Source organism: Fodinibius salsisoli (assembly GCF_026229185.1).
Classification (GTDB): domain Bacteria; phylum Bacteroidota; class Rhodothermia; order Balneolales; family Balneolaceae; genus Fodinibius; species Fodinibius salsisoli.
In genome coordinates this window covers 1-57,671 of the sequence record NZ_JAGGJA010000012.1, presented here as the reverse complement: position 1 = coordinate 57,671, position 57,671 = coordinate 1, and the positions used below count along the sequence as shown (strand labels likewise).

Genomic DNA, 57,671 nt, shown 5'->3' with positions numbered 1-57,671 from the left:
AGGGTTAACTAAACTCGAAGATGGAAACTTTCGAACATTTACCACCCAGCATGGACTGCCGGATAACCGCCTTCGTGATTTGGCTCTCACTGAGAATGGACAGCTCTGGATTGGCACACGGGCCGGGCTCTGTCGTATCAGCGGAGACCGTTTTAGATGTTATACGGAAGAGGATGGGCTTATTAACAATCGAATCCAATCAATCTCGGTGGCACCGGATAAAGGATTATGGTTAGGAACAGAAGAAGGAGCAAGTTTTTTTGATTTTGATAAGGCAGAGTTTTCGAATTATTCGGTAGATGAAGGATTAGCTAATAATTTTATCCATACTACCAAATACGATAGAGAAGGAAATATTTGGTTTGGCACGTTGGGAGGAGGAATTAGCCTCTTTCTTGGCGATCACTTTCAAAGCTACACCATTGAAGAGGGGCTACCGAACAATGTGGTTACTTCAATTTCCCAGGATCAGTCTGGCGACCACTGGATTGCTACCTATGGAGGTGGCGTAAGTCGATTAGATATAACCGGAGGCTTTACGACACTTAACAGCACTGACGGTCTGGTTGATGATAAGGTGTATACCCTTGCATCGAATGAAGGAGGAGGGTTGTTTGTCGGAACCCGATGGGGGCTGAGTATTTATGAAAACGAACGATTCCTGAATTTTGACGAATCCGAATTACCATACCGTAAAATTCGCGCCCTGCACAAATCTGCTGAGACAGGAAACTGGTGGCTGGGTACGCTGGGGGAGGGGGTCCTGACGTATAATGGAAACAGTTTTACGCAATGGACCGAAGAAGACAGTTTGGCAAATAATACCGTCATGGCGATCGAAGAAACCAGCGATGGGTCGCTTTGGTTGGCTACCTATGGAGGTGTCAGCCGGTTGCAAGGAGAGACGTTCACCAATTACTCTATCCAGGACGGACTGCCCAATAATGGGGTGTTGGATATTCTAAAAGATCAGGAGGGTAATCTGTGGTTTGCCACCTTTGGTGGAATAGCCAAGTTTCAAAATGGAAGGTTTGAGACCATCACCACAGCAGACGGGCTGCCGGATGAGGTTTGCTACTTTATTGAACAGGATGATAGGGGCATCTACTGGATTGGTACGAATAAAGGAGTGGTACGCTTCGATTATCAGGCATTTCAAACTACTGAGGAAAGCCATCCTTTTAAACTCTTTACACAAACACAAGGCCTTGTTGCCAATGAGATGTATGCCGGGGCCTCTTATAAAGATCGCCAGGGGACCCTCTGGTTTGGTTCCGTCGGCGGGCTCACGCGTTTTGATCCTTCCAAAGAAAAGTTAAATAGTGCCGCTCCCAAAATTCATATTGAAAATATAAGTGTGGCAGGAGATCAAATATCTATCAAGCCCAAACTTGAAGTTGATAGTGATAACCATAATATGGTCTTCTCATTCGTAGGAATAAGTTTTACTGCCCCCGAACAGGTTAACTATCGATATAGGCTTAGAAACTCCGGAGAAGGCTGGCAGACCACCTCGCAGCGTCAGGTGCGCTATTCCGCTCTTATACCGGGGGACTATACGTTTGAGGTGATGGCCCAGAATAATGATGGTCAGTGGAGCAGCGAGCGGGCCCAAATAAGTTTTACGGTTTTAGCCCCGTTTTGGCAGCAGTGGTGGTTCATCGCCCTGGTATTATTTGCTCTCGTGGGCATTATATTTTTTATCTACCATTATTATCGTGTTCGAAAGATGGTTGATATTGAACGTATGCGGGTACGCATTGCCAGTGACCTCCATGATGATGTGGGATCTGCGCTGACTGAAATTGCTCTCCAATCCGACTTTCTACAAACCATGGAGGTAGCTGACACGCTGCAAGAGTCACTCGAACAAATTGGTGCTCAAAGCCGTAAAATTGTTTCAAGCCTTGATGATATTGTCTGGTCTATCGACGCCCGTAATGACACGGTAGGAGATCTTACGGATCGAATGCAAGACTACGTGAACAGCGTCTTGTCTGAAAAGGAGATTCAGTACCATTTTGAGGGCAATATGCAGGAAAAACTTGAAGTATCCCTGAAAGAAAATCTGTACCTTATCTTTAAAGAAGCAATAAATAATATCGCAAAACACTCGAATGCGGATAGAGTAGATATAACCTTGTCAACCAATGGCGCTGGTTTCTTGTTGAGTGTAAAAGATAATGGCACCAGCACTCATAATGAGAGGAAAACAGGGCAAGGATTGCGTAACATGAATATGCGAGCGAAACGTATTGATGCAGATATTACGTTTAATCATAATCAGGGTTTTGAAGTACGCGTAAGCCGTGCCGCTTGATCTTGTTTTGAGTGGTTTAATGTTCATTAAATCTATACTGATATGGCCTCTGTAGCCGGCATCGTCGAAGATAATAAAAAAATTCGGGACCTGATTCAGCGCTATTTGGATATGCAGGATGATTTATCCTGTCCGGTAGCAGTAGATTCAGTCGAAGAAATGATTGACTACCTCGAAGAACATCCTGCACCGGATGTTATCCTAATGGATATCCAGCTGCCGGGCATGTCGGGCATCAAAGGTATTGGCCTGATCAAAGAAAAATATCCGGATATTGAAATTATTATGTTAACGGTTTACCACGATTCGCATAAGATATTCAAGGCATTGCGGGCGGGGGCTTCCGGATATTTGCTGAAGCATACTTCGCTGCCCGAAATTAAGGAGTCGATCCTAAAACTGTTGGATGGCGGCGCGCCGATGTCGCCACAGATTGCCCGGAAAGTAATTACACACTTTCAGGATGATAGTGCCAAGAAAAATGCGGAATCAGATTTGACGCCGCGAGAACACGATATTGTCAATGGCCTGGTAGATGGATTAAGCTATAAAATGATTGCCGATCGTTATGATATCTCAATCGATACGGTACGTGCCCATATACGAAACATTTATAAGAAGTTACACGTTAACTCTAAAGCGGAAGTGATTGCAAAGTCACTGAAGGGAGAAATTTAGTGATCTCACATGATCATGTGATTGTCGATTATGGTTGTTATATCTATTTTTAGAACAGAGGTTGATTTTTAGGCCTAAATGTTGGCATATAAGTCCAAAGTGGAGGATTATTATGAAATTTTTTAAAGCGTTTTTGTTGACATTATCAGCCGTTTTATTGACCGGTTGTTATACCCAACTGCAGGTCGCAGAACGTACCCAAGAGAGACCATATCAGGAAGATTATGATGACTATGAAGAAGAGGAAGAATATATTCCGGTCGAGTATAAAGACTATACCTATGCAGACAAGTATAAGGCCTGTGATTGTAGCCCATATCGCGATTATAATGTAAATATCTATCTCCCAAGCCATCGCTATAATTCTTTTTATGACTCTTATTGGGGCCATGGGTACTGGCCACACTTCTCTTCCCACTATTGGGCTATGAGTCCATACTGGCGCTGGAAATTACGTATGGGTTTTGGTTGGCGTAATAGCTTTGGTTTCTCCTTCGGTTGGGGCTGGCCTCATTATTATCATGGATTCTATGGCAACAGCTTTTATTACGATTCTTACTGGTATGGCTTACATCGGCCCTTCGCCTATAATTACTACAACTTTTATAATGGTGGCTACTATTATAATAATGTGTATCGCGACCGCGATCACGTTCGCCGACGATATGGACGTCGAGATATTGGAGCTAGCCGTACGCGTGGTACAAATGTGAGAACCCGATCAAGAGATGATAATGATCGCACAAGAGTAAGAAGCCGTGACCGGGATAATTCTTCCGGCAGCACAGTACGTCGACGCTCCAGCGGCAGCTCCCGAAATCGTGGAACCGTAGAGCGTGGTCGATCCCGTTCAAGAGACAATGGAAATTCGGGTTCTGTAGGGCGAAGCCGCAGCCGTGGTGGAAGTAGCAGTGGCAGCCGATCCAGAGGTGGAAGTCGTAGCCGGGGCGATGGCAATAATATGCAGCAAATGCAAAGCGTCAATCAATCGGATGCGAATACCCCGACTCGAAGAAGCCGAGTGGGCTATCGATCTTCCAGCGATGGTAATAACAGTAACATCCGGCAGCGCTCCAGACGAGTTATCAGTCTTGATCGTAAACTGCAGAAACGAGTTGAAAATCGGTCAAGTCTTGAAGACCGTATTCGCCAACAATTACGAGCCCGAAACAGCCGGAGTAAGGATTCCAAACGCAGTCGAAGTGGCTTCCTAAATGCGCTCAAAAAGGTAATCAAGAGCGGTAACGCACATATTTCAACGAATCGCGACCGATCCCGATCCAGCAGTTCTCACAGAGTGCGATCGCGTTCATCAAATAAGAGTAACTCTTCGATTTCTCGCCGCAGTCGTAGCAGTAACAACAGATCAACGGTCACCAGAAGCCGTTCTTCATCCAATAACTCACGATCCCGCGGATCTTCATCTCGCAGCAGGAGTCGTGATAATTGATTAAATGATCTAAGAAGTCCGATCAAAATTTATCTGCAGATTTAACCTTATCGCTATGAATATTCGATCTATATCTAAGAAATGGGCTTTCCTGTGTATACCATTGTTCTTAACAATAGGTATTTTATCGACAGCACAGGCTCAAAACGCGACTGATGTCTTACGTTACAGCCTTGAATATCCTTCCTATGATCCTGTTACATTAGTAATGCCGGGTATTGGTAGTCACACGGGCTATGGCGCGTACCAGGATAACCCTGCTTCAATGGCTTTTGCCGAAAATGGGTATATGTCCTTTAGTTTAAGCAGCCGATATGTGGATGAGTCGGCAACCTATCTAGGTAATGTATCCGACTTTTCTGATACCCAGACCAGCGTGGGCGACTTGGGCTTTCTCTACAAGTTTCCGACGAAACGCGGCAGCCTGGTGATTGGAGGAGGTTATAGCCAGAGTACGGACTACAACAGGGCTTTTTCAGTGAATGCGCGCAACAATGAGTCCACTCTGACGGATTTTTATAACAGTTCGTTTATCACAGATGATCTGTATTTTGCGGCTTATGATGCTTTTGCCATTTATGATCCCACCCCCGGGGATGATTCCTATGAAAATACGACTTCTGTATTTCGGGCCGGCCGGAATTATGAAGGGATCAATCAAAATATGGAAGTGGTGGAAAGAGGACAGCTGGGAAACTACTCGGCTTTTATAGCTACCGAAGCGATGAAAAACCTATATCTGGGAGCTTCTATTGGATTCTCCAGCGGGACTTATACATATGAGCGTGATTTCCTGGAATCTGACCCTGATAATATTTACAATAACAGTGCAAATAATACGGATATTGATGATATTTTAAGCCTTGACACCATTGAGGCTACCATCCAGGCTTTTAGTGCCCAGCTGGGGTTGGTCTACCAGCCGACCGAGCAGTTCAACATTGGAGTAAGTTATGAATTTCCAAGCAGGCTCCAGGTTGATGAGACCTTTAATACCGAAATTATAACAACTTTTGATAACGGAGATGTTGCTGAAACCGAAGCACCCGCAGATTTTTCCTATGAAGTTATTCGCCCGCAGCGCCTGAAAGGGGGACTGACCTATTCAAATGAGGGGCTCACTATTTCCGCACTGGCCGAAGGCGTGTTCTATTCCCAAGCGGAATATGACGAGGAAGGAATCAGTGATTATGAAACAGATCTTAATAATACGATAGAATCGAATTTCAAAGATGTGGTCAATTTCCGAGGGGGATTAGAATACGAAATGAATAATAAGTTTACACCGCGTGTGGGTTATGGCTATATGCCCAGTCCGACTCGGGGATTTGATAGCAGCAGGCAATTTGTGAGCGGAGGTTTTAGTACAGAGATCAATCAGAGTATGATCTTCAATTTGGGTCTACAGTATAGTTTTTGGGATGATGAAAGTAGCCTTTATGACTATGAAGCTCCCGATGGGAATATCTTTGCAGAACGGGCCACCGAAGAGGTTGGTCACCTGAATGTGATGGCTGGGATTAAGATTGCCTTGTAGATAGGAGAAGATTTAGATCCCCAAATTTTTGAGTAATCGGGGATCTAAGTTTATGGAGACTGTCAGTGAGATAAAATCACTTTGCCACATCAAATTGAACCCAAACGGGCAGGTGGTCAGAAGTTGTTTCTCCATAGTTAGAGATGAGACCTTGCGCTTCTTCATAGACCCCCACACTCCCTTCAATGTAGTTATCAAAGAGCTCATTGCTCATGGTGATATGGTCGATGATATTGTCGTAATTAACGGAGGCAGAGATCCCATTGTCAGAAAGCTTTTTGGTAATGACGCTGAAGTTTTCCGTGTCGGTTACGAACTCATCATAAGGCGTTTCCTGGTAGACCCGCTCATCATTTTGTTCTTCATAGTAAATAGACTGATCCACATCATCATTATAGTCGCCCAATAAAATAATATTGGCATCCGGTTTTTCATCCTGAAGGTAATGATAAAGTCCTTCAGCTGCCTTTTGTCGTCGCTGGTAAGATTCCTGATAGTCACTTGTATTTGCTTTACCATGGATTGAGATTGCATAGTAAGTGCCTTCGTTGCCATCAGCAGTCGTAAATTGAAACTCAAAATAAAGGGGTTCACGTCCACTGGCCCAGTAGTACCCCCATTCTTCCTGGTACGTATCGCGCACTTCAGTGATTGGACCTGCGCTGAGTGAATCAATGGTATTGGTATTATAGATAAAAGCCATCTTTTGATTATAGGGAACGTATTCAGCAACGAACCCACGATAGCCGGGCATGAACTGAGTTAACTCATCAATAGCTTGTTGGCTTGATATTTCTTGTAAAGCATACAGGTCGGCATTTAACGAGTCGACCACCTGTAGTACATTTTTAGCCTGCTGAAAGTCATCTTCGGGCCCTTGCTTTGGGGCGCCATACCATTCCAGGTTCCAGGTAACGGTTTCCAAAACTCCATCTGGGGCTACCGCCTCCGTAGGAGAAAGTTTTCCCGATGAATCTTCTTCCGGCGGTTCATAACCGCCAGTATCGCAGGAGCTGATAAAAAGTGTAGCAGAAAGGGTGATGAACAGACTTAGCTTTGAAAGAAAAGAGTTCTTCAATGTTTATTTTTGTTGTTTTGGGTTGATACTTAATACCGGACTTTTAACATGCCGCACAACGTTGGCCGTTGTACTACCCATCATTAGATAATCGATGCCGGTGCGTCCCACGGTAGACATCACAATCAGATCGTGAGGGTTATCCAGGTTATAGTTTAGGATAGCTTCATGCGGGGTATCGGTAGAGACAATGACGTTGGTAGTTACCTGGTCGCCCAGCTCATGAAGCTCCTCTTTGGCCAGCACTCTAAGCCGCTGCTTTCGTAAATTTACCTTGGAATCGTCCGGTATATTTTTATGCTCAGGATCATAAGCAAAGATATTGACAAGTTCCAGCTTAGCACCCGCTTTCTGGGCAATTTCCTTGGCATACGGAAAGGCTTTCTTTGAGTGGTCCGAAAAGTCTGTGGTTAACAGTATGTGATCAATATTGGTGAGCTCTCGTTGTTTGTTCACCACTAAGACGGGCAGGTGAGCCATTCGAAGGACTTTTTCAGCTACAGAACCCAGGAAAAATCGCGAAAAGCCAGTCCGTCCATGGGTCGTCATAACGATCATATCAAAATCTTCGGCTTCTTCGACAATGGATTGCGCAGGATTTCCAATTGAAATACGTGGACTGGTAAGCAAGCCTTCTTCGATCTCTTCACGACTCAATTCCATCAGACGCTGGTGAAGGGTCTCCTCGATATCATCATAGTCTTCAACAGCGGATGGTTGCATGCCAAACATATAGGGACCTCCATCGACCTCATTGAGCGGCAGATAGGAGTGAAAGGGAGTAATAGAACCCTTGAATAGCTGTGCCATCCGTTCAGCAGAGTGGAGGGCCGTGGTTCCCAGTTCCGAGAAGTCGAGTGGTACAAGAATTTTTATATTCTCCATAATATCCACCAATAATGATTTAAGTTAATTATGAGTGTTTTACAGCCATCCTTTGCGTTTAAAATAATAAACCATGGAGCCGGCAGATACAAGCATGACAGCCCAGGCAACGGGATAGCCCCAGTAATAACTGAGCTCCGGCATATTGTAAGGACTTGCCTCCGGGTTAAAGTTCATTCCGTAGATACCTGCAACAAAAGTTAACGGAATAAAAATGGTAGCGATAATCGTAAGGACTTTCATGATCTCATTCATCCTGTTGCTAATGTTCGACATATAGAGATCATGCAGACTTAGTACCAAGTCGCGGTAATTTTCTACGCTGTCAATCACCTGGATCATATGGTCATGCACATCGCGTAAAAACAGTTTGGTATTGTCGGAGATTAGGTCAGATTCATCGCGAATAGCGGTATTAAGTGCATCGCGCAGGGGCCAGGTTGATTTCCGAAAATAGACAATTTCACGGCGGATGTTGTGAATCTGCTGCAGGATACCATTATCTTCCTCTTCCTTGTCTTCAAACAACAGGTCTTCCATACGCTCTATTTCATCACCCACCTGTTGTATAACAGTAAAATAATGGTCTACAATTGTATCAATAAGGGCATAGGCCATATAGTCTGTGGGATGGTTACGGATACGCCCGGCCTTGTTTTCAAGACGATCCAGGATAGGTTTAAAGTAGTTATTATCCGTTTCCTGGAAAGAAAGAACATAGTTTGGGCCCAGCACAATACTAATCTGTTCTGATTGAAGCGCCTTCTCTTCAACGGAATAAGAAAACATCCGCAAGACGAAAAAGATGCAGTTTTCGTAAGATTCCACCTTGGGGCGCTGCCCGGTATTGACAATATCTTCCTGTATAAGGGGGTGTAAATCGAAATAGGACCAGATGCGTTTCAATTTTTCCACATCGTGCAGGCCGGTTACGTTGATCCACGTTTTGGTTGGCTCTTCCAGATAAGGCCGGCACTCTTCGATCTCAGTTACCGATAGCTTGTCCACGTGGGTTGCATCATAATCCAAAAGGTGAATATACACTTCATCTACTTTCTGTATACCCATATAATCAACGGTGCCGGGTGCTGTGCCGGGCTTTTGGGATCGTATTGCCCTTTTGTTGGGCAACCAGGATCGGAGTGAGCGCTTGTCGGGCATAACGAATAGTATTTTTTGATTAGGAACTTATTAAATATGACTAAGACTGCGCCTATATACAAGCATAAAAAAAGGGCCTGTATTAAGATACAGGCCCTGAATTCATTATATCGACAAGGATTCGCTTTAGTCTAACTCGCCATTCTTAGCTTTTTCCTTGAGTTCTTCGTTCGCATAGATGGCAATCTCAACGCGGCGGTTCTGCTGGCGTCCGGCTTCGGTGCTGTTGTCAGCCACGGGATCTTCTTCGCCGTATCCTTCGATAATCATCCGTTCACTGGCTACACCTTGGCTTGAAGTGTAGCTGGCTACCGACTTTGCCCGGTCCATTGACAGCTCTTGATTATACTCATCAGAACCTTGACTGTCGGTATGACCTGCAAACAGGATTTCAGTGTCTTCATACTTTTGCAGAATGTCTGATAACTCAGAAATATTCTGTTGCGCATTGGATCGAAGGGCATAGGAGTCGAAATCAAATAAGATACCCGAATCGAAGGTTATTTTAATACCTTCGCCCACGCGTTCAACTTCAGCGTTTTTGAGTTCTTGCTCGATTTCCTCAGCTTGGCGATCCATATAGTTACCAATAGCAGCACCGGCAGCACCACCTACGGCCGCACCGATAATGGCCCCTGTAACCGTATTGCCGGCTACTTTACCAATAACGGCTCCGGCTAACCCCCCGGCTCCGGCACCAATGGCACCTCCTTTAGCAGTTTTGCTCCAGCTCTTACATCCCTGAAATATAAATGCAAACAGGCTAAGACAAAGTATAATAGCAGTAGCTTTTTTAGTAGTCGTCATATCAATAGGAATAATTTAAATTAATTGTGAAACAATGCATTATAGGCAATTCGTAACCATAAGTTCCACTTCAGTATGTGTATTATGGTTAAGGTCACTATTTCTTCTCTACATATTTCTGGTTGTAATCATTCATATTGGAGTATAGTATGTAATTTTAACCTAAAAAAGAATGATGGAAAAAACTTTTTAAAGAAATAGATGGTAACTTGATGGTAAAACGAATGCCAGGTAAACAAAGGCTATTTTATTGTACAATTCAGGTTAGCAGTCGGGAAGAGGCGGTGAATGAATGGTATTTAGCAGGGGATTGCTATCTTGCTGTCCAGTCCTCCATTCATAAATGATAAGACCAAGAAGAGTTGGAAAGTACAATTTCCTGAATCCACGGTAAAAAATGCCAAAAGCAGTATTCTATGGCAGTTTCAGTGGGAGGTTGGACCGCTTTTGGGTTATCCCAAAGATGCTTCAAGCATAGCGGCTAACTTTTATGCGCATAAAAAATATTTTTATAGGCATAAGTCTATCACTTTATGCCTATAAAACCATTGACTTATGCCTATAGAATTGATGAAACCCCGGCATGAGTGATTTCTGTTGCTCAAAGGGCTGTTCCGGGGGATTATTAAAGAGGATATTTTTTTACAGCTAAAAAGCTTAGGTGGTTTCGGTTCGAAGTACCTCGAGCGGCGTACGCTGGTAGATACTGCGGCTATTGGCCATGCCAATGAGAATCGTTAGGCCGGTAACAACTATAGTTCCAATGATAATCACCCACCCATTGGGAACAAAGGTGATATCAAAATAGAAGTAGCCCAATAGCCAAGTGGCGCTTACCGATAGCAAGAGCCCTGTAAAGGAGGAGAGGAGACCCAGAAAAAGATACTCTACGGATAATATTTTTATAATCTGTTTTTTGCTGGCGCCCATCGTCCGCAGCAGTGTACTTTCTTTAATGCGTTGGAATCGACTGGTGGTTACGGAGCTTCCCAATACGATAAGACCAGTTAAAATACTGAATAGGGCCATAAACTGGATGGCGAACGATATCTTATCAATAAACTGGTTGATGGTTTTCAATATACGGCTGACATCAATTGCCGATACATTTGGAAATTCCTGGACTACGGCCTGTTGAGCCCGTGCAGAAGCTTCCTGATTCGGAGCACGGGTAACGGTGACATAAATTTGTGGAGCCTGCTCTAAGACACCGGCGGGAAAGAGCATAAAGAAATTCGGCTGTACCCGCCGGAAATCTACCTCGCGGATACTCCCAACATAGGCCTGTACAGGCACGCCTTGCACATCAAAGGTTAGGGAATCACCAATCTCAAGGTTTAGGTCATTCGCAATTTCTTGAGCCGCTGATACGGGGATGGCTCCCTGGCTGGGGTCAGCCCGCCCCGTCCATTCACCTTCTAAAAGAGTTTCAGAGTTGATAAGAGAATCCCGGTAGGTGGACCGGTACTCACGCTCTAAGGCCCAGCTTCGTACATGACTTGAGGTATCACTGGTAATAGCCTGCACACTACGCCCTCGAAGAGAATCAAGGCGCATAGTGACCAGGGGGACGTTCTGCAGGATAGGCAGTTCTTGTTCCTCCATCAGCTGGTTCAAGGGCTCATTTTGGTCAGATTGGATATCAAAGAAAATAAGGTTGGGGGCATCGTCACGGTTGGCAAATTGAAGCTCTCCCATTAGCATATCCTGGCTAAAATAGAGGGTGCTTACCAGCAGCATTCCCAAGCCGAGGGCTAACATCAGGGTAGATGTTTGGTTCTGGGGGCGATAGAGGTTAGCCAATCCCTGACGCCAGACATACGACCAGTGTGATGGAAAGAAGCGGCGAACCGTTTGCATCAGCAGTTTAGCCACAACTAACAAGAGCCCAAAGGCACCCGCAATACCAAGGGTAAAGAGGCCCGCCGTCTGCCAGCTCTCGGTAAGTAGAAAGGCATAGCCGAAAACAGTAAAGACGATAATCGTATAAATCGAAGCTTTTACTTTATTATCAAGTAGCGAAGTGATCGATTCATCAAGCGTGCGGATGGCATAGAGGGGAGAGGCTTTGCGTAAAGCCAGCAGTGGAAGCAGGGCAAATACGAGCGCAACACCGGTACCGGTAAAGAGCCCAAGCCCAATAGCAAGCCAGGAAATAGTCAGCTCTACATCAACCGGAAGGAAATCACTGACCAGGGAGGGTAGGAAATACTGAATACCCACCCCCAAGAGAGTTCCCGCCAGGGCCCCTAAAAACCCCAATACGACGGCCTGTATCAGGAAGATACTCATCGTCTGGTCCGAAGAGGCTCCGAAACATCGCAGTACCGATGCTGTGCTAATCTTTTTGTTGATATAAACGTGGATGGAGCTGGCTACACCAATCCCACCCAGTAGCAAAGCTACAAAGCCCACAAGATTCAGGAATTTACCCAGGTTACTAACTGCTTCTCCTATCTCTTCCTGGCGTTCTGCTATCGTTTCAGTGTCAATATCTATCGCAAGGTGATCTTCCAGGGAATCCAATCGAGCCTCAATGGGCTCCATATCCCGTTGATCGTCAAACTTAAAGTACTGCTTGTATTCTACGCGGCTTCCCCTTTGGATAAGAGTGGTAGAATCAAGTACTGACTGGGGAATAAATACACGGGGCCCAATCATAGCGGTAGCGGCTGACTCTCCCGGGACTTTGGTAAGAGCTCCACCAATTGGCAGTGTAAAGCGACCTACTCTAACAGAATCACCTACGGAAATACCAAATTGGGTCATCAGTGTTTGGTCGACCAAAGCAGAGGGGGTAGACTTAAATTCCAGGGCGGCCTCTGTCGGCATGGTTTCAAGTGTTCCGTAATAGGGAAAGTTACCCGTAAGTGCACGCACGTTGGCCAGACGTGTGTTACCGGTTTTAGGAAACAGTACCATGGACGGAAACTCTGTAATGGTAGACTGGTCGCCTCCTAACTCTTTGAAATATGCCTTAAGCGTATCGGGAGGCGTTTGCTCGGTCTCTATCTCAAGGTCTGCGCCAAGCAGCTCCTTCGATTGATTGTTGATGGTCGTATTAAGGCTATCCCTAAAAGAAGTGATCGCTACCTGGGCAGCCACACCAATAATGATAGCCGAGATATAAACAAAAAGTCGTTTTTTATTGGAGCGGGCATCGCGCCAGGCCATCTTCCAGGACCAGGTCGAAAAAAAGGAGTTCATAAAGTGGCAGGCCTTTTAGTTGTTGATCTGTTCCATTTTGACAGGAGAGGAGGACTCATCTTTTTCAATTTGTCCGTTTTTGAGGTGGATCGTACGCTTGCACTGCTTGGCAAGCGAAAGGTCATGGGTCACCAGCACCAATGTTGTGCCATTAATCTCATTTAAATCAAACAGCAGCTTTTCAATGGTCGCGCCCGTTTCTGCATCGAGGTTACCGGTGGGTTCGTCCGCAAAAAGAATTTTTGGCTTATTGATGAAGGCGCGTGCAATAGCTACGCGCTGCTGTTCGCCCCCGGAAAGCTGTGACGGATAATGCTGCAAGCGGTCGCTGAGACCTACCTCGGTGAGTAGTTCAATGGCTTCTTCGCTCACATCCTCTGTCTTTTGGCCTCGAAGTTCCAGGGGAACCATTACATTCTCCAGGGCCGTAAGGGTCGGGACCAGCTGAAATGTTTGAAAAACAAAGCCTACATACTTATTTCGTACTTCTGCACGTTCATCTTCACTAAGGGGGCCTAAGGCAACATTGTTAAGCTTTATATCGCCCTTTGTGGGCCGATCAAGCCCGGCACAGAGTCCTAAGAGGGTTGTTTTACCACTGCCCGAGGGACCAACAATAGCACAAGTGGTACCACTGCTAATGGTAAAGTTAATTTGATCAAGCACCGTAAGCTGGTGATCACCGCTTCGGAATGTTTGGGTTATATTGCTAGCTTCTAATATTGTGGATACATCCATGCCGGAATGTTATACTTGAAGATGATTATCGTGTAATATCAGATTAATGAAATCATAATGCAGCGAGGATCGTTTCCAATATTACAAAATTTGAACCGTAAATCTTGATTATTTAATGAAACGTTTTTTACTACTGTTTGTTACACTGTTCCTGTTTTTCTTTTCAGCATTGGCCCAGGAAGAGTCGCGGATCCTTTTCTTTGGCGATAGTATTACGGCGGGCAATGGAATAGAAGAGCAGCAGGCTTTTCCAGCATTGATCCAGCAGAAAATTGATTCCCTGGGCTGGAATTACGAAGTCATCAATGGCGGACTTAGCGGAGAAACCTCAGCCGGTGGACTTCGCCGTATCGATTGGATGTTGCGCCAGCCGATTGACCTGTTTGTACTCGAGCTGGGAGGTAACGACGGGCTGCGCGGCATCGATCTGGATGTAACCAAAAGCAACCTGCAAAAAATTATCGATAAGGTTGAAAAGGCTTATCCGGAAGTTCGAATTGTGTTGGCCGGTATGCAGGTTCCGCCCAACCTTGGGCCAGATTACACCGAACAGTTTAAAGAAATGTACCCGGAGCTGGCGGAGGAAAATGATGTAGCCCTGATACCATTTTTGTTACAAGGAGTTGGAGGAAATGAAGAGCTTAACCAGTCAGATGGCATCCATCCAACAGCCAAAGGGCATAAAGTGCTCGCCCGAAATACCTGGGAAGTACTAAAGCCTATTCTTCAAAAAGAACGGGCCTCGGCAAAGTAATCAATGAATGACTGTGGTTAAATATCCGCGCTGGGTCGTTTTTACTCATCGGATGAGTGATCCAGCTAAAAATATTGATTTGTACCTTCGTACTCATCCGATGAGTGTGTTTGGCTTCGAACACTTACGGGTGCCACTTATCCCTGCAAAGCAGGGAAGAGAGAGAAGTCAAAACTTAGTCAGCAATTCAACGAGCGGTATTAGTCGGCTGTAAATCCATAGTTCACCGATATCTGTGCTGAAACACTGACCGCCTGGTCGTATTCGGAGACGAGACTGCCGCTTTCAGCTTTTGCATAGCTGGCCATTAAATCCATGGGGCGCGGGGGACGTTGATGGTAAGAGAAATTGATGTTTTGGATATCCGTCAGCGTTAGACCACTTTCCCGGGCAATAATTTCAGCTTTTTCGCGGGCGGTTTGAAGAGCTTGCTTCAAAGCCTCGTCCTTACCTTCTTCCATTTTACTGGACATGAAATTACCACTGAAGTTATCGTAGTCATTCTCGATTAGTGTTAATTGTATTTCTTCGTATTTATCAAATTCAGAAAAAGTCAACGTTACGCTCTGACTGGTCCGGATTACCTCTTCTTGTTCTTCATGACGTAGGTTGACCCGTGAGATACCGATCGGTTCGAAATCAATGTTTGCTTCCTCGATATTATGTTTTTTGAGGAGGTCCAGCAGCACCTGTTCTCTCTTCTTATGCATGCTGTAGGCTTGCTGGGGAGTGCTTGCTTCTGCATTGATATCAATGTTAAAAGCAATCTGATCAGCTGGAACCTCAACGGTTGCAGAAGAATTGATAGCAATCGTTTTTTTGGACTGATCCTGTGCTTGCGTGACTCCTGCGAATAGCATAAAACTTAGAAATAGAGGTATGGTAAGTAGTCGCATAAATGAAATAGTTTTTTGTTAATATTAAATGGAATAGTTGTTAGGATGATTGCTTAACGATTAAACCGTTAAAGAATTATGGATTTATTTTTCGAATACGAATAGTTACACGAATCTCAGGTGATTGTTGCTGAGGGAAACGGTATTTCTTTTCCTCGGAACGAAGCCTTCTTGTGATATTGGTGCTCTGTTGGATCTGGCTTAGATCCACAGCCGGCGTATATATTGAATCCAGTTGTGTAGCGGCCGTATCAACAAGTACCGTGACGGTGTTGGGGGAAGACGTCAGGGAGATGAGTTCTAAACCCTCTTTAAGCTGCCCTTTTAAAGGTACCTTTATTGGCAGCTCCTGGGATACAAAATACTGCCGTTGAAGCCTTAAAATGGGCGGAGAGGCTTCAAAAAACTGCAGGTCAGCCGGCAGGTTAATATCATCACGTTCAATTTCAAGCTCATTGTCATCCACATCTTCAGAGGCCAGGTCAAAGGAGATCACCAGGTCAGAGGGATCGAGTGTTCGGAAAGCCTGCTCCGATCCCGATAAAGTAAGCCTCGCTTTGAGCGGTACGGAGTCTTGCAGCGCAATATTGGTAGATTCGAGGTTACGGTATTCTATAGGAACGGCATAGGTGCGATATACGGTCTCGGATGGGTAGGCCAGCGATAACCAAAGGATAAATGCCAGACTAACCGAAGCAATGGCCGTCCGCAGGCTGCGGCGTTTCCACCAGTGGCTAAAGGAAGAAGCGGCGGGATTATAATATTCTGCCCAAAAATCATCCAGATGTTTTTTTAGATCGCTACTGGATTCCAGCTGCTTAATTTGCCCATTCCGGGCAATACTGATCGTTCCGCGTTCTTCCGAGATTGCAATGACGAGCGCATCACATTGTTCAGAAAGTCCAAGAGCGGCGGTATGCCGGGTTCCTCCGCGTGACATCTTGTAAAGATTGGTGGAAAGAGGGAGGTGGACCCCAAACTTTAGAATTCGTTGCCCATCACTTAAGACCGCGCCATCATGCCCCGGAGCTTTAGTGTTGAAGATACTGTGCAGTAAGGGGATGGTTATTTTTCCATCCAGTTCAATACCCCCGTGCATATGCCGATCCCAGTCTTCCCGGCCTTTGATAGCGATAAGTGCTCCTGTTCTTTTTTCAGCCATCTTAGCTGCGGCCTCCGTGATAATGCTGGTGGCAATATCGGGTGTATCAGAGGCTGATCTTTTAAAGAAGCTCCAGCTCCCGATGCGGTCAATGATCCGCCGCATATCTGACTGAAATACCACGATGATTCCAATGAGAATGATCACAAAGAGTCCTTCGATAAGGAGCTCTGTAAGGTACATCCCCGTGATACGGGCTAGGACATAAACAATCAGGATGACAAAAAAGCTTAACAGACTTCGGCGCGATGCACTTTGCCGAAGCCAGTTTAAAACGACATAGAGAAATGAACTGATGAGAACGATATCCAGGATATCCACGATGCGAATATTCCGCAAAAAGGTAAGGAAGGTATCGCTGAGGCTTTGTAGTATAAGTGTGAGATCAGTCAATATATTTGCACCTATCTGTAGTTTGTAGTAATAAAAGCATTGGCGATATAAAAAACTACTGATAGGTGTATTAGATATGAAGAATAATTTATAGGGGAGAGATTGGGAATTTTAGTGAAATACAGGGTAATGAAGAGAAAAGCCTTGACTTCTGTCGGAGGTAGTCAGCGTTGATGATGCCAAAGAAGGTAGGAATTGGACAAGTTGAAGGTCACTAACAATAAGTAAGGGGAGGGCATAAAGAAATTCACCAGACGACAACGTCAGTCGCCTGATGAATAGCTTATAAGCGTATATTGGCAAAGCTCCAGTAGAGATCTTTGCAAAACCATAATTTACTAATTGGCTGTGCTAAGCGTCCACGCTTAGCACTTTATCAGCACTTATTTCAAGCGTGGACCCAACTGCGCTAAAGGCCCACTACGCCGAAGAAACTTGGCTGCGTAGGCCGTGCTTCGAAGGGCAGGCAGCTTGAAATAGCCGGGGGAAAAGGCGCCTCAGTAGAAGCCTAAATGGCCGCCGGGCCTCGCTCACCGGTACTAATGCGGATGCACTCCTCAAGGGGAGTAATAAAAATCTTCCCGTCGCCGGTCGTCTTCCCGGGCTCTTTATCTTTGTAGCGAGACTTTACGGTTTTAATAATCGTATCGACGGTGGTATCAACAAATTCGTCATTTACAGCAATTTCCAGGCGGACTCTGGGGATGAGTCCCGGGACGACTTTTTTGCCCCGGTAGATCTCTACATCCTCCGCTTTGCCATGGCCGGATACACGCATAACGGTAATCCGGCGAATTTCTGCTTTAATGAGTGCTTCTCGTACTTCGTCGAGTTGAGTTTGGCGAATAATGGCTATAACAAGTTTCATAGGTCAATAGATTTCTTAATTGGGATTGAGCATTCCGTAGCCATGTTCGCTGTGGTAAGCGCTGTCAAGGCCCTGCATTTCTTCTTTTGGATCAGATCGGAAGCCTACAAGCTTATTTACAACATAAAGCAGGATTAAGGTAAGTACCGATGCATAGGCAACGGCAATCAAGACGGCTACTACCTGAACTCCCAACTGCTGCCAGATCGTCCAGCTTCCGCCGGCAAGTTCAGCAGCGTTGGCCATCCAGCTATCCCGGATGAAGAAGGTAAGCAATATGGCTCCTACAATGCCGCCGACGCCGTGAATGCCAAAAGCATCGAGGGTATCATCATAGCCTAATTTATTCTTGAGAAGAATGGCGAGGTAGCAGAAGATAGAAGCAAAGATTCCGAGGCAAAAGGCGCCAAAGGGTTGTACGACACCTGCTGCCGGAGTAACAGCTACCAACCCGGCCAAAATACCGGACATGATACCAAGCGCCGTCGCTTTACCCTGATGCCATAGTTCAATGAGCATCCAGGCAATAGCTCCGGATGCAGCGGCCACCTGCGTAGCCGTTAAGGCCTGGGCAGTACTCAATCCACTGGCTACGGAACTACCGGCGTTGAATCCAAACCAGCCAACCCACAGCAGTCCGCCACCAATCATGGTCATGACCAGGTTGCTGGGCGGCATATTCGTAACGGGGAATCCACGTCGAGCTCCAAGGTAGAGAGCGGCAATTAATCCACTAACACCCGCTGAGATATGAACGACGGTCCCCCCGGCAAAATCAATGGCCCCATCGGCTCCCAGGTTGAAAAGAAATCCACCTTCCGACCAAACCCAATGGCAGAGCGGGTTGTACACTAACAGTCCCCAGAGGGCAATAAACAGGCAGTAGGACTTGAACTTGACCCGTTCGGCAAAAGCCCCTGCAATAAGGGCAGGAGTAATAATAGCAAACTTACCCTGAAACATGCTGAACACATATTCGGGGACGCCGGCATCCATGATGGAGTTGTCGATGCCCGCCAGGAAGACGTAATCGGAATTCCATCCAAACCAGCCGCCCAGAACATTGGGGCCAAACGACATAGCATAACCCACGGCGACCCACAGAACCGTCATAATGCCCATGGCAGCAAAACTATGCATCATGGTTCCCAGAACATTTTTGGTACGAACCAGTCCGCCGTAGAACATCGCCAGGCCCGGCACCATCAGTAAGACCAGTGCTGTTGAAACAAGCATCCAGGCCGTGGTTCCTGTGTCAATGGCAGCACTGTCGGCCGCAAGTGAAGGGGTTGAGATTAATAAAAAGATTAGTAGTAGTGAGGGGAATTTCCCGAGATACTTTTTTAGCATGTTGATTGATTTGATAGACTTTGTTTGTGAAGCGCAGAAAATCTATCATAATTTGAAAAAAGTTACAAGGTGAATTGTGCTTTTTTCGTTAATTAATTAGATTTTTTTGAATATAAAGGTAAAAAAACAAGATTAGTGAAGAAATGGGTAGAAATGGAAGTAAGGTTGTCTGAAAAGGATTTGCGTACCCTTTTGGGCCTAATAAATGTAGTTTGTTAGGGATATCTTTGGGTATTAAACCTTAATTATTTAGGCCTTCCTTTTTTGTTTTGGTCCTGTTCCTCGCCCGTTGGTGAGTTTATTTTCGTTATGGATCCATTCTTTGTGCCCGGGATGGATCAAATAATTACCCGTAGTTTTTCAATGGCGATGTTGGCACCACAGACCACGATGACCGTAGATTGATCTTTAAACCGGGCAGCATTCTTCAGCAGACTGGCAATAGCGACGCCTGCTGCTCCCTCTATAATCTTGTGGTGCCGGGCGACCATCAACCGGATAGCGGAGGCAATTTCTTCTTCCGAGGCCAGAATAAACCGATCCACTAATTTTTTGCATTGCTCAAAAGTGATGGCGTCGCGTTCAAACCCACCTGCGGACCCATCCGACAGCGTGGGTTTGGACGTAATCTCTTTATATTCTCCGGCGCGTACACTGACGCTCATTTCGGGTGAATTTTCCGGTTGACAGCCAATGATGGTGGTCTCCGGTGACTTCCTTTTAACGTAGGTACCAATACCCGAAATGAGTCCGCCTCCGCCTACCGTCGCCAGAATGTTATCGGGCTTTGGAATATGCTCCAGAATCTCCATCGCGATGGTTCCCTGTCCGGCTATAACCTGCCGATCGTTATAGGGAGAGATGTAGCACCAGCCTTGCTCGTCGGCTTCCTGTCGCAAGAATACCTCCGTCTGAAAGGGATCATCCCCATGAAATTCGATATCAATATCGTAAGCCCGAATGGCCTCAACTTTAGACTCCACGGCACTATGTGGGAGGTACACCTTTCCTTGAATGCCCAAAAGGTCGCAGGCACGGGCAAAACCAAGGCCGTGATTCCCCGTCGAGGCCGTGACCGGGAGTGTATTGTTACCCTGCTCTTGCAGCCATGTTAATTTGTTCAGGCTGCCGCGGGCTTTAAAGGAACCGGTAACCTGCTCGCTTTCTAATTTTAGATAGACGTCTCCATCACAGGCGTCACTGAGCCAGTGCGAGTAGAGCAGGGGCGTCTGCAGGATGTCGTCCGTGATGCGTTCCGAAGCCTGCGTTATTTCTTCAAATAAGTTCATGGGGAGATTGGTTCTGTAAGATTTAAAGGGCTTAGGATTTTAAGAATTATCTAAATATAAGGTATTGGGCGGTTATAAAAGACAACCATTCTTTCTTCTCCTCGTTGCTTTCCGGCAACCCAGCACCTTCACAATCCTGAGGCCGGAAGTATTGGCCTATATCTATTTTCTATTATTGAACTTATATTTTTGGGCAGGTAACATTGATGGGCACCAGCTTTGTCACTCCGAGGAGCTTTTGACGAGGAGTTTCAAGCGAGACATAGGCTGTTCAATCGTCGGATGAATTCGACTCCTTCTTTTGATCCATTACCAACTCTTTTTTATGTAATTACTTTTTGGAATGACACAAAAAGTAATCAAAAACGTCACCGTCTGAGAATGATGGACCCGCTCCGGTCTCGGATGGGATCATTTCAATGGTCCTTCCTCTTATGAAGTAGCTTCCCAAAATGCTACCGGTGTGAAATGATCCTGACCATCTCTCGACCTCCGCCGATGATTCGTTAGGCTGGAGGAGAAAGCTACATCTATTTTTTATTTCTATTCAAAGCAACAAGCCAACGCTGTGATACTATGATCGTACAATTAATTTGGTTATAAATATTCCCCTTAACCGCAAATAGGATACTCTTAAAGGATTAGGCGCATAGAACTTCTGTTCCTCCGGCCTTATACATTATGTAGAGGAGCGGGAGCGGAGCCGTAGCACGTTTGATTCTCCCCTTGAGGGGAGTCCGCCTTCAGGCGGGAGGGGTGTTTACTGTATCGGGGATGGTTTTCTTTTCGTCAATGTAATGCTGGTATGCAAGGAGAGATTTATTTTAAGGGATTTGAGGACAAAAAATTGGCATCCTATTCTTTCATCAAAGGCAAAAGCTGAAAAGGGGAATGCTTTATTAAAAGAACTTAGCTAATCATCCCCTGGCCCCCTTCGGTTCGCGTGGGTTGCCTCTTTATGGCCTATTGCTACAAGGGGGACTTTAGGAATGTGCTTCAAGTTATTTAAAATAGCCCAATGGGGTCTGGGGAATAGCGGGAAAGACGATGTTCAAAACGACTGATGGGGAAGAGCACTCCCCCGTCATAAAGCTTTATGAACCATAAGATCTTGCTATTCCCCAACACTTTTTTCGTTCCAGCTTCGCTGGTCCCGTCTATACGGGATTTGGTGACAAAAAATAGACACTTCATTCATTTACAAAAGGAAAAGGGGTAAAGTATTGGTAGCACGGCTGCGGGGATCGGCAGTAATAAGTTAGTTCTTTGTGATGTCACTTAGATGTACCACTTCAACTCCCATCATTTCTTTAAAATATGAGTCGAGAAATGCTTTATGCGATCCACCGATGATAACCAAAACACGTCCGCCGGGTTTATGGGCACTGGCTTTACGAATGTTAGCAGCGATACCTAAGTTACGAACTTCCCATAGAGCAAGCCGCTGGCGCAAAACTTTATTGAATTCTTCTGTTTCCAAAAAAGTATTTCGCCATTGTATTTTTTTATCTTGCTTAACATAGGCAGGAGAATTCATAAATTGGTACAAAGGAAAAAGAGTGCTATCCTTAATTCCTTGTTCAATAAGGTGGTCAATCTTTTGAAGGTATGATGCATTTTGTAATGTAGAACTCGCTAACTCCTCACTAATTGTGGGACTAACTACAGAATTATAAAGATCTTTCTCCAAATGATAATCGATGGGATAAAGACGTTGGTGCCCCAAATTATGAGCAAGCCGATGTCCAATTGACAGGATTTCATTTGCAGCAGGATAATTAATGTACAATTCAAGTAACTCTGCTGTATCTTTTGGAATAACTGACTGATTGTTTCTTTGCTCTTCACTTATATAAGACCACTGCAGGGCCGCCGTATAAAGACGATATGAAGCGATCAGGTAATTGACAAGTTCTAACCTTGTGCTATCTTCCACTTCCTGTGTACTTTGAACGTTGTTCAAGAGAGAGTCAGCTACGGCATGGGCTTTAGACCAGGAAATATTGAGGGCTTCTTGGGCCTTTTTCCCGTATTTCAGGTGGTCATTTCCGAGGCGGGACTCATAAATTCTATGTCTTTGTTCCATTGCAGCAAACTGTGTACCGGATTCCACCTCGATACCGATGATATTTGGATTGTATGTTTCAAGCACGGATACAAGGGAGTCAAGAAGAACAGGAGAATAATCATCGCGAAGTTGTCTTAGATGTTGAGTTGCCAAGACAAGGATTTTAGTTTTTTTAACGTGGTATCCTGGGGTAGATGTTTTTTCTGAATATTGAGGAGATTGGGCAATAACAGAATTAGATAGGGTGAAACTGAAAACAAATAAGAACATCAAAATAAACCGCATAGAACTATAGAAATATTATTGGGTTTAAAAATTAATTGGTTCTATTTACGTAATGGATGCCGTATAACTAATAATTATATCAACAAGTCAGTGCCATGATGTTATTATGATATCTATGGTTATAAATATTCTCTTTAACCGCAAACAGCTTACTCTTAAAGGATTAGGCGCATAGAACTTCTGTTCCTCCGGCTTTATACATTATGCTGAGGAGTGGGACCGGAAGAGCCGTAGCACGTTCGATTCTCCCCTTGAGGGGAGTCCGCCTTCAGGCGGGAGGGGTGTTCACTGTATCGGGGATGGTTTTCTTTTCGTCAATGTAATGCTGGTATGCAAGGAGAGATTCATTTCAAGGGATTTGAGGACAAAAAATTGGCATCCTATTCTTTCATCAAAGGCAAAAGCTGAAAAGGGGAATGCTTTATTAAAAGAACTTAGCTAATCATCCCCCTGGCCCCCTTCGGTTCGCATGCACTGCTTCTTTATGGCCTGTTGCCACAAGGGGGACGTGAAACCTACATATAGATATTTGAATATCTTGGCTGTTTCAAGCTGCCTGCCTTCGAAGCACGGCCTACGCAGCCAAGTTGCTTCGGCGTAGTGGGCCTTTAGTGCAGTTGGGTCCACGCTTATCACAGCAGGAGAGAAGAAATAAGGTTAGCAGCAGGTTATCCGGGAGGTGCTGAGAATGTTGAATCGCTTCTGTTTCGAAGACTTTCGGAAAGTATTTCGTTAGTCATGGCATGGATGGGGTACACCTATCTGGTGTGCTCCATCTTGGGAGGGGGTACTCGTACAAGGTGCAGCCCACCGCGGAGGTGGACCGCACCACCTGACATTCTTGAGTGGAATAACTGTACAGACAGGTAGCATCTGTCTTTTGAATGAATAATGTATTGATCTAATTAAAACAGAGACGCATGCGATGCGTCTCTACGTTCTGGTCCCTACTCATTCGTTAAAACTACGGGCACAGGCCTCGGTTTCTATGTATTACTTCCACAAGGGGGGACTTTAAAAAACGGCCTCAACCAGTCAAGGTTGAGGCCGTTATGAGGTTAGCTCTGCTTAGAAAGCTAACAAATTATGATAGAAACAGCGGTAGGGTATCGTAATTACGGCTTCTATCATAAATGGGTTATGTACTACTGCTTGCGGATGTAAATGTCGCCCCGCATGCTTTTAAAGAGGTATTCCGGTCCGCCACCGTTGATGGTTCCGTAAATCCAGTTGTTGATGGAGATCTTGAACGCACCGCCTTGGGTAGAGGATTTAACGCCCTTGTTGTTGGTATGGCTGATATCCATATCAAAGTCCGTAAAGACTTCTCCCCATTCGGATTTCATTTTTGCCGACATCTTAACATCTGCCGGAAGCGTGATGTCGATATCCCCATTAAGGTTACTGAACGCCATCGGTTGGTTAGGAGCCGCATCTTGGATAGTCGCCTCAATATCACCATTGACGGTATTCACCATGGCCGATCCACCCACATTCCGGAGTACCACATCTCCATTGACGTTACTGAGTTCCATCTCGCCCGAGACATTCTCGACAAGAAGCTCTCCTCCGTTGACCGTAGAAAGAAAGAGCGAAAAGTTGCGGGGGACGGAGATATCCAGTTTCAGGCTTTGCAGGGGAGAGGCACCGCTGATTTCCACTTCGTTGTCATCTTCGCTGACCTGGAATCCAATGGAATTGTTGGAGATCCGCCGCAAGCCGTCTTTAGTCACTTCGCGTTCGTTATCCCGGGGTTGGCCGTCATAATTAATCAGGACTTCCGTGCCGTCATAACCGGTTACCGAAATGGAACCGCGTACGATGCCTGCATGCAGGCTACCGGGCTCACCGGGATTTGATAAGGGGACGGCAATCTGTTCCTGGGCTTTCGCCTGTACAGACAGGACCAACGCCAAGACAAGAGTTGATAAAAAATAGTTGAGTGCTTTCATAGTATTGAGATGTTGTTAATAGTAAGCTTTTTAGTCTTTTCGGAGATAGACATCACCGTTTAGAACATTAAAGGTCAGTTTGGGTCCACCGGCGCCGATGCGGACAGGCGAGAACTTGTCCACGCGGTATTGTATGGCAGTGGCGTGGGAATCATCTTGCTTTCTTACTTCCGGCTTAAGTTTTTCGACTTCAAAATCGGTATAGAGATCGCCATGGAGACTTTTAAAGTAGACATCAGCAGACAGGTCGTTGGGCATGTGAATGTCAATCGTGCCATTAACGGTCTTATAACTGCAGCTTTCTTTGGGCGCACGGGCATAAGATATATCGATATCGCCATTGACGGTTGAGGCCTCCGTTAGAGAGGTGAGCTGTTGTAAATCCAGACCGCCATTGATGTTACTGGCCTTCACCTCTTTGAAAGGACCGACCACTTTAAGCATGCCCCCATTAATGGTGGATCCGTTTAGGAGGATATCCCGGGGCACCTTGACGCGCACATCGTGATTGAATTCATAGTCCTCATCGGCGCGCTGGATGGAATAGCTAACATCCCGGCCTTTTATTTTAACTGTTACGAAGGGGGCATCCAGGTAGGCCAGGATGTGGTTGCCTCGCCGTTCCAGCTTATACGTTAATTCTTCTTCGGCCTGTGTTATTTTCTGGGCACTGCCTTTAATGGTTTCCGCAACGGTGAGTTGAATGGTGGTTCCATCGTAGGCTTCCACGGAGACGGAACCGTTGATATTCATGATGCTGAATTTGTTGTGTGGGTCTGCCTGATCGACAAAGGCTGCCGTTTTATGAATGGTGCGGCTAACATCCTGGGCCCTTGAAAACGATGGTTGGAATGCCAAAAGAATTAGAAGTAAGCATCCATTGGTTATCCAGCATCTTTTGTGATGGTTTGATTCCCAGAAAGTCCCAACACTGTAACACAAAGGGGCACAGAGGAAACACAGAGTTGCACAAAGGCTCTGAAATACTCTGTGTTTCTTAGTGATTCTTTGAGTAACTCTGTGATACAACTTGACAGGAAATATTATTAGTGAAAAATGTTTCAAACTATTCATCTTATGCCTCGTTTAGTGCTGCGATGGTGTTTTGAAGTTTGTCGCGGACGGTGGAGTCCAGTTCTTGTTGCTGGAGCAATCGGCGCAGTTCATCCACCGATTTCGTTTCTTGCAGGGCCAGCATGGCATCGGCCAGGGCTACCTGGATTTGTGGGGACTGCTGCCGTGAGATTGCCTCAACCAATCCCTGCCGGGCTTTGGGATTTTCGGCATGGCGGAGCAGCGACTCGATACTGGCCAACCTAACATTGACGTTGGGATCATTATTGAGCGTTTTCAAAAGAGCATATATCACACGGTCGTCAGTGGAAGATAAATCAGAGCTGATGTTTACCGCCTTCAGCCGGTCGGAAGGAGAGCGTGCCTCGAGCAGGCTCATCATCATTACTTCCCGCATCTGTGATACCTCCGTGGAAAGCTGGTCCATCTGCTGGCGATAATCCTGGAGCGGAGTGAAGAGGTTACCGAAGACAAGGCCGATCAAAAAGACGCCTACGGCAATTCCCGCCTGTTGCACTCTTCGCGAAGTTAAGAGCTGGTTAATCCATGTGAGCCAAGATGCTTTACTGGCGGGTTGCTTTGCCTTTTCCTCTTGCAGCATCCCATAGAAGTTGTCTCGCATCTGTGCAGAGGGTTCTTCGGCAGGCAGTTGCCCGAGCTCGGTATACAGGTTTTGCATTTCCCGCAGCTGCAAGGCATCTATTTCTCCGTCGTCAATAAGATCATTGAGCTGCGCCTGTTGATCCGGCTTGATAGAGCCATCCAGATAGGCTGTTACCAGTTCGATATGTTGTTCATCAATCATAGTTTTTTCGCTTTAATTCTTTCATACAGACTTTAAGCTCTTGCAGGGCCCGGTACACACGGACTTTAACAGCACTTTCGGAGCAATCCATGATCTCCGCAATTTCTTTGTATTTAAATCCTTCAAATCGGCTCAGTACCAGCGTTTGCCTTTTGGTGTTGTCAAGCTGAGAAAGCGCCTGCTGCAATAATGCCATATCGGTATCGGCTTCTTCCATGGAAGGTAATTCCCCGGGTGCTCCTTCCATTTGATTCCAGTTAACCTCTTGGGCCGTCAGTTGATACTTTTGGTTCTTGCGGTAGTGATCAATCTGTAGGTTTCGGGCTATCTGGAAAATCCATGCTGAAAAGGCCCCGTTTTCGGTGTAGGTATTGCGGTGCTTCAGGATACGTTCAAAAACACCTTGCACCAGGTCTTCACTTACATCCCGGCGGTGGGTCAACCGGTAGAAAAAGTGAAAGAGCCGACGGTTATACCGCTCAAACAACAGGCCCAGTTTATCCAGGTCACCCTGCTTTACTTTAAGCATTAATGCATTATCAGAAGTCGAATCCACCGCCAGTGCTTTTAGTGTTCATCATTCACTACAGTACACTGAAAAAAAATAGAAAGGTTACAAATGAATTGATGAATTGATGAATTGTTGATTTGCTGAATGGTTGGCTTATTGAATTGATTGTTCACTCTTCGACTTCATTCGCCCGATAGAATCATCGGGGCTCATTGCGCTCAGACTGACGTCAGATTGAGCGCAACGAAACGTAGTGGAGTGAAGTCGAATATCTGTCCTTATTTCAAAAGACTTCTCGAATTAAGAATTAGGTATAGAAGGAGGGTTTATTTATAGAAGACCAGTAATTCTTAATTCCTAATTGTTCATTTTTAATTCTCAAGTGGGCAGGCCTTCCATCTGCATAATCTTGAGGGCGTTGGTAGATGGGCAGGGGCCGGGTTTGAGTTTGTAGGTAAAGCTCATCTTCTCGCCTTCAATAGTTTCCGCAAAGTGCCAATTACTCAGTTGTGGAATGGTCTCTTCAAGTTGGGCAAGCTCGAGGTCATGGGTAGAAACGAGTCCCACGCCATTCTTACCGGCTACATTTCTAAGGAATGCCTGACTTCCCTGCAGGCGCTCCCGGTTATTGGTACCGCGGTAGATCTCGTCCACCAAGAAAAAGACCGGCATGGGTTGGTTGTCTTCAAGGAGACTCAGCAGCTGGCGGAGTTGTTTGACTTCGGCATAGAAATGAGAGAGTCCATTATCCAGTGAATCGCTTACATTGATACTGCTGAACAGTCGGAAAGGGATAGTAGAAAAAGAAGAGGCATTGACCACACCGCCACTGTAACACAGCGCCAGGTTAATACCGATGGTACGAAGAAAAGTACTTTTGCCGGCCATGTTCGATCCGGTGATAAGTAAGATATCGCCCTTTTCATGGATGGTGATGTCATTGGTTATTTTCTCACTTTCGGGGAGTAAGGGGTGGCCTAAGTCTGTGGCTTCTAAGGGGGGAGCTGCCTTTGGGTCTGGGAGTGCAAAAGAGTATTGGGGATTGAGCCAGGCAAAGTTGGCAAGAGAACTGAACGCTTCCAGCTGATAGAACCGGTCGATCCAGCTGGAGAGTCTGGGGGCCAGCTCTTGTTTGTACCGGCTTAGCTTTTGAGTGTAATAAAGATCCCAGGGTACTAAGGAGTTAATCAACAGCCATACCAATTCGCTATTCTGCGAAGCGGCTGCGCTGGCAATGCGAATAATCTGGTGAACATAGCGGGAGGGGGAATCAGCGCTGTTCCAGAATAATGTACAGAAATCTTTCAGCCGCTCACTATTGCGGTAGGAGTGATGTTCCAGGAATTCCAGCACCGGATGAAATCTTCCCAACAGTTTTTGAATTTGGGAAGCCTCATCAAAAAGTCCCGATATTTTGTCACTGTTGAAGTTATAGATGCCCAGGTATAAAACGTAAGTAAAAACGATATAGGGTCCGATGACACCAATAAGATATAAGAAAAGAAGCAGAAGGTTGAGAGCCGACAAACTTCCTAAAATCGCCAGAGGGAAGGTATAATTAACGGGTTCAGCTTTATTAAGATGGTCTCTGAGTTGTTCGAGCGTCCAGTCATCTTCAAGCTCTTGCTCATGATGCACATGTGCGAGCAGATGCAACTGATCTCTGAATTGAGGCTGTCGAACCAGCTCCTTGATGATTAACTGGCGCTCTTCAATAGCTTTGGGATCAGGGTTTTGATTTAAGAGAAGCTTTGCAAGCACATCGGTACTGCCCTGGTAATTGCCGGTGTCAATGAGTTGCAGCAATGAATGTTGACCAAGGATATCCAGATCGCTGGCAAAAGGATGCTGGGTATAGGATTGGGACGGAGTCTTTGGTGGAATGTCTTGCCAGTTAAGCGACTGGCGTGCCAGGTGTCGGCTGCGAATAGCCTTCCAAGTGGTGAATTTGTTGAGTGACTGTTCGACTTGGCGATGCATCTTTACGAGGGTATAAAATCCACCGATGAAAGCAAGCATGGTAATCCAGAAAAGCCATTCAGGACCGAATGATCCGGCCAGATAAATGAGCACTAATCCCCCTACAAATGCGGCCAATCGCAACATTGAAAGCCGTTGGTCTTGTTGTGTCAGCTGATTAATGTGCTGTTGTAGCCGTCGAAGCTGATTTTGTAGCGCTTGGCGCAGTGACTGGGAAGTATAACTCATCGAAGTGGTTATTAATAGGGATTCAATTCAACTTAAAATAAAGAAAGGTACTGAACATATACTTTCAGCATCGCAGGTAGCTAATCTGCCGGATAATATACTGATCTTAATCATTATTTACACAACGATCGAAGTTGGAGGGTGGAATTTTGTGATCATAAACATAGATATTTAAAATGTGATCGATTTTTCATATTATAATTTCTACTCATCAATGATCAGGCATCTATTACCCACCTAAATAATAAATCAGAGATAAAAAAGAGGGATTCATTATGAAAAGAATAAGTCCATTCGTAGAGAATCGAAGATGTGTAGGTGTAAAAAGATGTGGCTACTGGTTAATGGCAGCTTCTATTTTGCTTTTGGCCGTCGCCTGTGATCAAACCGATATCAATTCTGCTAAAGATGTGGAGCCTGTTTCAAGTTATGAAAACTCCGAGCTTGCCTATGAGGCTAACCATCCTTTAATCTTAAGTGACAGTAAGATATATAGGAAATGGGATTATAGTGGCAAAAGTAGTGCTTTTAAAAAGTCGGATGAAGTTACATTTGCCAGTCCGCTGTTTGGATTAACCACTTCACCCAATGGTGATATTTTTGTAGCGGATGCCGGATTCGGTGTCGTGTCTACAACAGGCGGTACGGAGATCATGCTTCCCGGAGTAACCGATATGAGTCCTCTTGGGCAAAGCTCAATGTGGGCTCTGGAAGGATTGAGTGGGGCACCCGAAGAAGATACCGGGCAGGGGCTTTACCGACTTTCAAAAGGCCAAACCAGGCTGATTGTTGACCTGTATGATTTTGAAGCAGAAAACAATCCTGATGGCGGAGCAATCGATTCCAATCCTTTTGATGTACAATCGCTGGGCGGACAATCGGCTCTTGTGGCTGATCCCGGGGCCAATGCGCTCTTGAAAGTTTCGAATCAGGGCCATGTGAAGGTGTTGGCTGTTTTTCCCAATGAGCTCGTTTCAACGGAAAACATTAAGAATTTGGAAGAATGCCCCAGTGAATCACCATTATGCGGACTTCCGCCCAACATCCCCGCCCAGCCGGTCCCCACAAGTGTAGCCATTGGTCCGGACGGCTACTATTATGTTGGCGAGCTGAAGGGGTTTCCTGCCCCCACTGGCGCTTCCAATATTTGGCGAGTTTCACCCGATGCTTCAGAAGCGGTCTGTGGATCTAGCCCCGACTGCGTAAAAGTATTTGATGGAGGCTTCACTTCCATTATCGATCTCGCCTTTGATGAAAATGGAATACTTCATGTTGCGGAGCTTGATGAGCTGAGTTGGTTTGCTGTAGAAGTACTGGGCCCGGGAGCTATTGCCGGAGGCACGATCAATGCCTGTGATCTAAGCAGTTTGAACTGCAGCGAAGTAGCTACAGGTATTCCAATTTTGACCGCGATTACGTTCGGTAAAGACGGTGTGTTATGGGCGACTCAAAATGCGCTGATTCCGGGAGCAGCTGAGGTCATCGCTATCGAATAAAGTTGCGTGTAGGAGGATACAACGGAAGAGACAGCGATAATAAGGCAAGCTCTATTGATAAAAAAGATAGGGTTTAGGCTGTATTATCGCTTCTCTTTAATATTTAATACGGCAACCGTAGCTCCCCATCCGCTGTGGTCATGAGCCAGGGAATAGCTTTCTACATAGGGATTACGGTCCAGCAGAGCGTGCACCGAACGACGGAGGTTACCGGTGCCCTTCCCATGGATAATGCGAATTTGGCTGATGTCTTGCTCACGGCAGGCATCGATGTAATCGGGGATCAGATCGCCCAGGTCCTGCGGACGAAACGTATGCAGATCGAGTGTTCCATCAATAGGAAGTTCTTGAGGGTTGGGTTCGTCTGTCATTTTCCTGTCTGCTTATCCTTTAAAGGTAGCGGCATCATAAATAGACCAGAGATGGATAATCCAGCCCATCCAAATGAGCCATAGAGCTCCGGCCAATACAAATTGTATAGCTGCTTTAATCAATCGTCCTTGCAGGAGCTGTCCCAAACCGGGGATAAAAAAGCTGGCTAATGCTGCAATTACGTTTCCAGTCGATCCGCGTCCACTCATAATATGATCTGATTAATTTGTATTCAATGATACTTTACGCAAAAAATCAATAAATGTTATGGATTTTAGAACAGGGCTATAGAGGTATAAGGGACTGCGTCTAATATCCCTTATATCCAATTTGCTTTATATCTAATTGCCCTTGACCACTTTGCCATCCACAATAACTGCACTGATGTGCGAGGTATATTCCAGCGGATCACCATCAAAAAGTACAATGTCGGCGTCTTTGCCTTCTTCGAGTGAACCCACGGAATTAGAGATTCCCAGAATTTGGGCCGAGCTGCTGGTCAGTGCCTGCAGGGCAGCTTCGCGCGGCAAGCCATAGGCGGTGGCAATAGCGGCTTCATAAAGCACAATACGGGTTTTGGGTACATAGCCTTCAAAGCCACTTTGGAATGCAAAAGGAATTCCGGCCTCATGAAGTTTGCCGGCCGTAGAAAAGCTGGCGTTTTGGGTATCCCCATAAGTGCGTACCATGGTTGGATGGATGATAACCGGTACTCCGGAAGCTTTGATTTCATCTAACACCATATATGCTTCTGCTGCACCGTCCAAAATCATATCGAAACCGAACTCTTCTTGTAGTCGAAGGGCCGTCATGATGTCCTGGGCGCGTTGTGCCGTGATCATCGCTGTCAGCTTACCATTTAATACATCAGCCATGGCCTGTAATGTTAAGTTGCTGGAGGGCGGGTCATCGGAGTTCTGCTTCTCCGCGTATTCCTGGGCTTCAATAAATTTCTGGCGCAGCATGGCCATCCCTTTGGAACGAGTACCCGGCTTATCAAAGTTTCGGCGGACCCCAGAGGTTAAGGTGAACGCCACGGTGGTCGCAGAATCAACCAGGGCTTCTTCAACCGTATTATAGGCTGTTTTGGCGATCATCGTTTGTCCGCTGGCCAAAGCCCCCGGTCCGTGCCCCGTATGGGTGGTCGTTACGCCTTTGCCAAGCACAAACTTGACTAATTCTTCACGCGCATTATAGGCATCAAAGGCCCGCAGTTCGGGCTGGATGGCATTGGAAGTTTCCAGCTGATCCTGGTCTTGATCTTGATTATAGATTCCGGCTAACCCTACCACAGAACGAGCATCAATAAAGCCGGGCGTAGCCACCGAAGTTTCATGCACTTCATAATTACCGGGGATATCAACGTCTGAGGAAGAACCTACGGCTTCAATCTGTTCGCCGTTGATTAAAATTACGCCATCTACAACTTTTGAACCAGCCATGGTGTAAATGGTATCTGCCTTAACGGCAAGTTGGGCATGAGTAATACTGATAAGGCCAAGGGTAAAAACCAGTATGAGTGAAATGCGTTTTTTCATGATGTCAATGCGTTTAAAGTTCAAACAAAAATGCAAAATTCGGGTCGTTAGTGTCGTCCGTGATGATGGTTTTGGGTCGCCCGCTCAAACACCTTGTACCCACCGGTAGCGTATTTTTTATCATCTGGATTTGATATGTCAAAGCGTTTTTGGCCTTCTACCCAGGTCTGCTGCACGCGGGTATAAGTGCTGAGGGGATCGCCTGAGAGGATTACAAAGTCAGCATCTTTCTCTTCCTCGAGAGTCCCGACCCGATCTTGAAGGTCAAGCATTTTTGCATTGGCGATGGTAACTGCTTTGAGCGCAGCGTCACGACTCATACCGGCGCGTACCCCAAAGGCGGCCGAACGTAAGAATAATCGCGTGTCGGTAATAGAGGCATCCGTATGGTACCCAACCGTAACGCCGGCCTCTTCAAGGACGGCCCCATTTTCGTATCGAATGTCAGTAGCCTCCATCTTACCACCGGGAGAGTCCAGCACAATAATAGAAGCGGGAACCTCCGCCTTTGCTATTTCTTCCGGAACCTTCCAGGCTTCGCTCACATGGTGGAGCACCAGGCGGTATCCGAATTCTTCAGACAAACGGATGGCGGTAAGTATATCATCATGGCGATGGGTGTGGTTGTGAACAACGCGTTCTCCGTCAAGTACTTGCACCAACGTCTCCATACCAAGGTCGCGGGTCGGCATTTTTTCGGTATCACCGTCGGCCTGCTCCAGTTTTTGTTTATAATTTTGTGCTTTAATAAAAAGCTCGCGGACCATAGCGGCCGATTTGGCGCGAGTACCCGGGAAAGGACCCTCGCCAATGGGATTCGTGCCGTTGGCCATTTTCAGTCCTCCGGCCACACCGTTGGTAGGATCATCAACAAAGAGCATTTCTTCAATAGTGTCTGCTTCCCGAAGTTTAAGATAGGCCGTTTTCCCGCTCATCAGATGACCCGAGCCGGGCATAACGTTAACCGTGGTAATTCCCCCTGCAAGGGCTTTTTTGAAAGTGTCGCTGCGGGGATCAATACTGTCGAGGATACGCACATCAGGGTGCATGGCAGAAGAGCGATCTCCGCCGTCGCCGCTGCCGATGTGAGAGTGGGAGTCAACCAGACCGGGTATGATTACTTTGCCCGAGACATCATGGGTTTGGGCATCACCGGGGATTGAAACATCGCTGCTTGGACCAATAGCTGTTATTTTACCATTTTCAACAATGAGTGTGCCTTCAGGTATAGGCTCACCCTCAACGGGGATAATCTTTGCACCTGCAAAAGCCTGTGGCGTTTGCTGAGAAAATGTGATTGATGGAACGACAAGTATCAGAAGCAGTATTATAAAGAGTCTATTCATGAATTGCTCCTTGGGTATAGGAATGGTTATTTTTGATTTAATTTCAATTATGCTAAGAAGTTTTCATGTTGGCAAATAGTTTTTGGCGTCGTTTTCAACCTTTTACATGCATTAAGCAAGCAGGATTTCTGTATTTTTCTCTATTTTATTCAATTAATTGATCTTTATGGCTGACCCATATCCATCACCTCCTGTTAAAACGAACAGCGAGGGCAATCCCCGGAACGTGGGATTTGAACTTGAATTTGCCGGCATCAGTATTACCAAGACGGCTCAAATTATTTGTAACCTTTTTGGAGGTAGTATAAAGCAAAATAATCGCTATGACGTGCAGGTTACAGACACAGAACTGGGCCATTTTACGGTAGAACTGGATGCCCGGGTGTTGCAGAAGATAGCGCGACAGGACGTTTTTGATACTTCCAACTTGGATTTAGAGGAAGGGTCTTTTCGGAAATCTGTAGAAGAGATGATCGATAAACTTGCCATGTCTGTTGTGCCCATCGAAATTGTGATGCCTCCCATACCTCTAAATAAGCTGTCCAGGCTGGAGGTGCTGCGCCGGGCTTTACAAGAAAACAGGGCCGAAGGAACTAAAGCATCACTGGTACATGCCTTTGGAATGCATATTAATGTTGAGGCGCCGGATCTTAGAACCCCAACGTTGCTTCGGTATCTGCGAGCCTTTCTGTTGGTCTATCCCTGGTTATTATCGAAGCTGAATATTGACATTTCGCGTCGAATTTCTCCCTTCGTCGATCCTTTTCCGGAACGGTATGTCCGCAATATCCTGGACCCTAAGTATGATCCTGATAAAGCCCAGTTTGTTGAAGACTACCTGAAATTTAATCCAAGCCGAAACCGTCCGTTGGATATGATGCCTATTTTGGGGATGCACAATAGTGAGCGTGTCCAGCAGGTGATGAAAGGGGAAAAGAACAGGCCCCGGCCAACCTTTCATTATCGGTTGCCCAACAGCCGTATTGATGATGAAAGTTGGCGCTTTACGGAAGAGTTAGCGTATTGGATGGTCGCTGAACAATTAGCTGAAGACCAAGAGATGCTGCAAAAGCTGAGCCGCCTTTATTTGGTTAGAGATCGGGATACACTGCTCTCATTTCACAAAGAATGGGCACAAACCATAGCCATTTTGTTAGATTTAGATGAGTGAACCTAAACCTAATATTGGAGTGACCGGTCCCGATCGCGGAGGTACGGCAGCCTGGCTATTTACCAAATGGGCCGTTTTTTTACATGGGGGCAAGGCAATCCGGATACAGCCTGGTAATGAAAAGCCTGAAGTAGAGCTTCATGGGCTTATCTTGGGAGGGGGTGCGGATATAAGTCCCCGATTCTATGGCGGGGAAGGGGCTGCATCTGTTGGATTAAAGGGACAAGACCGTTCCCGAGGCTTTTTCCGAATGATCCTCAACATCCTGTTTTTGCCCATAATTTTTTTAGTCCGGGCAATTTTCTCTACGAAGTCACCGAAGAAAAGTAAGGATCGAGATCAGATGGAACTGAAATTGTTGAGAAAAGCTCTCGAAAACAAATGGCCTGTTCTGGGAATCTGCAGGGGAGCTCAGCTCATTAATATTCACTTTGGCGGAACCCTTCACAACGATATCACAGACTTTTATACGGAAACACCCTATATCTATTCCGTTTGGCCCCGAAAAAAGATAGCTATTACTGATGGAAGCCTTCTGTCGGGTATCTTGTCATTTGAGCAGGACTGGATTAATGCGCTGCATCATCAAGCTATCGATCGTTGCGGTGAAGGCATCGTGATCGCAGCTAAAGAAGAGAACGGCATCATTCAAGCTATTGAATATGATAGAAAGCCCTTCTTGATTGGCGTGCAATGGCATCCCGAATATATGCCCCAGATTCCGGCCCAGCGAGCTATCTTTAAAGAACTGGTAAGTCAAGCAAATAAAAGGCGGACAGTTTCGTAGAAGCCAAGTAGCTGGAAGAACCTGCCCGCTTTTCTTGAGAACCCACTAAATATCGACTTTGTAATCTACAAACCGCCGCTCTTCAATCACTGAATTGATAAACTTCAATGCTTTTTTGTGGTGGTTATTCCGGGTATACATGGTATAATCCAGCTCCGTTTCAAAATCAGAAATTAAGACCACATCATAGGCATAACCTGACTCTTCATCGTCTTCCGTTATGTTGAGACCTACTTCAACATTTTTTATCTCATCAATATTTATTTTCAGCCCCTCCAGAATTAACTTCATTTTTTCAGCATTCTTTTCCTTCGTGGCTCCTTCAGCATTGTCTTTCAATTTCCACATTACAACGTGTCGAATCATGATATTCTCCTATTGTGCTTATTTAAAAAATCAATTTTTGTTGGATACGTAGCGTAAGATCCTCGGATATTATGCCGGGTAGGCTATGGCTAAGTAGAGGGTGCTGATCGGCGATAGATCAACGATCGGATATGGTTAATAGTATTTCCCATAATTCATATTCCTTTTCAGCTACTGCAATAATGTAATATTCTCTTATTCTATAGTTAATAAAAAAAAAGATAAAAACTAAGCTGATTTTTGCAAGCTTAGATTAGAATGTTTATAAATTAGCCTTTTGGAGCTATCAGAGAAGAAAAAAAGTGCCACTACTTATATTTTGGAAACGATTTAAGCACAAATATGCATTACATAATTAGGAAATAGAAGATTCTAAAAAAACCATTATTTATGAGTCAACCACTTAATGTAACGCAAAAGCTAATTAAAAGTCACCTTGTAGAGGGGGAGCTGGAGGACTTTGAGCCAGGAGAAGAAATAGGCCTCAAAATTGATCAAACGCTCACCCAGGATGCTACGGGAACCATGGTCATGCTCGAGCTGGAAGCAATGGAGCTTGAGGAAGCACAGACCGAAGTGTCTTGCCAGTATGTAGACCATAACCTGATACAGACCGACTATAAAAATCCTGATGATCACGTATTTCTGAAATCTGCTGCCGAACGATTTGGGATGTGGTTCAGTCGTCCCGGAAATGGCGTAAGCCACCCCATTGAGACCGAACGGTTTGCAAAGCCGGGCAAGACATTAGCCGGATCGGACAGTCACACGCCGGCATCAGGCTGTATGGGTATGTTGGCTATTGGCGCCGGTGGACTTGATGTGGCCTTTGCGATTGCGGGTGAACCCATGTTTATCAAAAAGCCCAAAGTGCTGGGTGTTGAAGTGAAGGGGGAGCTGCCGGATTGGGTAAGCGCTAAAGATGTAGTGCTTGAAATGCTACGGCGTTACGATGTGGATGGCGCCACTGGATACGTTATTGAATACTTCGGAGAAGGGCTTAAAAATCTCTCCACGATGGATCGGCACGTGATTGCCAATATGGGAACAGAGATGGGAGCGACCAGTACCGTGTTTCCGGCGGATGATGAAGTGCGGCGTTTTATGAAGTCGCAAGGCCGGGAAGATGAGTTTACGGAGCTTCTTGCTGACGAAGGCGCCGAATACGATAAGTATGAAGAACTTATACTCGATGATGTTGAGCCGTTGATTGCCCTGCCCAGCAGTCCCGGCAATGTAGTACCCGTTAGAGAAGTAGAAGGGCAGGATATCTACCAGTCGTACGTTGGCTCTTCGGCGAACCCGGGCTATCGTGATTTCTGGATGGCCTCTGAGATTGTAAAAGGGAAGACCGTCAATGCGAACGTTTCGTATGATATTAATCCTACATCACGACAGATCATCGAGAATATGGTCAAGAACGATGTAATGTTTAATCTCGTACAATCAGGCGCGCGTATCCACCAGGCGGGCTGTAACGGTTGTATCGGGATGGGCCAGGCTCCGGCGTCGGGCCAAAACAGTCTGCGCACCGTTCCGCGTAACTTCCCCGATCGGTCGGGAACACCAGAAGATTCAGTATTTCTCGTGAGTCCTGAAACGGCAGCAGCTTCCGCACTTACCGGAAAGATTACCGATCCACGCGACCTGGAAGAACTCTACGGGATGAGCTATCCTAAATTTAAGGAGTTAGACAATCCGATTGTCAATACGGATATGCTGACCGAGCCCGTCCCTAAAGAAAAACGAGGGAAGATTAAGAAAGGGCCCAATATTTCGACGATGCCCAACTTCGACGAGCTGAGTGACTTTGAAGTACCGGTTCTGTTAAAGATGGGGGATGACATCTCAACGGATGAAATTCTGCGGGCCGGCGCCGAAGTCCTGCCTTTCCGAAGTAACATTCCGGAGATTAGTAAATTTACCCTCGACGTTGTGGATAAAAATTTCCATGATCGGGCGATGAAGGCCAAGGAAGAACATGGCGGTCATGTGGTCATTGCCGGAGAGAACTATGCACAGGGTTCCAGTCGGGAGCATGCTGCCATTGCACCGCGCTACCTTGGTATGAGAGCGGTCATTGCTAAAAGCTATGCTCGTATTGGATGGCAAAACCTGGTGAACTTTGGCATACCTCCGCTGGAGTTCAAGGACAATGGAGCTTATGAAGATATCGATCAGGGTGATGTACTGGCCGTGAACGATATCAGAAGTGCTATTGAGAATGGCAACGAGATTGTGGTTCACAATAAGACCAAGGATAAAAAGTATGAGGTGAAGCATTCTTTCAGCGAACGCCAGAAAGAAGCGGTACTCTACGGCGGTGTTATCAACCGGTTTAAAGCTAAAAAGAAGGCTGGATAAATTTTAATACCTCGTCTCGATTTAAGGCTGGAGTTTCAGTTAATCCTTCTCTATGAAGTTAACTGAATTCCAGCCTTTTTTATCAGGATGGTACTCGTTATCGACAGATAGCTGTTCTTCTTTTACTGCTGGTTATCGTATGTGGGGTATGGGAATTCTTGGAAATATCGGACGAAGTGATGGAAGGAGAGACTCTTTCTTATGATGAGTGATTGTTGGATATTATGAAAATTAAAAATTATAATATCATTGGCCCCAGTTTGTTACAAGAATCAATGAAAAATATTATAGATTCAGGTGCTACTTCCGTTCTTGTAGCAGTTATTTTGGCTATAAGTGGATTTTTGATGCTCTAAGATAGTCATAAGTCAGATAGAATAATTGTTGTAACTTTATGTGTTATAGTAGGTTTCGTTATTTTATTAAAAAAATAATTTCATCCAGCCTCACCCTGAACTTTTTTCGCACTTGGTAGAGGGGGGGCATCCCGAAGTTATCCCAGTGGACATACAATGATGTTGGCAGTTGTATATTTGTCATTGGCATGCATGCTGACTCACCTGCAAGATTGTAAATGGGTGAAGATATACAGTATCTTCATGGCAATACTGCTTACGTTTTTGTCAGGGATAAGTCGTGCCTATTTAGGAGTTCATTATCTAAACGATGTATTAGCGGGGTGGGGGCTGAGTTTCTTTTTGTTGGATTCTATTTAGATCTATCAACAAAAAAATATGGCCCGAAGAAAGGAAAAAGATAGTCGATCACAAACCAAATAATAGCAAAAAAATCCGGCGGAGTGGAACATCCGCTACCTATTATAGCTATCAATTAGTAGAAAACTAATAGTTATATTGTTATAATATTTTTGTAGATAGAATTACGTTATAGACATACAAAAGTTAATATTCATTGACTTAAAATAGAGGTAACTACTATGGGAACTGAAGATAAAGGTAAGGTACTTTTGGCAGCCTTGACAGGAGTAGCAAGCGGTATAGCGTTGGGCTTGTTGTTTGCTCCGGAAAAAGGAGAGGAGACAAGGAAAAAACTCAATCAAAAGCGGGAAGATTATCTTAAAGATTTGATTAAGGAAGTGGAAGGGTTGCGCGCTAATCTTAACAAACGGGCGGAGGAAACAAAGGAAGGCATTAGTGAATTACGAAAAAATGCCAAAAGCCGGGGAGATGACCTTTTGAAGCGGGCCAAGAAAATGACTTCCTATGATGAATGGACCAAAGAAGAGCTTTATGAACGTGCCAAAGAAGCAAAAATTGATGGCTATTCTACCATGAATAAAGCAGAGCTTATAGAAGCACTGAGGAGAAACTAACATCCCAGTTTGATGCCTGCAGATTTCTTTCTCAAGGAGTTTATGGGTATTATAAAAGACAGGCAGGGTAGTAATCCACGGTCCTCCTATGTTGAGTTGTTGAATCTCCACTGGCTTTCTTCTGGAAACGCCAGCTTAAAAAGATATTCATTCTTTGCAACCTAGACGTTCGGGTTGTAGGGCCAATGAATATTTTGCCAATGTTTTAAACAGTATTCAGAAATTCAATTTTTAAGAGATTATTATGGATCTTTCCTGGATTACAACTTCATGGATGTCAGTATGGATGGTTATCGTCAGTACGGTGGGTATCTATTTTGCCCTTATTGCTTTTACCCGCTTGGCGGGACTCCGGTCATTTTCCAAAATGTCGAGTTTCGACTTTGCCATTACCGTAGCGTTTGGTTCCATTTTGGCGAGCACCATCCTGGCAAAAGATCCACCGCTTTTCCAGGCTGTCATTGGCTTGGGTACGCTCTATGTCATCCAGATGATTGTAGCCAACCTGCGCGGAAACTCAACAATTATGAGTAGTTTGGTTGATAATGAGCCACTGTTGCTTATGCGTGGATCTGACATCCTCGAAGACAACCTAAAAAAGGCCAAGGTCACCCATGCTGACCTGCATGCCAAGCTGCGCGAAGCCAATGCCACACAGCTGAGCCAGGTTAAAGCCGTGGTGATGGAGGCGACGGGCGATATTGCGGTACTTCATCACGAAGATCCAACTCATGAATTGGATGGACAATTATTAAAAGGAGTGCGAGGATGGGATTAAAATATCTCTATGCCACTGTTTCTTTTCAATATATATTGCATTTTTGTTAGGCTGTGAATAGAGGTCGACTGCCACTGCACTTAGTTCAAAAACCTGGTATAAATACCGGGGGGAATTGCCACTTTAGTTTTGAACCTATCAATTATCCGGAGTGCGAAACAGGTCGGCACACTCGGCAAAACGATCAGCTAATCCAACCATAACCAACCGGTCGCCTGCTTCTACTTTGAAATTTCCGGCGGGATTACCAATGGTTTTATCGTCTCGGCGGACCGCCAATACGGTAAGGTTGTATTTATTTCTCAACTGTAACTCTTGTAACGTTTGTTCAACAATAGGAGCATCCTTCCGAACGACGACTGCTCGCGTATGTAAGCCTTCTTCATCCAACCCTTGTAAGACCATTAGGTGAGCTTCCTGCACGCTTCCCCGTAATATCTCATAGTCATGCGCTCGCAGCGTTTGGATATGTTCTTGGATTTCACCTTGGGGAATCATATATGATCCCAGAACATGTGAAAAAATACGAACAGTGGTCTCCATCTCCTCAGGTATCACAATATCAGCGCCCATCTCTTCAAGCCGATCTGCTTCGGAGAGGTATCGGGTACGCACAATAATTTGCAGTGTAGGATTGTGGTGGCGAGCTACCTTGATGATCCGGGGACTTGCCGAGGGGTCGTTGGTAGCAATAACGCATAGCTTGGCTTTGGATATACCAGCTAAATCCAGTATATGCTGGCGGCTGGCATCTCCATAGATGGCGGGAATATCGTTTTTGCGCATCTCTTTAACCGATTCCGGATTCATCTCAATGACTACATACGGAATGCCGGTATTATGGAGCACCTGTTCGAGATGGCGGCCGGCCGGACCATATCCCACAATAATAACATGATCTTCTAAATTTGTTTGCATGTCAGAGTCTAAGCTACCGCTATCCTGGCTTAAGCCTTTAAGAGGGGTTTTTGCAAGGAGTTTGCCGAGCTCCGGACCGGCATTTAGCAAAAAGGGAGTTAAAATCATCAGTAAAACGGATACGGCAATAAAAGTTTGTGACCCGATTTCTCCCATTCCGGCTGGAGTGATGCCCGCCATTCGTCCGGCGCGCTCAAGTACAAAGGAGAATTCGCCAATTTGTGCCAGTGCCAGCCCTGAGGCGGCGGCAATACGAACAGGATAGCCAAGCGTTATCAGACTGGTTGAAGTGATAAGTAGTTTTAACAGAATAACCACAGCCGCTGTAGACAACAATAACAAAGGGTATTCAACGACATAACGGATATCCAACAACATCCCCACCGAAACAAAAAAGACGGCGTTGAAAATAGTACGCAGCGGCAGTATTTCACTTAGCGCTTGTTCGCTGAAATGACTTTCACTTACAACCAATCCTGCCATGAATGCACCTAAGGCGAGACTTATATTAGCCATACTGGTTAATGCTGCTGTTCCAAAGCAGATGGCAACGACGGTAAGCAGGAAGAGCTCCTGCCGCCGTGTCTGTGCTACTTTTTCAAGAATCCAGGGCACGATACGCCGGGCCAGGATAAGTACGACGGCAATGAGTAATAGAGCTTTGCCAAGTATCCAGATTAGGTCAAAGGCTGATTCTGACTGACCGGCGAGGATGGGGATGAGCAGTACCATGACAATAATGGCTAAATCCTGGAAAATGAGTACCGCTAAGGAAAGTTGTCCGACAGGCGTATCGGTCTCATTCTTTTGGCTAAATAAGCCCAATACGATAGCGGTACTGCTGAGCGCCACCAGGAAACCCGTATAAATGCTGATATTTAATGTTACATCCAGAGAAATGAGTATGGCTGTGACCACTGCTGTGGTTAGGATGACCTGGAGGCCTCCACCAACTAAAATAGCCTTTCGTATTCGATTTAGTTTTTCAAGGCTAAATTCGATCCCAATGGTGAATAGTAACAGTATAACCCCGATCTCAGCCAGTATATCAACGAGTTCCTGGTCGGGAACCAGCCCCAGTGCATTGGGACCAATGATGACACCGGCTATTAAAAAACCTACAATCGGCACTAATTTTAACCGATAACAGAGATAGGCAATCCCTACACTCACTAAAAATAGTGCAACAAGCTCATTTAAAAAGGGGAGGGCTACAGCAGGAGTCATGTTTAAAATATCCTCAGTTAATAGCGTTGGCTACCCGTGAATGGTTGGCGTTATTACTTGCTCCATGGATAGAATATAATACTTCAGAGATAGTTGTAAACCATTATTGGAATTTTAAACCAATAAATCAGGTACTTTCGCGATCGATCCACTTTTCTGTAACGGGGGACTCATACTCTTCAAAATGATTGAGCAGCCGTTCAGGGTCATCATCTACGATCAGCATGCCCCGGTGGCTTGACCTGACGAATTGCTCCTCCACGGTGTGGTCTAAAAACGTGGATAGGTGATTATAGTATCCGCATATGTTGAGCATTCCCATCGGTTTTCGATGGTAGCCAAGTTGTCCCCAGGTAAGCATTTCGAACAACTCTTCCATCGTACCCAATCCGCCGGGCAGAGCAATAAAACCGTCCGAAATGTCGGCCATCGCTGCTTTACGCTCATGCATGGAGGATACGACCTGAAGGTCCGTCAATCCATCGTGAGCCACTTCTTTACGCATCAGATCTTCGGGGATGATACCGGTTACCTTGCCGCCTCTTTCCAAAACGGCATCTGCCAGCGCACCCATTATGCCAACACTTGCACCACCGTAAACCAGCTCAATGTTGCGCTGTTCAAAAATGTGGCCAAGTCTCCTTGCCCCCTCGACATATTCGTTTTTACGCCCTGGACTGGAACCGCAATACACACAGATTTTTTGTAGCATAGCTATTTGATGAAGGGATTGGTGGTTTGCTATCCTTTAAAAGAGACCTAAATTCAGAAATTTAAAAAGCTAAAGCAAGCCATTAACAATTACTTAACCTATGTCTGCTCATATAAGTAGAATACGTAATCAGTAGGAATGCCGGCTTCTCCTTGTTGCCTGAGCATTGCAGTAATATTTCCCCGGTGATAGGTGCCATGATTAACCACATGCTGTACCAGGTTGGCTACCGAAGTTTCCAGTGCGCCGTACCTGGGATGTTCTACTGAAATGATTTCATCCGGATCCTGTTGTTTGAAAAAAGTAGCATAGCGTTGGGCGAGTGCTTCATTTAACCGTTGCATCAGTTCTAATCCCTTGCCATCTGACTGTGTCTCCAGCTTCTTGATCACTTGCATCGTTTCCTCAAAAGAGTCTCCTGACATAACGCTCAGCCACATGCCGTCAACGCGGTAGATATGAGAGATGACTTCTGCTATGGATGAAAAGACACTTTCGACTTCCTGGGTGTAAAGTCCGGCTGGAAGTTGTTTGAGGTGCTCAAAAAACCTGTTGTTGGCCCACTGGTGGTAGTCGTACTGCTGGATTGCTGAGTGCTTCATAATCAATATTGATTTATTTATCCCTCTGGTGATGGAAGAATATAGCAATCGCAACTGACAACCCTATGGCAGTGATGTGATTTTATTTTTGAATAAAGCTGAACAGTTATTCGATCTCGATATCATAGTTATCGAGAAGGCCGGTAACCGCGGGCAAAGAAAATTTAGCACCTTTAAGCTTGTTGGTCTCCGGATCAATAGAATAATTGTAGGAGGTTCGGAAATCTGTTTCTTGTAGGTTGGTACGGCTGAAGATGGCTCGCTCCAAATTGCATTCCTGAAAAAGAACGCCGCTTAAATCGGCGCCCGTAAAATCCACTTCTTCGAGGCTACTGTTGTTGAAGTGAGTGTTTTTGAGGTTCAATCCATTAAAAGAAGATAAGTTCAACTGTGTATGCTCAAAATGGATTGAAAGCAACATCTTGTTACAATCTTCAAATGATACGCCTACCAATTTGGAATGGTTGAAAGTAACATCCCTGAACAGAGTATTTGATACCTGGGCCATACTTAGATCGCATTCAATAAAGGTGCACTCAATAAATTTGGCTTCTGACAGATCCGTATTCGTGAAACTACAATTAGAAAAGGTGCAATTTTCATATTCCTGGCCGATTTCCTGCTTAGAAAAGTCAACTTTCTTGAAGCTCCGGTCAAAAATATAGGTGTCTTGCTTCATAACGAATGAAGGATAAGTGTTGAGGTAGATCTCAATATAATCAAACAGAAAGCGTATTTCCCATTTATCAGTTACCTCTGGTGCATCATGAGAAGAGAAGCATAAGATAAATCCCACCGGTATTATAAATCGATGGGATTATATCTTTAAGAGGCCTTTGCAAAGCCTCTTTTAAATCTAACACACAGGTTACCCTCTTAGATGCTGTCTGATGACGGTATCAGCCTTGCTTCCATGTTTGGATCTTCCATATCCTTGTCAAATGGAAACATCGGTCGCTTAATTCGTTCATAGTTCAGACGTTCCAGGTCTTGGTCCACGCCGCCCGGGGTTAGCGCCATAACCCAATCTTTCTGCATCTCATAGAGCTCTGGGACGAGATAGCCAATTTTGACTACGACAATATCTGTTTCCCGGGGATTCAGATCAAGGTTTGTAAAATCTTCTTCCTGGTGATAGGGCTTTCGCTTCTTGGTGACGATGACATGCACGCTTCCAACTTTAACCACGACTTCAGTTTCTGCATCGCGATCTCCGTGATGGATCGCCGTCACTGTTCCTTCCAACTGGATGGGGGGAGCATAACGATCATCTACCTGGGCCCCGGCTTTTCCACTTATTTGGGCACCTACACCGGCCTCCACGGCTTTTTTTACGAACTCAGGGCCAGGCAGAGAAGCATAGATCAGGGATGGGCCGTCTTCTGATTTAAACTCAGGGCGTTTAAGGATTTCTCTTATAGTCCAGGTTACATCACCGGCACCGCCAGCTGTAGGATTGTCTCCCATATCACTGATAAAGAAGGGCTGTTCCTCGCTGGCAATAGCCTCGTCCAGGGCTTTTTCCAGTGTGGTAGTGGGGGCGATAAATTCAAATTCATTGCGGACGTCCCAAAAACTCTGCGCCAGCTCTTCAGCCGTGCGGGTAACCGTTTCTTTGTCATCGCCGGTGGCCATTACCACGGCATGGTTCCGGGGTTCATCGGCCCAGGGATAACCTACCCAGATGGCTGCATCAATAATGCCTTCCCGGTTGGCGGCAGGTTTAACTTGAGCGTACAAACTTTTAGCCGGATCCACTCTGGTACTGGTTTTCTCACCGGGCAAAAGGATGGGCACTGGAACCCAGGCCTTATACTGCGGCTTACCTTTGCCGCTTTCAATGCGCTCCAATAAGTTGGCTACCGATCGGCGGCGGGTTTCCATAGCGTCTTCGTGCGGGGCCAGCCGGTAGCAGGTAATCAGGTCGGTATGGCGGGCCAGTCGCTTGGTCACATTGCCGTGTAAATCCATAGAAGTGGAAATAATGGTTTCCTTGCCAATGACCTCGCGAATTTTGGTGATGAAATCTCCTTCCGGATCGTCAAGTCCCTGCACGCTCATCGCTCCATGGATGTCAAAGTAGAGTCCATCGTACGGACCATTTTCTTTGAGTCTTTCGAGCGTTTCAGTTACCAGTGAATCGTAGGCGGCACGGCTGACGATTCCACCAGGGAGGGCATCGCCCGTGAGCGTAGGAATCCATTCTGCCTGTTTTCGAAGCGTAGAATCGGGCGACAGGAATGGATAAGATGAAAACACCTCCTCGCCTGTTTTTGGATGAAACGCTTCTTTGTGGCTCACCGCTGGTGAAAAAGTGCTCGACTCAATAGCTAATCCCGCAATGGCAATACGGGGGAGTTCATCTTTCTCAGTAGCATCAGCAGGCGGTTGATCAGCTGATTTTGTGCATCCGGCCAACAATAAGAATAGTAAAACAGGGAGATACGATTTAAGTGTCATAGTTGTGTTTGGTTTCGAATTGGGTGACAAAAAACCCGTTTAGTTAGTTAATGATAAATGACCTCTTCAAACGTAAGCAGAAAAAAGGAAAATATGCAGAATAGTAATGAAAACTTATAAAAGGGGGTAGTAGCAATAGACCAGTGGCTCTGACTCGAACAATTGGCATGGAGCATTAATATTCAATATCAGTAAGAATAAATGATGCGTAAAGTTTTTTTAATACTAGTCCATAGGTCTTTTAATACCCAGCAAGTAGCGGCAATTTCCATGATAGTAGTGGCGAATTGCCGCCGTTGCTGTTGAAGAGTTTAGTACTCGTCGTTGCGGCGTAACCAGAACTCCGTTTCGTTACGTCCGAGTGGCGCCCGGTCAAGCCATTTATACATACCCCACAGGTCGTCTAAGCCACGTTCATAGGCCGAATAGGTATGATAGATGACACCATCCTCAAGCACAAATGCGCTCATGCCGGGAGCTTCCTTTGTGTAGGTAGCCCAGTCCGTTCCGGTACCGGCCGTTATTTTTTCTGCGGCCTCAGGGATCGCCCCACCTGGGTCAACATCATCTTTACGTGAGCTGCCGTTGCCTTTACTATAGTTGTACTCTATGGCTCCTTTGCGCTGTTGCTCTTCAGTAAAAGAAACGTTAAAGTCATAATTGAAATCACTGCCAAAGGAAGAAGCCCATGGAAACGTCCATCCCATACGCTGCTTGTATTCCTGCAGTTTTTCGAGTGGCGCTCGCGATATCGCCCAGAGCATCACATCGTGATTGGCCAGGTGGACGACGGAGCCATCGAAGCCATCTGCAATAGACGAGCAGGAAGGACACCCTGCCTTATAATCAGGTCCGAACATAAAGTGATACACAAGAAGCTGCGATCGTCCCTTAAAAAGGTCTGCCAGAGAGGCTTGGCCTTCATCAGTTTCAAATTGGTATTTTTTATCAATTTTAACCCATGGCAGTTCTTGCCGCTTTTTAGCCAATTCATCGCTGCGACGGGTTAACTCTTTTTCCTCCCTGAGTAGCTTTCTCCGAGCTTCAAGCCATTCCTCACGGGTTCCTATTTTGTGGTCAGTCATTGGTTCCTCCATATGATCTTCGATTGCTAATGAGTTTACAAGCAATGTATTGTCTAATTATTACTTTCACTGGGGGTAAAATAGACGTTATAGCAGGTTGATTTCGACATCTTTATGTTTCTATTTTACTTATAAAAAAGTAATGATGAAACATTTATCGATTATTGTACCCGAGGGACGGAACAACCTGGAAAGCATCGTTGGTTCTTATAACATATTTACGAGGGCAAATAAGTACTGGGAGGAAAAAACAACGAGCTGTTATTTCATATTGAATTGGTCGGTATCTCAAAGGAGGTGGACTTTTATGATGAGCTGTTTACGGTAAAGCCACAGACCGATATTTATTCGGTGCCCGAAACCGATCTCATCATAATTCCTTCATTGAATCATAACTATCAGAAGGCAGTGAAGGGAAATCAGGAGCTGGTTGACTGGATTGCACGGCAGCATAACCAGGGGGCTGAGGTAGCAAGTATCTGTACCGGTGCCTTTCTGCTTGCTTCCTCAGGTCTGTTGGATGGAAAAAGCTGCTCTACCCATTGGTCCGTTGCCGAAAGCTTCCGGGATATGTTTCCAGAAGTGGACTTGCAAACGGATAAATTGATTACCGATGAACATGGCATTTATACCAATGGAGGGGCTTATTCTTTCCTGAACCTGATTATCTATCTTATTGAGAAGTACTATGATAGGCAAACCGCTATTTTATGTTCTAAAGTATTCCAGATAGAAATGGATCGTCAAAATCAGTCAGCCTTTATCATCTTCAAAGGGCAAAAGATGCATGAGGATAAGATAGTTAAGGAAGCCCAATCCTACATCGAGCGCAACGTGCAGGAAAAAATATCAGTCAAGCAGTTGGCTTCCAGGTTTGCCGTCAGCCGCCGGCAATTTGATCGGAGGTTTGCCAAAGCCACGGGCAATACGCCTTTTGAATATGTGCAACGAGTAAAAGTAGAGGCCGCCAAGAAACAATTAGAGGTGGGGAGAAAAACAGTTACCGAGACCATGTATGAGGTGGGCTATTCCGATGCCAGCGCTTTCCGCAGAGTATTTAAAGAGATAACGAGCCTGTCGCCCGTGGAATATAAAAGCAGGTACAATAAAGAGGCCGTCCTTTGATACAATAGTAACACAAATATTATTCAATTGTGGCTATATACGGCATTGAAGAGTGCTTTAGCCAAGAACCCTTTAATTCACTCCGTGATAAGGGGATAGTAATTATAGCCACGGTCATAATTAAGTGTAATAGAGATTATAACCAATATCTATCGGACAACCATTAAATGATTTAGTATGTTTGTACCAAGAAAGGAATGAAAATAATAAATCAGGATGTAACTAATATGGCAAACGACAAAAATACCGAAGGTAAAGATATAAGCAAGTGTCCCTTTCACAATGGGGAATCCAAACAAGGTGCACTTGGTGGGACAAAGAATGATGACTGGTGGCCAGACAAGCTGAATCTGGGTATCCTTCGTCAACATGCTTCCGTATCTGATCCGATGGACGAGGACTTTGACTATGCGGAAGAGTTCCAGAAGCTTGATTTGAAAGCGGTGAAAGAAGACATCGAAGAAGTGATGACTACCTCGCAAGACTGGTGGCCGGCTGATTGGGGCCATTATGGTGGACTCTTCATTCGGATGGCATGGCATAGTGCCGGTACCTATCGTGTTGCCGACGGTCGCGGCGGTGCAGCGGGTGGGCAACAACGTTTTGCACCTCTCAACAGCTGGCCTGATAATGTAAGCCTCGATAAGGCACGTCGCTTGTTATGGCCTGTTAAAAAGAAGTATGGTCGCAAGCTATCCTGGGCCGACCTGATTGTATTGGCCGGAAACTGTGCCTATGAGTCTACAGGATTGGAGACATTTGGTTTTGCCGGCGGACGCGATGATGATTGGCAACCCGATGAGTCTGTCAACTGGGGACCTGAAGGAGAATGGTTGGGCAACGAGCGCCATGAGGACGACGGAGAACTTGAAGGTTCGCTGGCTGCCGACCATATGGGACTGATTTATGTGAATCCCGAGGGACCCGACGGGGAACCAGATCCGGCAAAAGCGGCATATTTCATCCGCCAGACCTTCAAGCGTATGGCTATGGATGATGAAGAAACCGTTGCACTTATTGCCGGCGGACACACCCTGGGGAAAGTCCACGGTGCTGCTCCGGAAGGGCACAATGGACCTGAACCAGAGGCCGCTCCCATTGAGGAACAAGGCTTGGGCTGGAAAAACAGCCACGGTACCGGAAAAGGTGCAGATACCATCACCAGTGGACTTGAAGGCGCCTGGACCAAAAATCCTACTAAGTTTGATATGGGCTTTTTCGAGAACCTGTTCGGATACGAATGGGAACTGACCAAGAGTCCTGCAGGCGCTTATCAGTGGGAACCCAAAGACGGAGCAGGAGAGGGGACGGTACCCGATGCCCACGATCCTGACAAGAAAAATCCTCCGGTGATGCTCACAACGGATCTCGCGCTGAAAGTAGATCCCGAGTACAAAAAGATTTCAAAGCGATTTTATGAGAATCCGGATGAATTTAAAGACGTCTTCGCCCGCGCATGGTTCAAGCTTATCCACCGCGATATGGGACCAAAAGCGCGCTACCTTGGACCAGAAGTGCCCGAGGAAGATCTGATCTGGCAAGATCCTATTCCAGCCGTTGACCATGAGCTGGTTGATGATGAAGATATTGCTCAACTCAAAGAAGAGATCCTTGATTCAGGATTGACCGTATCAAAGCTGGTATCTGCAGCCTGGGCCTCGGCGTCAACCTATCGCGGCTCTGATAAGCGAGGTGGTGCCAACGGTGCGCGAGTACGATTGGCTCCACAGAAAGATTGGGAGGTCAACAATCCAGAGCAGCTGTCAAAAGTACTGGAGACCCTCGAAGGCATACAGGAAGGATTCAACGATGCACAGTCGGGCGACAAGCAAGTTTCGCTGGCCGATCTGATTGTTCTGGGCGGATGCGCTGCCGTTGAAAAAGCAGCCAACGATGCCGGTTATGAGGTTGAAGTACCCTTTACGCCGGGACGTACGGATGCTACTGCCGAGCAGACGGATGAAGAGTCCTTTGAATGGCTCAAGCCGGATGCCGATGCATTCCGTAATTACTACAATACCAACCGCAGTGCGCTGCCCGAAGAGCTGCTGATAGACAAGGCCAACTTGTTAACGCTTTCTCCACCGGAAATGACGGTGCTGCTGGGCGGTATGCGTGCACTGGATGCCAACTACGATGGCTCCAATCACGGCGTCTTTACCGATCAGCCGGGAACCCTGACGAACGATTTCTTCGTTAATCTGTTGGATATGGATAACAGCTGGAAATCGATTTCGGATGATAAAAACCTCTATGCCATCCAGGATCGTGCGACGGATGATGTGAAGTGGACAGCCACTCGTGCTGACTTGGTCTTTGGTTCAAACTCAGAGCTGCGTGCTCTTGCAGAAGCCTATGCCACGGATGATGCAGAAGAGAAGTTCGTAAAGGACTTTATCACAGCCTGGGATAAGGTCATGAACCTGGATCGGTTTGATCTGAAGTAAATACTATTGCCCATGATCTAACGAAAGGGTCGTAACAGATTCCTGAACAGTAATCATGGCTTTGATCTTATAGGCAGCTTCGGCTAATGTCGGGGCTGCCTTTTCTATTTTCTATAGCCCGAATCCGGCTATCCCCGCTTCCTCTACAGGTGATTACGGCTGAATAAAGTCTTTTAATTCATGGTACGAAAGCGCTCCTGCATAGCGTTTTAACTCCTCACCATTTTTAATGAGTAGCAAGGTTGGTAACCCCTTGACATTATAGGAATCCGCTAACGCTTTATGCTTTACGGTATCCACTTTTACAACGGTACAATCAATTTGATCCGATTCGGCCAACCTTTGCAGTGACTTGTTCATCATGATGCACGGGCCACACCATTCGGCCCAGAAATCGATAAGTACCGGGGATTTAGTTTCTAAAACCTGTTCCAGCCGTTCGGTATTAACCTCATTCACAGAGTGGGCGACAATCTCATCCAATTGGGGATCTTTATTGCCCCCAAACGTCCGTTTTAAATAAGCAACCGGCCATCGAATAATCGCAAATAAATTGCTAACCATGAGTGCCAAAAATAAGAGCAGGTAGCCCCCAATGCGTAAGGGCATGAGGTAGTAGTTCGACTTTGTGTCATCCAGCCATTTTTCAAGCTTATTTAAGGAACTTATCAGGGAGTTTAGGCTCATTGTCAGGGGTTAATGAGGATTAACAGCCTTGTGGGGCGGAAGAGAAGCGTCAGCCTTAACGGTTTTCCAGAATGTACCACAGAAACGGGTTAATCTCAAAATCAAGAAAAGGCAGCCCATTCCCCTTAGGAGAGTCATTAAATGTTCAGGCAATCAGATGTTTTGGTCTGTAGATTACCCTTCGTCCAATATTTCATAAGACATGGGTTGCGGCGGTTCCACAAATGCATCCGATACGGCCGAAGCGAACTTCTTCACATCCGGGCCGCCTAAAAATGCATCCCGTTCTTCTTTGGAGGCCCACCGTTCAAAATTAACCGTCACGGCGGGATTCTCTGCAGAGCGGAAAATACGATACGCAATACAGCCCGTCTGTGCCCGGGCCGCTTGTGCCACCTCACGCAATGCTTTTTGAACGATTTCTTTCTTCTCTGGTCTGGCTTCCGCGGTTGTCATCGTAACAAGGTTGGAGTGGTCCATTTTTGTTGGATTTTAAATCATTTAGTATTTCAATGCAGGTCTTCCTTAATGTGTCTTTCCCTTCACGATAGCCGACGCTATTTGTCCGCAGTGATGAGCATTATGGAAGAGGGTGATGGAAAACAGGTTGATCCGTGAAATCTTTCCAAACCAACTGGTGTCTACTTCTTCAAGCCACTCGTTATCAGGGGTTTCATTCACCAGCTTTTCAAGCGTAGTGTACCCTTCCTCCACAAGCATACGACTTGTTTCAAGGTCATAATCTTTCCCTGTATCTTCTTGCCCCATCGTTGAGCCCTCTACGTCTGTTTCATAGCCAAAAAATTGAGCCATTAAATTTGTTGCTTCCCCAATATGCCTGTAAATGAAACCCACGGATGCAGTTTGTTCTGTCAGGCGATAATTGGCGTTGTCAGCATTGATGTCTTCTAAGGTTCTAAAACAGTCCACCCGGCTCTGTTCTACCATTTGGAGTAAAAGCTCTTTTTGCATTTGCTTTATTTTTTAATTTGGATTAACTGTTGCTATCTGTGATTGTCTGTTCTCTGTTTTACATTTAATACAAATAATATATTATCTCAATATTACTTTAGCCGGGTGTAATATAGACGTTGTTACGGGGTGATATAGACATTATGAAGAGCGATGTGGGCCATTCTTCATCAACCTGCATTATGCAAAACAGGTTATTATCTGGATCTTCCAGCACAATAAAATCATCATCCGGCTGATAACTTACCTAATGCAGTTTTATTTCATTAGCACTAAAAGAAATTGCCGTTCCTTTTTCCGTGTGGCCTTCTATTTTAAAACTCCAACTACCGTCAGGAAGATCCCAATACCAATTTTCCCCACTTATATACAATTGGCCGGTAAGTATTTGAGTTTCTTTTGGGGCAATATTGTAGACAAACAATTCATCCGGGCAAATATAATTATTGGTTGTCCTATTATACCAAATTGGCTCACTGCTTTCATTATAAGCAACCACGTTGAATGCACAGGGGCCGGTTTCAATTCTGGCTGTGTCAGTACCAATATTTTCTACTTCTATAGTTGTAAATAAGGAGTCATCGGAAGCAGACCACAAGATTTTTTCATGAAATTGTATCTCACCATCTACCTGTAATTTATGAACAGACGGTTGGGGGTCCTCAATATTATTGATAGTGTCTTGGCATCCCAAAAGAGAACTACAAAAGAAAATGAAAAGGATGAATTGTCGAATCATGGATGAAGGTATAACGACCGACCCTGCGCTTTACGGGCATGCGAATTAGTGTTCATTCAATTTCCAGTTTACGAGTTGTCGCCAGTAAAATCAAAACGGGAAGGCCCCGGCGAGGCGCGTCCCGTTGAAACGCCTTGTTAGGTAAACCTCTAATCTACTAGCTCGACCCGAAGCGTTTTGCCAAATGTCTTGGCATATTTTTCTAATGTAGACAATCGAATATCTTCTGCATGATTTTCAATGCGAGAAATAGCTGTTTTTTGGGTATTCATTTGTTTGGCTACTTCTGCTTGCGTTAAGCCAGCGTTTTCCCGGGCTTGCTTCAACAAAGCACCAATTTTGAAATGCAGATACCCTTCTTCATAACCTTCCGCAAATTTCGGATCGTCTTTCTTTCGTTTTGTTATGTAAGCTTGAAGATCACCCATTTTGAACCTCCGTTTCGAGCTAAATAATCAGCTTTTCTCTGCTCAGCTAGCTCAATTTCTTGTTTTGGTGTTTTCTGGGATTTTTTCTTAAACCCATTTGTTAAGACAACAAATTCATAGCCTGTGATAAATCCGAGGAGTCGAAAACTATGGGAGCCAATGCGAGCACGAACTTCCCAAATATCGTCAGTATTTTTCAGCTTCTTAAAGATTGAACAGGGACTTGATCCATATCTTCAATAAGTCGAAGCGTCCAGGTAACTTTCTTAGCATGTTTTGGTTTTAATGAATCTAAAAATTCCTCGACCGGAGCTTTTCCGGATTTCTTACGATAGAATTTGATTTGTTTCATAGATCATAAGTTAACAATAATGTTAACATTGTCAAGAAAGGATTATTGCCAAGAAATTGAGAAAGGTTTACATAACGACATTGCGCATCAGCTGCGCACGGATTTTTGTTGAAATAGCAACTAACGAAAGAAGAGACATAAAACCAATAGTGGCCCCGACGCATCGGGGGCGAGGTGCGTCCGACTTAATTGCGTGGGTTATGCGCAATTTTTAAGTGCCATATTCTTGAACCTTTTGACGCCAAAAACTATTGGCTTCATCTTTTGAAACACCCAAAACTTGATTCATCGCTTGGTGAATTCCTTCTTCGCTTGAGGCTTTTTTGAGAAATTTTTTAACTGCTTCAGGACCACCTTTTTCTTCTGCTGCTTTGATTAGGACAGCGCCACTGACATAATATATTTTTGAAGAAATTCTTTGGCCGGTTAAAACCTTGCTTAACGTTAATGATTTATTTGAAGTTATCTTTTGGGCAATAGATTGCACCAGCTGATCGAATGATTTCTGTCCTATATCTCCATAGTAGGTGGCAAGTCCTTCGTCTACAAAAGGATCAAGTTCGTAATCTTTAAAAATGGTATGAACTAATTCGTGAGGATATGATTCAGATCCTGTCCCTACAAAAACTTGATTGTTTTTAGGATAACCGCGCCCATCGTTTCCATCCCACGCGTAATTCAAACCACTTATTTTTGCCATTTCCACAAAATTTTGAGCCAGATAATAGTTTATTGGCTCAGAAAGTGTGATCTCAAATTTATTTGCAAGTTCTTTAACAAAATTGGCTGAATCTTGAGCTTCGTTTTTATCAAATTTATGGTTAGGCGGATAGATATACTGAATGTCTCCAACTTGTTTTCGTTTCCATTTCTCGGTTAGGATTGGAAGCACACTAAATAGTTTCCATTCTCCATTTTCTCTGCCAGCAAAAACCCTTTGGATAGAATAAATCTCTTGGGAGTTTTTCAGGTTACTAGGAGCATATAGAGTTTTTATAGCATAGACGCTGTCTCGTTTTTCAATACTTAACACTCTTGGTTTTAAACCAAAGGCATCGTGTAGATTCATACCATTTGCTAACTCATAGCCATAAGTCCATCGTCGCGAAATATCATAATCATGCCATTTTTCTTTTTGTTGCTCTGACCAGTATGGATTGTCATAAATTTGATCAGGATGATTGCTTAAATGTTTTTGCCAGAGCTTAAAAACAGCTTGTACTTCAGCATCTGTTGTATCAACTCTTGGTGCTATTGGTAAATCAATTAGTTCTTGCGCATTTCCATTAAGAAAGCAGAAGATTGTTAAAAGAATTGAAATACAGATTTTTTTCATGGAGACGTAACGATAGTTAGATATTTAAAATTGCCGTATAACGACATGGCGCATAATCGGCGCACGGATTCATGTTGAATTAGCAACTAACGAAAGAAGAGCCTTAAAACCAAGAGGGGCAAAGAATTGGCGAGGTACGTCCGAGTTAATGCGCGGGTTAGCCGTTTTTATGAGGGAACATCAAAGGCTAAAACAGTCAAATATATGTCTCTACTTTTATCTGATTCTTTAGCTACTACATATTTGAATCCATTTTCTAGCTTACAATCTAATTCTTTTTTAAAACCTGGATGTTCTTTCACTATGCCTGGAATTTTTTCTAAGACTGCCGAAAAATCTTTATTACGATTAAAAATTAATATTGCAGTTTTAGTGTCTCTCCAAGTTGTATATCCGAGAAGCTGATCAATTGCTTCTAGTAAATACTTTTTACCTCTCCAAACTTTGCATTCAGCGATAAATAAACATTTGTTCTTTTCACGAATGAGTATATCAGTTTTACCTTCCGCATTAAATGTTTCACCAGTTGCTTGACCTTCAAAATGACTGTTCATTGGCACTAGAAACATATCTCGTAATCCTTCTTCATCCATATTTTTGAATGATGAAGGACTCCATTCTAACATGGTCGCAGTTTTATTTATCAAGTCTAAAATATGTTCATAATCACTTGACTTAATAGTTGGCTCTGGTTCATAAGCCTTTTTATCTGTTTTTGGTAAATGTGGCTTAATTCTTTTCCTCTTTATTTCAGAAGTAGTATAAGTGTTAGATTCTTTTCGTTCTTTTAAGGGAAATCCAATAGAACTCTCCAATTTTCTATCTTCAAGTAATTTATCTCTGCGGTGTTTTATTTTGGATTTAATTTCCTTTTCCAAAGTTTGATGCCAACCACTTATGTCATTTGCAGAATAACCAAGGTACTTTTTTATGTCATTTAACCAGCGGTTAAAACTTTTTCTTACTTCTTCACCGTCTAAATCTTCTCCTTCTTTTTGAAAAATAAGTTTATTCCCTCGGACAATAGCTTGTGGTGGTGACATTGAAAATTTAGATGCTCTCAAATACAGAATATCCTCATTTCCCGAAAAGGGGATTTCTATTTTGACTTCAGTCCCTGGTATATAAAATGGTTTGCTTCGATTTCTGATATATCTTCGAGTATCATTACTAACATCGATTTTCGTGTCACTCACATCTTGAACAATATGATCTTCATGAAGTTCAATTGGTTCAATTTTATGTTTTTCGTAGTAATAACCTTCCAAATCATGGATACTTTGTTTTAAAAAATCTTCTGGATTATGAGTATCCACTTCATTTTTTGCTCTTTCAGATATGCTATTTAAGTAATCTCTTAAACTATCTCTTGAGAAAAGACTTTTCTTTGAATTATGTCTCATTGGTTGATGACTTTTTTAAAACGGCTAACGACATCCTATGTTTAAAGCACTTAGTATTGACTGGTATTTTAGATTCGCAGATATTCGGTCAAACGGAAGGTTGGTGGCGGGAAGGGAACCAGTAAGACGACATTGAGCCATAGAGCTCGAG

49 protein-coding genes and 1 pseudogene (1 of these 50 running past the window's edge) are annotated in these 57,671 nt (G+C 45.0%); 14 read left to right on the top strand and 36 right to left on the bottom strand.

Going from position 1 to position 57,671, the window contains the following annotated elements; all coding sequences use genetic code 11:
- The 4 genes from J6I44_RS15920 to J6I44_RS15905 form a co-directional block, all read left to right on the top strand.
- Positions 1-2,320, top strand: partial view of a ligand-binding sensor domain-containing protein gene (locus tag J6I44_RS15920; RefSeq protein WP_265767151.1) — the 3' portion only. Its footprint begins 545 nt before the window's first position; only the last 2,320 of its 2,865 coding nucleotides appear in the window; its start codon lies beyond the left edge, outside the window; the stop codon is at positions 2,318-2,320.
- A 42-nt stretch (positions 2,321-2,362) separates the two neighbouring features.
- Positions 2,363-2,998, top strand: coding sequence for a response regulator transcription factor (locus J6I44_RS15915; RefSeq protein WP_265767150.1), 636 nt, complete (start codon positions 2,363-2,365; stop codon positions 2,996-2,998).
- A gap of 112 nt (positions 2,999-3,110) precedes the next feature.
- Positions 3,111-4,448 carry a hypothetical protein gene (locus J6I44_RS15910; RefSeq protein ID WP_265767149.1) on the top strand — a complete coding sequence of 446 codons (1,338 nt, stop codon included), beginning with the start codon at positions 3,111-3,113 and terminating at the stop codon, positions 4,446-4,448.
- 55 nt (positions 4,449-4,503) lie between these two features.
- Positions 4,504-5,985 (top strand): OmpP1/FadL family transporter, encoded by a 1,482-nt coding sequence (locus tag J6I44_RS15905; protein WP_265767148.1) that lies wholly within the window; start codon positions 4,504-4,506, stop codon positions 5,983-5,985.
- A gap of 76 nt (positions 5,986-6,061) precedes the next feature.
- Here J6I44_RS15905 and J6I44_RS15900 read toward each other — a convergent pair whose 3' ends face one another.
- The 6 genes from J6I44_RS15900 to J6I44_RS15875 all read right to left on the bottom strand — a co-directional run bounded on the left by J6I44_RS15900 (position 6,062) and on the right by J6I44_RS15875 (position 13,861).
- Complete coding sequence (locus tag J6I44_RS15900) at positions 6,062-7,063, bottom strand: endonuclease/exonuclease/phosphatase family protein (RefSeq protein WP_265767147.1); 1,002 nt, start codon at positions 7,061-7,063, stop codon at positions 6,062-6,064.
- A gap of 3 nt (positions 7,064-7,066) precedes the next feature.
- Positions 7,067-7,948: a universal stress protein gene (locus J6I44_RS15895; RefSeq protein WP_265767146.1), complete on the bottom strand. Its 882-nt coding sequence runs from the start codon at positions 7,946-7,948 to the stop codon at positions 7,067-7,069.
- A 39-nt stretch (positions 7,949-7,987) separates the two neighbouring features.
- On the bottom strand, positions 7,988-9,109 hold the full coding sequence (gene corA / locus J6I44_RS15890) for a magnesium/cobalt transporter CorA (RefSeq protein WP_265767145.1): 1,122 nt from the start codon (positions 9,107-9,109) through the stop codon (positions 7,988-7,990).
- Positions 9,110-9,235: 126 nt separating this feature from the next.
- A complete protein-coding gene (locus J6I44_RS15885; protein WP_265767144.1) occupies positions 9,236-9,916 on the bottom strand; it encodes a YiaD family glycine zipper/OmpA-like lipoprotein in 681 nt (226 codons plus the stop codon).
- A gap of 657 nt (positions 9,917-10,573) precedes the next feature.
- Positions 10,574-13,123 (bottom strand): ABC transporter permease, encoded by a 2,550-nt coding sequence (locus J6I44_RS15880; RefSeq protein ID WP_265767143.1) that lies wholly within the window; start codon positions 13,121-13,123, stop codon positions 10,574-10,576.
- A gap of 15 nt (positions 13,124-13,138) precedes the next feature.
- Positions 13,139-13,861, bottom strand: coding sequence for an ABC transporter ATP-binding protein (locus J6I44_RS15875; protein ID WP_265767142.1), 723 nt, complete (start codon positions 13,859-13,861; stop codon positions 13,139-13,141).
- A 115-nt stretch (positions 13,862-13,976) separates the two neighbouring features.
- Here J6I44_RS15875 and J6I44_RS15870 point away from each other — a divergent pair, with 115 nt between their 5' ends.
- Positions 13,977-14,615, top strand: coding sequence for an arylesterase (locus tag J6I44_RS15870; RefSeq protein WP_265767141.1), 639 nt, complete (start codon positions 13,977-13,979; stop codon positions 14,613-14,615).
- A 200-nt stretch (positions 14,616-14,815) separates the two neighbouring features.
- Here the strand turns inward: J6I44_RS15870 and J6I44_RS15865 are convergent, their stop codons facing one another.
- The 11 genes from J6I44_RS15865 to J6I44_RS15815 form a co-directional block, all read right to left on the bottom strand.
- Positions 14,816-15,511, bottom strand: coding sequence for an SIMPL domain-containing protein (locus tag J6I44_RS15865; protein ID WP_265767140.1), 696 nt, complete (start codon positions 15,509-15,511; stop codon positions 14,816-14,818).
- A 76-nt stretch (positions 15,512-15,587) separates the two neighbouring features.
- Positions 15,588-17,066: a diadenylate cyclase gene (locus tag J6I44_RS15860; RefSeq protein WP_265767139.1), complete on the bottom strand. Its 1,479-nt coding sequence runs from the start codon at positions 17,064-17,066 to the stop codon at positions 15,588-15,590.
- Between the two features lie 508 nt (positions 17,067-17,574).
- Entirely contained in the window at positions 17,575-17,934 is a 360-nt protein-coding gene (locus J6I44_RS15855) for a P-II family nitrogen regulator (protein ID WP_265767138.1), read from the bottom strand.
- A gap of 15 nt (positions 17,935-17,949) precedes the next feature.
- The gene (locus tag J6I44_RS15850) at positions 17,950-19,284 is read right to left on the bottom strand and encodes an ammonium transporter (protein WP_265767137.1); all 1,335 of its coding nucleotides are present in this window, start codon (positions 19,282-19,284) and stop codon (positions 17,950-17,952) included.
- A gap of 338 nt (positions 19,285-19,622) precedes the next feature.
- The gene (locus J6I44_RS15845) at positions 19,623-20,573 is read right to left on the bottom strand and encodes a threonine/serine dehydratase (protein WP_265767136.1); all 951 of its coding nucleotides are present in this window, start codon (positions 20,571-20,573) and stop codon (positions 19,623-19,625) included.
- A 1,258-nt stretch (positions 20,574-21,831) separates the two neighbouring features.
- On the bottom strand, positions 21,832-22,926 hold the full coding sequence (locus J6I44_RS15840) for a DUF5694 domain-containing protein (RefSeq protein ID WP_265767135.1): 1,095 nt from the start codon (positions 22,924-22,926) through the stop codon (positions 21,832-21,834).
- 1,145 nt (positions 22,927-24,071) lie between these two features.
- Positions 24,072-24,878 (bottom strand): DUF4097 family beta strand repeat-containing protein, encoded by an 807-nt coding sequence (locus J6I44_RS15835; RefSeq protein WP_265767134.1) that lies wholly within the window; start codon positions 24,876-24,878, stop codon positions 24,072-24,074.
- A gap of 30 nt (positions 24,879-24,908) precedes the next feature.
- Positions 24,909-25,736 carry a DUF4097 family beta strand repeat-containing protein gene (locus J6I44_RS15830; RefSeq protein WP_265767133.1) on the bottom strand — a complete coding sequence of 276 codons (828 nt, stop codon included), beginning with the start codon at positions 25,734-25,736 and terminating at the stop codon, positions 24,909-24,911.
- 217 nt (positions 25,737-25,953) lie between these two features.
- Complete coding sequence (locus J6I44_RS15825) at positions 25,954-26,757, bottom strand: HEAT repeat domain-containing protein (RefSeq protein ID WP_265767132.1); 804 nt, start codon at positions 26,755-26,757, stop codon at positions 25,954-25,956.
- Positions 26,750-27,313: an RNA polymerase sigma factor gene (locus tag J6I44_RS15820; RefSeq protein WP_265767131.1), complete on the bottom strand. Its 564-nt coding sequence runs from the start codon at positions 27,311-27,313 to the stop codon at positions 26,750-26,752. Before J6I44_RS15820 ends, J6I44_RS15825 begins: the two co-directional genes overlap by 8 nt.
- A 333-nt stretch (positions 27,314-27,646) precedes the next feature.
- The gene (locus tag J6I44_RS15815) at positions 27,647-29,476 is read right to left on the bottom strand and encodes a MutS-related protein (protein ID WP_265767130.1); all 1,830 of its coding nucleotides are present in this window, start codon (positions 29,474-29,476) and stop codon (positions 27,647-27,649) included.
- A gap of 275 nt (positions 29,477-29,751) precedes the next feature.
- On the opposite strand from J6I44_RS15815, the gene J6I44_RS15810 reads away from it, so the two are divergent.
- On the top strand, positions 29,752-30,972 hold the full coding sequence (locus J6I44_RS15810) for a ScyD/ScyE family protein (RefSeq protein WP_265767129.1): 1,221 nt from the start codon (positions 29,752-29,754) through the stop codon (positions 30,970-30,972).
- 83 nt (positions 30,973-31,055) lie between these two features.
- On the opposite strand, the gene J6I44_RS15805 is transcribed toward J6I44_RS15810, so the two are convergent.
- The 4 genes from J6I44_RS15805 to J6I44_RS15790 all read right to left on the bottom strand — a co-directional run bounded on the left by J6I44_RS15805 (position 31,056) and on the right by J6I44_RS15790 (position 34,228).
- Positions 31,056-31,343 (bottom strand): Smr/MutS family protein, encoded by a 288-nt coding sequence (locus J6I44_RS15805; RefSeq protein WP_265767128.1) that lies wholly within the window; start codon positions 31,341-31,343, stop codon positions 31,056-31,058.
- 12 nt (positions 31,344-31,355) lie between these two features.
- Positions 31,356-31,553, bottom strand: a complete 198-nt coding sequence (locus J6I44_RS15800) for a hypothetical protein (RefSeq protein WP_265767127.1) — start codon at positions 31,551-31,553, stop codon at positions 31,356-31,358.
- Positions 31,554-31,685: 132 nt separating this feature from the next.
- Positions 31,686-32,882 (bottom strand): amidohydrolase family protein, encoded by a 1,197-nt coding sequence (locus tag J6I44_RS15795; RefSeq protein ID WP_265767126.1) that lies wholly within the window; start codon positions 32,880-32,882, stop codon positions 31,686-31,688.
- A gap of 47 nt (positions 32,883-32,929) precedes the next feature.
- A complete protein-coding gene (locus J6I44_RS15790) occupies positions 32,930-34,228 on the bottom strand; it encodes an amidohydrolase family protein (RefSeq protein ID WP_265767125.1) in 1,299 nt (432 codons plus the stop codon).
- 166 nt (positions 34,229-34,394) lie between these two features.
- Between J6I44_RS15790 and J6I44_RS15785 the strand changes: the two genes are divergently transcribed.
- On the top strand, positions 34,395-35,399 hold the full coding sequence (locus tag J6I44_RS15785; RefSeq protein ID WP_265767124.1) for an amidoligase family protein: 1,005 nt from the start codon (positions 34,395-34,397) through the stop codon (positions 35,397-35,399).
- Complete coding sequence (locus tag J6I44_RS15780) at positions 35,392-36,186, top strand: gamma-glutamyl-gamma-aminobutyrate hydrolase family protein (protein ID WP_265767123.1); 795 nt, start codon at positions 35,392-35,394, stop codon at positions 36,184-36,186. Before J6I44_RS15785 ends, J6I44_RS15780 begins: the two co-directional genes overlap by 8 nt.
- 45 nt (positions 36,187-36,231) lie before the next feature.
- Here J6I44_RS15780 and J6I44_RS15775 read toward each other — a convergent pair whose 3' ends face one another.
- Positions 36,232-36,552 carry a Dabb family protein gene (locus J6I44_RS15775; protein WP_265767122.1) on the bottom strand — a complete coding sequence of 107 codons (321 nt, stop codon included), beginning with the start codon at positions 36,550-36,552 and terminating at the stop codon, positions 36,232-36,234.
- A 390-nt stretch (positions 36,553-36,942) separates the two neighbouring features.
- Between J6I44_RS15775 and J6I44_RS15770 the strand changes: the two genes are divergently transcribed.
- From J6I44_RS15770 to J6I44_RS15760, 4 genes and pseudogenes are all read left to right on the top strand, one after another.
- Entirely contained in the window at positions 36,943-38,916 is a 1,974-nt protein-coding gene (locus J6I44_RS15770) for an aconitate hydratase (RefSeq protein WP_265767121.1), read from the top strand.
- A 497-nt stretch (positions 38,917-39,413) separates the two neighbouring features.
- Positions 39,414-39,632: pseudogene (locus J6I44_RS20935) on the top strand (phosphatase PAP2 family protein); the annotation flags it as partial.
- A 221-nt stretch (positions 39,633-39,853) separates the two neighbouring features.
- Entirely contained in the window at positions 39,854-40,249 is a 396-nt protein-coding gene (locus J6I44_RS15765) for a YtxH domain-containing protein (protein WP_265767120.1), read from the top strand.
- A 244-nt stretch (positions 40,250-40,493) separates the two neighbouring features.
- Positions 40,494-41,027 (top strand): DUF421 domain-containing protein, encoded by a 534-nt coding sequence (locus J6I44_RS15760; RefSeq protein WP_265767119.1) that lies wholly within the window; start codon positions 40,494-40,496, stop codon positions 41,025-41,027.
- A gap of 138 nt (positions 41,028-41,165) precedes the next feature.
- Here the strand turns inward: J6I44_RS15760 and J6I44_RS15755 are convergent, their stop codons facing one another.
- The 6 genes from J6I44_RS15755 to J6I44_RS15730 form a co-directional block, all read right to left on the bottom strand.
- Complete coding sequence (locus tag J6I44_RS15755; protein ID WP_265767118.1) at positions 41,166-43,172, bottom strand: monovalent cation:proton antiporter family protein; 2,007 nt, start codon at positions 43,170-43,172, stop codon at positions 41,166-41,168.
- 127 nt (positions 43,173-43,299) lie between these two features.
- Entirely contained in the window at positions 43,300-43,884 is a 585-nt protein-coding gene (locus J6I44_RS15750; protein WP_265767117.1) for an LOG family protein, read from the bottom strand.
- A 98-nt stretch (positions 43,885-43,982) separates the two neighbouring features.
- A complete protein-coding gene (locus J6I44_RS15745) occupies positions 43,983-44,486 on the bottom strand; it encodes a DinB family protein (RefSeq protein WP_265767116.1) in 504 nt (167 codons plus the stop codon).
- A 106-nt stretch (positions 44,487-44,592) separates the two neighbouring features.
- Positions 44,593-45,165, bottom strand: a complete 573-nt coding sequence (locus J6I44_RS15740; RefSeq protein WP_265767115.1) for a pentapeptide repeat-containing protein — start codon at positions 45,163-45,165, stop codon at positions 44,593-44,595.
- A 197-nt stretch (positions 45,166-45,362) separates the two neighbouring features.
- Entirely contained in the window at positions 45,363-46,946 is a 1,584-nt protein-coding gene (locus J6I44_RS15735) for a M81 family metallopeptidase (RefSeq protein ID WP_265767114.1), read from the bottom strand.
- 311 nt (positions 46,947-47,257) lie between these two features.
- Positions 47,258-48,031 carry a DUF899 domain-containing protein gene (locus J6I44_RS15730; protein ID WP_265767113.1) on the bottom strand — a complete coding sequence of 258 codons (774 nt, stop codon included), beginning with the start codon at positions 48,029-48,031 and terminating at the stop codon, positions 47,258-47,260.
- A 297-nt stretch (positions 48,032-48,328) separates the two neighbouring features.
- On the opposite strand from J6I44_RS15730, the gene J6I44_RS15725 reads away from it, so the two are divergent.
- Entirely contained in the window at positions 48,329-49,156 is an 828-nt protein-coding gene (locus tag J6I44_RS15725; protein WP_265767112.1) for a GlxA family transcriptional regulator, read from the top strand.
- 227 nt (positions 49,157-49,383) lie between these two features.
- The gene (katG, locus tag J6I44_RS15720) at positions 49,384-51,603 is read left to right on the top strand and encodes a catalase/peroxidase HPI (RefSeq protein ID WP_265767111.1); all 2,220 of its coding nucleotides are present in this window, start codon (positions 49,384-49,386) and stop codon (positions 51,601-51,603) included.
- A 153-nt stretch (positions 51,604-51,756) separates the two neighbouring features.
- Here katG and J6I44_RS15715 read toward each other — a convergent pair whose 3' ends face one another.
- The 8 genes from J6I44_RS15715 to J6I44_RS15685 all read right to left on the bottom strand — a co-directional run bounded on the left by J6I44_RS15715 (position 51,757) and on the right by J6I44_RS15685 (position 57,520).
- Positions 51,757-52,290, bottom strand: coding sequence for a thioredoxin family protein (locus tag J6I44_RS15715; protein ID WP_265767110.1), 534 nt, complete (start codon positions 52,288-52,290; stop codon positions 51,757-51,759).
- A 174-nt stretch (positions 52,291-52,464) separates the two neighbouring features.
- Complete coding sequence (locus J6I44_RS15710) at positions 52,465-52,770, bottom strand: putative quinol monooxygenase (protein ID WP_265767109.1); 306 nt, start codon at positions 52,768-52,770, stop codon at positions 52,465-52,467.
- A 45-nt stretch (positions 52,771-52,815) separates the two neighbouring features.
- Complete coding sequence (locus J6I44_RS15705; protein WP_265767108.1) at positions 52,816-53,262, bottom strand: DinB family protein; 447 nt, start codon at positions 53,260-53,262, stop codon at positions 52,816-52,818.
- A gap of 247 nt (positions 53,263-53,509) precedes the next feature.
- Positions 53,510-54,001, bottom strand: a complete 492-nt coding sequence (locus J6I44_RS15700; RefSeq protein WP_265767107.1) for a hypothetical protein — start codon at positions 53,999-54,001, stop codon at positions 53,510-53,512.
- A 149-nt stretch (positions 54,002-54,150) separates the two neighbouring features.
- Positions 54,151-54,429: a helix-turn-helix domain-containing protein gene (locus tag J6I44_RS15695; RefSeq protein WP_265767106.1), complete on the bottom strand. Its 279-nt coding sequence runs from the start codon at positions 54,427-54,429 to the stop codon at positions 54,151-54,153.
- The gene (locus J6I44_RS20930; RefSeq protein ID WP_350356715.1) at positions 54,405-54,590 is read right to left on the bottom strand and encodes a type II toxin-antitoxin system RelE/ParE family toxin; all 186 of its coding nucleotides are present in this window, start codon (positions 54,588-54,590) and stop codon (positions 54,405-54,407) included. Before J6I44_RS20930 ends, J6I44_RS15695 begins: the two co-directional genes overlap by 25 nt.
- 402 nt (positions 54,591-54,992) lie before the next feature.
- The gene (locus J6I44_RS15690; RefSeq protein ID WP_265767105.1) at positions 54,993-56,117 is read right to left on the bottom strand and encodes a gluzincin family metallopeptidase; all 1,125 of its coding nucleotides are present in this window, start codon (positions 56,115-56,117) and stop codon (positions 54,993-54,995) included.
- A 167-nt stretch (positions 56,118-56,284) separates the two neighbouring features.
- Positions 56,285-57,520, bottom strand: coding sequence for a hypothetical protein (locus J6I44_RS15685; protein WP_265767104.1), 1,236 nt, complete (start codon positions 57,518-57,520; stop codon positions 56,285-56,287).
- Positions 57,521-57,671: the final 151 nt, after the last annotated feature.

Coding starts and splice junctions, on each gene's coding strand:
- J6I44_RS15915 (WP_265767150.1), top strand. CDS start 2,363: ATGGCCTCTGTAGCCGGCATCGTCGAAGATAATAAAAAAATTCGGGAC.
- J6I44_RS15910 (WP_265767149.1), top strand. CDS start 3,111: ATGAAATTTTTTAAAGCGTTTTTGTTGACATTATCAGCCGTTTTATTG.
- J6I44_RS15905 (WP_265767148.1), top strand. CDS start 4,504: ATGAATATTCGATCTATATCTAAGAAATGGGCTTTCCTGTGTATACCA.
- J6I44_RS15895 (WP_265767146.1), bottom strand. CDS start 7,948: ATGGAGAATATAAAAATTCTTGTACCACTCGACTTCTCGGAACTGGGA.
- corA (WP_265767145.1), bottom strand. CDS start 9,109: ATGCCCGACAAGCGCTCACTCCGATCCTGGTTGCCCAACAAAAGGGCA.
- J6I44_RS15885 (WP_265767144.1), bottom strand. CDS start 9,916: ATGACGACTACTAAAAAAGCTACTGCTATTATACTTTGTCTTAGCCTG.
- J6I44_RS15880 (WP_265767143.1), bottom strand. CDS start 13,123: ATGAACTCCTTTTTTTCGACCTGGTCCTGGAAGATGGCCTGGCGCGAT.
- J6I44_RS15875 (WP_265767142.1), bottom strand. CDS start 13,861: ATGGATGTATCCACAATATTAGAAGCTAGCAATATAACCCAAACATTC.
- J6I44_RS15870 (WP_265767141.1), top strand. CDS start 13,977: ATGAAACGTTTTTTACTACTGTTTGTTACACTGTTCCTGTTTTTCTTT.
- J6I44_RS15865 (WP_265767140.1), bottom strand. CDS start 15,511: ATGCGACTACTTACCATACCTCTATTTCTAAGTTTTATGCTATTCGCA.
- J6I44_RS15855 (WP_265767138.1), bottom strand. CDS start 17,934: ATGAAACTTGTTATAGCCATTATTCGCCAAACTCAACTCGACGAAGTA.
- J6I44_RS15850 (WP_265767137.1), bottom strand. CDS start 19,284: ATGCTAAAAAAGTATCTCGGGAAATTCCCCTCACTACTACTAATCTTT.
- J6I44_RS15845 (WP_265767136.1), bottom strand. CDS start 20,573: ATGAACTTATTTGAAGAAATAACGCAGGCTTCGGAACGCATCACGGAC.
- J6I44_RS15840 (WP_265767135.1), bottom strand. CDS start 22,926: ATGCGGTTTATTTTGATGTTCTTATTTGTTTTCAGTTTCACCCTATCT.
- J6I44_RS15835 (WP_265767134.1), bottom strand. CDS start 24,878: ATGAAAGCACTCAACTATTTTTTATCAACTCTTGTCTTGGCGTTGGTC.
- J6I44_RS15825 (WP_265767132.1), bottom strand. CDS start 26,757: ATGATTGATGAACAACATATCGAACTGGTAACAGCCTATCTGGATGGC.
- J6I44_RS15815 (WP_265767130.1), bottom strand. CDS start 29,476: ATGAGTTATACTTCCCAGTCACTGCGCCAAGCGCTACAAAATCAGCTT.
- J6I44_RS15810 (WP_265767129.1), top strand. CDS start 29,752: ATGAAAAGAATAAGTCCATTCGTAGAGAATCGAAGATGTGTAGGTGTA.
- J6I44_RS15805 (WP_265767128.1), bottom strand. CDS start 31,343: ATGACAGACGAACCCAACCCTCAAGAACTTCCTATTGATGGAACACTC.
- J6I44_RS15800 (WP_265767127.1), bottom strand. CDS start 31,553: ATGAGTGGACGCGGATCGACTGGAAACGTAATTGCAGCATTAGCCAGC.
- J6I44_RS15795 (WP_265767126.1), bottom strand. CDS start 32,882: ATGAAAAAACGCATTTCACTCATACTGGTTTTTACCCTTGGCCTTATC.
- J6I44_RS15790 (WP_265767125.1), bottom strand. CDS start 34,228: ATGAATAGACTCTTTATAATACTGCTTCTGATACTTGTCGTTCCATCA.
- J6I44_RS15785 (WP_265767124.1), top strand. CDS start 34,395: ATGGCTGACCCATATCCATCACCTCCTGTTAAAACGAACAGCGAGGGC.
- J6I44_RS15780 (WP_265767123.1), top strand. CDS start 35,392: ATGAGTGAACCTAAACCTAATATTGGAGTGACCGGTCCCGATCGCGGA.
- J6I44_RS15775 (WP_265767122.1), bottom strand. CDS start 36,552: ATGATTCGACACGTTGTAATGTGGAAATTGAAAGACAATGCTGAAGGA.
- J6I44_RS15770 (WP_265767121.1), top strand. CDS start 36,943: ATGAGTCAACCACTTAATGTAACGCAAAAGCTAATTAAAAGTCACCTT.
- J6I44_RS15765 (WP_265767120.1), top strand. CDS start 39,854: ATGGGAACTGAAGATAAAGGTAAGGTACTTTTGGCAGCCTTGACAGGA.
- J6I44_RS15760 (WP_265767119.1), top strand. CDS start 40,494: ATGGATCTTTCCTGGATTACAACTTCATGGATGTCAGTATGGATGGTT.
- J6I44_RS15755 (WP_265767118.1), bottom strand. CDS start 43,172: ATGACTCCTGCTGTAGCCCTCCCCTTTTTAAATGAGCTTGTTGCACTA.
- J6I44_RS15750 (WP_265767117.1), bottom strand. CDS start 43,884: ATGCTACAAAAAATCTGTGTGTATTGCGGTTCCAGTCCAGGGCGTAAA.
- J6I44_RS15745 (WP_265767116.1), bottom strand. CDS start 44,486: ATGAAGCACTCAGCAATCCAGCAGTACGACTACCACCAGTGGGCCAAC.
- J6I44_RS15740 (WP_265767115.1), bottom strand. CDS start 45,165: ATGAAGCAAGACACCTATATTTTTGACCGGAGCTTCAAGAAAGTTGAC.
- J6I44_RS15735 (WP_265767114.1), bottom strand. CDS start 46,946: ATGACACTTAAATCGTATCTCCCTGTTTTACTATTCTTATTGTTGGCC.
- J6I44_RS15730 (WP_265767113.1), bottom strand. CDS start 48,031: ATGACTGACCACAAAATAGGAACCCGTGAGGAATGGCTTGAAGCTCGG.
- katG (WP_265767111.1), top strand. CDS start 49,384: ATGGCAAACGACAAAAATACCGAAGGTAAAGATATAAGCAAGTGTCCC.
- J6I44_RS15715 (WP_265767110.1), bottom strand. CDS start 52,290: ATGAGCCTAAACTCCCTGATAAGTTCCTTAAATAAGCTTGAAAAATGG.
- J6I44_RS15710 (WP_265767109.1), bottom strand. CDS start 52,770: ATGGACCACTCCAACCTTGTTACGATGACAACCGCGGAAGCCAGACCA.
- J6I44_RS15705 (WP_265767108.1), bottom strand. CDS start 53,262: ATGCAAAAAGAGCTTTTACTCCAAATGGTAGAACAGAGCCGGGTGGAC.
- J6I44_RS15700 (WP_265767107.1), bottom strand. CDS start 54,001: ATGATTCGACAATTCATCCTTTTCATTTTCTTTTGTAGTTCTCTTTTG.
- J6I44_RS15695 (WP_265767106.1), bottom strand. CDS start 54,429: ATGGGTGATCTTCAAGCTTACATAACAAAACGAAAGAAAGACGATCCG.
- J6I44_RS15690 (WP_265767105.1), bottom strand. CDS start 56,117: ATGAAAAAAATCTGTATTTCAATTCTTTTAACAATCTTCTGCTTTCTT.
- J6I44_RS15685 (WP_265767104.1), bottom strand. CDS start 57,520: ATGAGACATAATTCAAAGAAAAGTCTTTTCTCAAGAGATAGTTTAAGA.